55 protein-coding genes and 1 pseudogene (2 of these 56 cut by a window edge) are annotated in these 57,671 nt (G+C 59.4%); 38 read left to right on the top strand and 18 right to left on the bottom strand.

Features of this window, described 5'->3' with window-relative positions; genetic code table 11:
* The 10 genes from BMX17_RS14690 to BMX17_RS14650 form a co-directional block, all read right to left on the bottom strand.
* Window positions 1-392, bottom strand: the 5' end (the start) of a protein-coding gene (locus BMX17_RS14690) for an ABC transporter ATP-binding protein (protein ID WP_092661381.1). It extends 691 nt beyond the left edge of the window; only the first 392 of its 1,083 coding nucleotides appear in the window; its start codon is at window positions 390-392; its stop codon lies off the left edge, out of view.
* Window positions 389-1,216 carry a nickel transporter permease gene (nikC, locus tag BMX17_RS14685; RefSeq protein WP_394327910.1) on the bottom strand — a complete coding sequence of 276 codons (828 nt, stop codon included), beginning with the start codon at window positions 1,214-1,216 and terminating at the stop codon, window positions 389-391. Before nikC ends, BMX17_RS14690 begins: the two co-directional genes overlap by 4 nt.
* A 62-nt stretch (window positions 1,217-1,278) precedes the next feature.
* Entirely contained in the window at window positions 1,279-2,229 is a 951-nt protein-coding gene (gene nikB, locus BMX17_RS14680; RefSeq protein ID WP_092661377.1) for a nickel ABC transporter permease, read from the bottom strand.
* Complete coding sequence (locus tag BMX17_RS14675) at window positions 2,226-3,761, bottom strand: ABC transporter substrate-binding protein (protein WP_092661375.1); 1,536 nt, start codon at window positions 3,759-3,761, stop codon at window positions 2,226-2,228. Before BMX17_RS14675 ends, nikB begins: the two co-directional genes overlap by 4 nt.
* The gene (locus BMX17_RS14670) at window positions 3,758-4,567 is read right to left on the bottom strand and encodes a creatininase family protein (RefSeq protein ID WP_092661373.1); all 810 of its coding nucleotides are present in this window, start codon (window positions 4,565-4,567) and stop codon (window positions 3,758-3,760) included. The genes BMX17_RS14675 and BMX17_RS14670 overlap by 4 nt, the downstream gene beginning before the upstream one ends.
* Window position 4,568: 1 nt before the next feature.
* Window positions 4,569-5,984 carry an ABC transporter substrate-binding protein gene (locus BMX17_RS14665; RefSeq protein WP_092661371.1) on the bottom strand — a complete coding sequence of 472 codons (1,416 nt, stop codon included), beginning with the start codon at window positions 5,982-5,984 and terminating at the stop codon, window positions 4,569-4,571.
* 103 nt (window positions 5,985-6,087) lie between these two features.
* A complete protein-coding gene (locus BMX17_RS25210; protein WP_139203532.1) occupies window positions 6,088-6,420 on the bottom strand; it encodes a hypothetical protein in 333 nt (110 codons plus the stop codon).
* Window positions 6,421-6,591: 171 nt separating this feature from the next.
* A complete protein-coding gene (locus tag BMX17_RS14660) occupies window positions 6,592-7,332 on the bottom strand; it encodes a hypothetical protein (RefSeq protein WP_092661369.1) in 741 nt (246 codons plus the stop codon).
* Window positions 7,333-7,355: 23 nt separating this feature from the next.
* Window positions 7,356-7,616, bottom strand: coding sequence for a hypothetical protein (locus tag BMX17_RS14655; RefSeq protein WP_092661367.1), 261 nt, complete (start codon window positions 7,614-7,616; stop codon window positions 7,356-7,358).
* Window position 7,617: 1 nt separating this feature from the next.
* The gene (locus BMX17_RS14650) at window positions 7,618-8,877 is read right to left on the bottom strand and encodes a GTP-binding protein (RefSeq protein WP_092661365.1); all 1,260 of its coding nucleotides are present in this window, start codon (window positions 8,875-8,877) and stop codon (window positions 7,618-7,620) included.
* A gap of 292 nt (window positions 8,878-9,169) precedes the next feature.
* Between BMX17_RS14650 and BMX17_RS14645 the strand changes: the two genes are divergently transcribed.
* From BMX17_RS14645 to BMX17_RS14625, 5 genes are read left to right on the top strand one after another with little or no spacing between them, the layout of a single operon-like run.
* Window positions 9,170-9,853: an energy-coupling factor ABC transporter permease gene (locus tag BMX17_RS14645; protein WP_092661363.1), complete on the top strand. Its 684-nt coding sequence runs from the start codon at window positions 9,170-9,172 to the stop codon at window positions 9,851-9,853.
* A complete protein-coding gene (locus tag BMX17_RS14640) occupies window positions 9,853-10,167 on the top strand; it encodes a cobalamin transport operon protein (RefSeq protein WP_092661360.1) in 315 nt (104 codons plus the stop codon). Before BMX17_RS14645 ends, BMX17_RS14640 begins: the two co-directional genes overlap by 1 nt.
* Window positions 10,168-10,173: 6 nt before the next feature.
* Window positions 10,174-10,989, top strand: coding sequence for an energy-coupling factor transporter transmembrane component T family protein (locus tag BMX17_RS14635; protein ID WP_092661358.1), 816 nt, complete (start codon window positions 10,174-10,176; stop codon window positions 10,987-10,989).
* Window positions 10,986-11,864, top strand: coding sequence for an energy-coupling factor ABC transporter ATP-binding protein (locus tag BMX17_RS14630; protein WP_092661356.1), 879 nt, complete (start codon window positions 10,986-10,988; stop codon window positions 11,862-11,864). Before BMX17_RS14635 ends, BMX17_RS14630 begins: the two co-directional genes overlap by 4 nt.
* Window positions 11,845-12,570 (top strand): DUF1405 domain-containing protein, encoded by a 726-nt coding sequence (locus tag BMX17_RS14625; protein WP_092661354.1) that lies wholly within the window; start codon window positions 11,845-11,847, stop codon window positions 12,568-12,570. The genes BMX17_RS14630 and BMX17_RS14625 overlap by 20 nt, the downstream gene beginning before the upstream one ends.
* Window positions 12,571-12,784: 214 nt before the next feature.
* On the opposite strand, the gene BMX17_RS27705 is transcribed toward BMX17_RS14625, so the two are convergent.
* Together BMX17_RS27705 and BMX17_RS14615 are read right to left on the bottom strand one after the other, a co-directional pair.
* Window positions 12,785-13,123 carry a DUF7471 family protein gene (locus BMX17_RS27705; protein ID WP_092661352.1) on the bottom strand — a complete coding sequence of 113 codons (339 nt, stop codon included), beginning with the start codon at window positions 13,121-13,123 and terminating at the stop codon, window positions 12,785-12,787.
* 46 nt (window positions 13,124-13,169) lie between these two features.
* Window positions 13,170-14,420 carry an outer membrane protein assembly factor BamB family protein gene (locus tag BMX17_RS14615; protein ID WP_092661350.1) on the bottom strand — a complete coding sequence of 417 codons (1,251 nt, stop codon included), beginning with the start codon at window positions 14,418-14,420 and terminating at the stop codon, window positions 13,170-13,172.
* A 101-nt stretch (window positions 14,421-14,521) separates the two neighbouring features.
* On the opposite strand from BMX17_RS14615, the gene BMX17_RS14610 reads away from it, so the two are divergent.
* Window positions 14,522-15,907, top strand: coding sequence for a hypothetical protein (locus BMX17_RS14610; protein ID WP_092661348.1), 1,386 nt, complete (start codon window positions 14,522-14,524; stop codon window positions 15,905-15,907).
* Between the two features lie 62 nt (window positions 15,908-15,969).
* Here BMX17_RS14610 and BMX17_RS14605 read toward each other — a convergent pair whose 3' ends face one another.
* Window positions 15,970-16,320 (bottom strand): DUF7471 family protein, encoded by a 351-nt coding sequence (locus BMX17_RS14605; protein WP_092661346.1) that lies wholly within the window; start codon window positions 16,318-16,320, stop codon window positions 15,970-15,972.
* 111 nt (window positions 16,321-16,431) lie between these two features.
* Here BMX17_RS14605 and BMX17_RS14600 point away from each other — a divergent pair, with 111 nt between their 5' ends.
* The gene (locus BMX17_RS14600) at window positions 16,432-17,715 is read left to right on the top strand and encodes a DUF7405 family protein (RefSeq protein WP_092661344.1); all 1,284 of its coding nucleotides are present in this window, start codon (window positions 16,432-16,434) and stop codon (window positions 17,713-17,715) included.
* A 13-nt stretch (window positions 17,716-17,728) separates the two neighbouring features.
* Here the strand turns inward: BMX17_RS14600 and BMX17_RS14595 are convergent, their stop codons facing one another.
* On the bottom strand, window positions 17,729-18,913 hold the full coding sequence (locus tag BMX17_RS14595) for a hypothetical protein (protein WP_139203531.1): 1,185 nt from the start codon (window positions 18,911-18,913) through the stop codon (window positions 17,729-17,731).
* A 113-nt stretch (window positions 18,914-19,026) separates the two neighbouring features.
* Here BMX17_RS14595 and BMX17_RS14590 point away from each other — a divergent pair, with 113 nt between their 5' ends.
* Entirely contained in the window at window positions 19,027-20,097 is a 1,071-nt protein-coding gene (locus tag BMX17_RS14590; RefSeq protein ID WP_092661340.1) for an iron transporter, read from the top strand.
* A 36-nt stretch (window positions 20,098-20,133) separates the two neighbouring features.
* Here the strand turns inward: BMX17_RS14590 and BMX17_RS14585 are convergent, their stop codons facing one another.
* Window positions 20,134-20,721 (bottom strand): hypothetical protein, encoded by a 588-nt coding sequence (locus tag BMX17_RS14585; protein WP_342027700.1) that lies wholly within the window; start codon window positions 20,719-20,721, stop codon window positions 20,134-20,136.
* Window positions 20,722-21,027: 306 nt separating this feature from the next.
* On the opposite strand from BMX17_RS14585, the gene BMX17_RS14580 reads away from it, so the two are divergent.
* The 14 genes from BMX17_RS14580 (at window position 21,028) to BMX17_RS14515 (ending at window position 39,364) form a co-directional block, all read left to right on the top strand.
* Window positions 21,028-21,567 carry a winged helix-turn-helix transcriptional regulator gene (locus tag BMX17_RS14580; protein ID WP_092661338.1) on the top strand — a complete coding sequence of 180 codons (540 nt, stop codon included), beginning with the start codon at window positions 21,028-21,030 and terminating at the stop codon, window positions 21,565-21,567.
* 225 nt (window positions 21,568-21,792) lie between these two features.
* A complete protein-coding gene (locus BMX17_RS14575) occupies window positions 21,793-22,311 on the top strand; it encodes a COX15/CtaA family protein (protein ID WP_092661335.1) in 519 nt (172 codons plus the stop codon).
* 34 nt (window positions 22,312-22,345) lie between these two features.
* On the top strand, window positions 22,346-23,959 hold the full coding sequence (locus BMX17_RS27520; protein ID WP_170845423.1) for a transposase: 1,614 nt from the start codon (window positions 22,346-22,348) through the stop codon (window positions 23,957-23,959).
* Window positions 23,960-24,407: 448 nt separating this feature from the next.
* A complete protein-coding gene (locus tag BMX17_RS14565; RefSeq protein WP_092661333.1) occupies window positions 24,408-25,700 on the top strand; it encodes a tyrosine-type recombinase/integrase in 1,293 nt (430 codons plus the stop codon).
* 116 nt (window positions 25,701-25,816) lie between these two features.
* Complete coding sequence (locus BMX17_RS14560; RefSeq protein WP_244515012.1) at window positions 25,817-26,227, top strand: DUF6788 family protein; 411 nt, start codon at window positions 25,817-25,819, stop codon at window positions 26,225-26,227.
* Window positions 26,228-26,421: 194 nt separating this feature from the next.
* Window positions 26,422-26,958 (top strand): hypothetical protein, encoded by a 537-nt coding sequence (locus BMX17_RS14555; RefSeq protein WP_092661331.1) that lies wholly within the window; start codon window positions 26,422-26,424, stop codon window positions 26,956-26,958.
* 539 nt (window positions 26,959-27,497) lie between these two features.
* A complete protein-coding gene (locus BMX17_RS14550; RefSeq protein ID WP_092661329.1) occupies window positions 27,498-28,319 on the top strand; it encodes a hypothetical protein in 822 nt (273 codons plus the stop codon).
* A gap of 5 nt (window positions 28,320-28,324) precedes the next feature.
* Complete coding sequence (locus BMX17_RS14545) at window positions 28,325-31,027, top strand: VirB4 family type IV secretion system protein (protein WP_092661327.1); 2,703 nt, start codon at window positions 28,325-28,327, stop codon at window positions 31,025-31,027.
* Window positions 31,020-32,933 carry a TrbL/VirB6 family protein gene (locus BMX17_RS14540; RefSeq protein WP_092661325.1) on the top strand — a complete coding sequence of 638 codons (1,914 nt, stop codon included), beginning with the start codon at window positions 31,020-31,022 and terminating at the stop codon, window positions 32,931-32,933. Before BMX17_RS14545 ends, BMX17_RS14540 begins: the two co-directional genes overlap by 8 nt.
* 748 nt (window positions 32,934-33,681) lie before the next feature.
* Window positions 33,682-34,530, top strand: coding sequence for an ATP-binding protein (locus BMX17_RS26175; RefSeq protein WP_170845422.1), 849 nt, complete (start codon window positions 33,682-33,684; stop codon window positions 34,528-34,530).
* Between the two features lie 64 nt (window positions 34,531-34,594).
* Window positions 34,595-36,277, top strand: coding sequence for a phage NrS-1 polymerase family protein (locus BMX17_RS14530; protein WP_092661321.1), 1,683 nt, complete (start codon window positions 34,595-34,597; stop codon window positions 36,275-36,277).
* 77 nt (window positions 36,278-36,354) lie between these two features.
* The gene (locus BMX17_RS14525) at window positions 36,355-36,723 is read left to right on the top strand and encodes a hypothetical protein (protein WP_092661319.1); all 369 of its coding nucleotides are present in this window, start codon (window positions 36,355-36,357) and stop codon (window positions 36,721-36,723) included.
* A gap of 86 nt (window positions 36,724-36,809) precedes the next feature.
* A complete protein-coding gene (locus BMX17_RS14520) occupies window positions 36,810-37,055 on the top strand; it encodes a hypothetical protein (RefSeq protein WP_139203530.1) in 246 nt (81 codons plus the stop codon).
* Window positions 37,056-37,363: 308 nt separating this feature from the next.
* Entirely contained in the window at window positions 37,364-39,364 is a 2,001-nt protein-coding gene (locus tag BMX17_RS14515) for a hypothetical protein (protein ID WP_092661314.1), read from the top strand.
* A gap of 228 nt (window positions 39,365-39,592) precedes the next feature.
* On the opposite strand, the gene BMX17_RS14510 is transcribed toward BMX17_RS14515, so the two are convergent.
* From BMX17_RS14510 to BMX17_RS14500, 3 genes are all read right to left on the bottom strand, one after another.
* The gene (locus BMX17_RS14510; protein WP_244515011.1) at window positions 39,593-39,874 is read right to left on the bottom strand and encodes a twin-arginine translocase subunit TatC; all 282 of its coding nucleotides are present in this window, start codon (window positions 39,872-39,874) and stop codon (window positions 39,593-39,595) included.
* A 253-nt stretch (window positions 39,875-40,127) separates the two neighbouring features.
* Window positions 40,128-40,676: a PIN domain-containing protein gene (locus tag BMX17_RS14505; protein ID WP_092661310.1), complete on the bottom strand. Its 549-nt coding sequence runs from the start codon at window positions 40,674-40,676 to the stop codon at window positions 40,128-40,130.
* Complete coding sequence (locus BMX17_RS14500) at window positions 40,669-41,298, bottom strand: DUF7437 domain-containing protein (RefSeq protein ID WP_092661308.1); 630 nt, start codon at window positions 41,296-41,298, stop codon at window positions 40,669-40,671. Before BMX17_RS14500 ends, BMX17_RS14505 begins: the two co-directional genes overlap by 8 nt.
* Window positions 41,299-41,883: 585 nt before the next feature.
* Between BMX17_RS14500 and BMX17_RS14495 the strand changes: the two genes are divergently transcribed.
* From BMX17_RS14495 to rdfA, 16 genes and pseudogenes are all read left to right on the top strand, one after another.
* Window positions 41,884-45,267, top strand: a complete 3,384-nt coding sequence (locus BMX17_RS14495) for an ATP-binding protein (protein WP_139203528.1) — start codon at window positions 41,884-41,886, stop codon at window positions 45,265-45,267.
* 615 nt (window positions 45,268-45,882) lie between these two features.
* A complete protein-coding gene (locus BMX17_RS14490) occupies window positions 45,883-46,437 on the top strand; it encodes a hypothetical protein (protein ID WP_092661304.1) in 555 nt (184 codons plus the stop codon).
* Window positions 46,438-47,061: 624 nt separating this feature from the next.
* Window positions 47,062-48,327: a Cdc6/Cdc18 family protein gene (locus tag BMX17_RS14485; RefSeq protein WP_092661302.1), complete on the top strand. Its 1,266-nt coding sequence runs from the start codon at window positions 47,062-47,064 to the stop codon at window positions 48,325-48,327.
* A 630-nt stretch (window positions 48,328-48,957) separates the two neighbouring features.
* Window positions 48,958-49,293: pseudogene (locus tag BMX17_RS14475) on the top strand (hypothetical protein); the annotation flags it as partial.
* Window positions 49,294-50,257: 964 nt separating this feature from the next.
* On the top strand, window positions 50,258-51,364 hold the full coding sequence (locus BMX17_RS14460) for a single stranded DNA-binding domain-containing protein (protein ID WP_092661296.1): 1,107 nt from the start codon (window positions 50,258-50,260) through the stop codon (window positions 51,362-51,364).
* Between the two features lie 413 nt (window positions 51,365-51,777).
* Window positions 51,778-52,626: a DUF8172 family protein gene (locus tag BMX17_RS14455; RefSeq protein ID WP_092661294.1), complete on the top strand. Its 849-nt coding sequence runs from the start codon at window positions 51,778-51,780 to the stop codon at window positions 52,624-52,626.
* A gap of 495 nt (window positions 52,627-53,121) precedes the next feature.
* On the top strand, window positions 53,122-53,520 hold the full coding sequence (locus BMX17_RS14450; RefSeq protein ID WP_092661291.1) for a hypothetical protein: 399 nt from the start codon (window positions 53,122-53,124) through the stop codon (window positions 53,518-53,520).
* A gap of 63 nt (window positions 53,521-53,583) precedes the next feature.
* Window positions 53,584-54,063 carry a DNA-processing protein DprA gene (locus BMX17_RS14445; RefSeq protein ID WP_092661289.1) on the top strand — a complete coding sequence of 160 codons (480 nt, stop codon included), beginning with the start codon at window positions 53,584-53,586 and terminating at the stop codon, window positions 54,061-54,063.
* A gap of 176 nt (window positions 54,064-54,239) precedes the next feature.
* Entirely contained in the window at window positions 54,240-54,494 is a 255-nt protein-coding gene (locus tag BMX17_RS14440) for a type II toxin-antitoxin system HicB family antitoxin (RefSeq protein ID WP_092661287.1), read from the top strand.
* A gap of 15 nt (window positions 54,495-54,509) precedes the next feature.
* Window positions 54,510-54,764: a type II toxin-antitoxin system HicA family toxin gene (locus BMX17_RS14435; protein ID WP_092661285.1), complete on the top strand. Its 255-nt coding sequence runs from the start codon at window positions 54,510-54,512 to the stop codon at window positions 54,762-54,764.
* 58 nt (window positions 54,765-54,822) lie between these two features.
* Entirely contained in the window at window positions 54,823-54,981 is a 159-nt protein-coding gene (locus BMX17_RS26170; protein WP_170845421.1) for a hypothetical protein, read from the top strand.
* A gap of 38 nt (window positions 54,982-55,019) precedes the next feature.
* On the top strand, window positions 55,020-55,382 hold the full coding sequence (locus BMX17_RS14430; RefSeq protein ID WP_092661283.1) for a winged helix-turn-helix domain-containing protein: 363 nt from the start codon (window positions 55,020-55,022) through the stop codon (window positions 55,380-55,382).
* Complete coding sequence (locus tag BMX17_RS27515; protein ID WP_394327909.1) at window positions 55,375-55,713, top strand: hypothetical protein; 339 nt, start codon at window positions 55,375-55,377, stop codon at window positions 55,711-55,713. Before BMX17_RS14430 ends, BMX17_RS27515 begins: the two co-directional genes overlap by 8 nt.
* A gap of 80 nt (window positions 55,714-55,793) precedes the next feature.
* A complete protein-coding gene (locus tag BMX17_RS14420) occupies window positions 55,794-56,141 on the top strand; it encodes a hypothetical protein (protein ID WP_092661281.1) in 348 nt (115 codons plus the stop codon).
* 338 nt (window positions 56,142-56,479) lie between these two features.
* Window positions 56,480-57,133, top strand: a complete 654-nt coding sequence (locus BMX17_RS14415) for a DUF7504 family protein (RefSeq protein WP_449272160.1) — start codon at window positions 56,480-56,482, stop codon at window positions 57,131-57,133.
* A 56-nt stretch (window positions 57,134-57,189) separates the two neighbouring features.
* Window positions 57,190-57,671, top strand: the 5' portion of a protein-coding gene (gene rdfA / locus BMX17_RS14410; RefSeq protein ID WP_092661277.1) for a rod-determining factor RdfA. 196 nt of this gene lie beyond the right edge of the window; the window shows 482 of its 678 coding nt (coding positions 1-482); the start codon lies at window positions 57,190-57,192; its stop codon lies beyond the right edge, outside the window.

Genomic DNA, 57,671 nt, shown 5'->3' with positions numbered 1-57,671 from the left:
AAATCGAGGAGACGCTGGCGGTCGTTCGTCTCGTGGATCCGCACCGCCTCGGCGATCTGCTCACCGACCGGGAACACCGGATTCAGTGTCTCGGTCGGATCCTGGAAGACCATCGAGATCTCGTTGCCGCGAAGTCGTCGCAGCGTGGATTCTTCGGCAGTGGTCAGTTCGATACCTTCGAATTCGATCGTCCCGCCGGCGATCCGTCCTGGGTCTTCTAGTCTGCAGATAGATCGGGCGGTGACGGACTTGCCGCTGCCGCTCTCGCCGAGGACGCCGACGATCTCGCCACGGTCGACGGTAAACGATGTGCCGTCGACCGCGTGAACGGTTCCGCGATCGGTGTCGAAGCGAGTATGGAGGTCTTCGACGCGAAGCAGTGGTTTGCTCATAGTTGTTCCATCTGTGCCGACTGTGTCGGTGAGAGTGTGTCTCGGAGACTATCTCCGAGCAGGTTGAACCCGAAGACGGTGAACATGATACAGACGCCCGGGGCGTTGACGAGCCACCACGCCTGGCGCAGGTAAGTGCGGCCCGACGCGAGCATCGTTCCCCACTCGGGCGTCGGTGGCTGTGCGCCGAGGCCCAGAAACGACAGGCCCGCAGTCCCGAGAATGACGCCACCAATATCGAGAGTCGCGAGGACGACAACCGGTGCGACGACGTTCGGTATCAGGTGCCGGGCGGTAACGTGGGTCCGGGTGTGCCCGAGCAGCCTGGCGACCGTCACGAACTCCCGTTCTCGGACCGAGAGGACGCTACTCCGTACGAGCCTGGCGTAAGAGGCCCAGCCCACGACGGACAGTGCAAGCATCACGTTCACCAGACTCGGCCCGAGTATGCCGGCGATGACGAGCGCGAGGACGATTCCGGGGAACGCCAGCAGCGTGTCGACGAGCCGCATCAAGGCCTCGTCGATCCACCCCCCGGCGTAGCCAGCGACGAGACCCACCGCCGTGCCGACGACGAGTCGGACACTGGTCACCGCGAGGGCGATTCCCAGCGACAGTCTGGCACCGTGAAGGAGTCGAGTGAGCACGTCGCGACCGAGCTGATCGGTCCCGAGCGGATGCGTCAGCGACGGAGCTTCGAGCCGGCTACTTAAGTCCTGAGTGGCCGGATCGTATGGCGACACGATCGGTCCGAACACCGCGAGGACGAGCAATATAAGTATAATTCCGAGACCGACCTGCGCGAGGCGATCCGCCGGAATCACCTCGGTCCACTCATCGCGCTGGTCACTCTCTTGCCGTACTCCCGTATCGGCTGCAGGTCCACTCACGTTGGTTCACCCTCGAGTTCGATCCGCGGATCGAGCCGACTGTAGGTCAGATCGACCACGAAGTTTGTTACAACGAAGACGACGCCGATGAGTAGCGTCACGCCCTGTACGACCGGATAGTCGCGTGCGAAGATCGCATCGACCAGAAGCGTTCCAAGTCCTGGTCGCTGGAACACGACTTCGACGACGACCGCGCCGTTGAGGACGTAACTCAACTGCAACCCGACGATCGTGACGACAGGCACGAGCGCGTTCCGGAGCGCATGCTTGTAGACCACGATCCGCTCTCGCAACCCCTTCGACCGGGCGGTGCGGATATACGCGTCGTCGAGTACGTCCAGCATCGCCGTCCGAACCAGGCGCGCGATCACCGCGGCCATCCCAGATCCGAGCGTCAGTGCAGGGAGAACCAGATATTCGGGGCCCTCCGCACCGGCGACCGGGAACAGGTCGAGCCAGAGCGAGCAGACGATAATGAGCAGGTACCCGAGCCAGAAGTTCGGCATGGAGATGCCGACGAGCGCGCCGAGTTGTGCGGCGTAGTCGGTCCGACTTCCCGGCTCCACCGCGCTTGCTATCCCAGCCGGAATAGCGATGACAATCGCGACAAGCATTGACGCCACGGCCAGTGCGATCGTGTTCGGAAGTCGCTGGGCGATCATCGCACTGACCGCCTGGTCGCTGTAGTACGACTGTCCGAGATCGCCACGGAGTACATCACCCATCCAGCGGGCGTACTGCACCGGGAACGGATCGTCGAGACCGTTGGCGACACGGAACTGTTCGACCGCCGCTTGAGAGGGGCTTTGTCCTCCCATCTGCTGGGTGAGAATCGTTCGCGCCGGATCGCCGGGCGTGACGAAGATCAATCCGTACGTGAGAAGTGACACGGCGAACAGGACGACCCCCATCGTCAGCAACCGCTTCGACAGGTGCCACCCATTCATTGCTGGTCCGTGACGTTCTCCAAGTGATAGCAGGACTCGATCGGATGGGGTCGATAGGCCTCGACGCCAGCACGCGTTGCGACCACGTTGGTGTAGTAGGTGAGCCAGCCAATAGGGAGGTCTCGCTGAAGGATGTGCTGTACTTCAGCGTACCGCCCGAACCGCTCGTCTCGATCGGTCGTCCGTCTGGCTTCTTCGAGGAGTCGATCGACCGTCTCGTTCTCGTAGCCGCTGAACATAGTCGCAGTCTCCGAGTGAACGAAGTCTGACAACCGGTCCGGGTCGGGATACCACAACACCGAATTCGACCAGAGAACGGCGTCGAACGATCCGTTCGTGGCTCGTTCTTTGATCGTCGACGATTCCATTACTTCGATGTCGACTTCGAACCCGACCTCGCCGAGCTGTGTCTGTATCACCTGTGCGATGGTAGGGAGCAGTGGGCGAGTGTCGTACGTCCAGATCGACACGGAGAGGGGGTCGCCATCTCGGGTGCGACCAGTACCGTTCGGTTCCCAGCCAGCCTCGGCCAGGAGATCGCGCGCCCGGCCTGGATCGTGCTCGTACGGTTCGAGGTTGTCGGCGGCCCAATCTGTCACATCCGACGGAAATGGACCGACGGCTGGCGACCCAAGCCCATTCAGCAGATTTTCGACGATCGTCTCGCGGTCGACTGCGTGCATGACCGCTCTTCGAACTCGTCTATCTGCGAACGGTGAGGAATCTAGATCGAATACGAGGTACCGCGCCCGTGGAATCTGGTACGTGTGAGCGGTGATGTCGTCGCGTAATTCGAGCGAATCGACCGTCTCGTTCGGAAGGATCCGGGCCATGTCCAGTTCGTCGTTTTCGAGTTTCAGCCGACGGGTCTGGTCGTCGGTAATTCCTTCGTAGACCAGCGTCTCGATGCTCGCGTTCTCACCGTGGTAGTCCGAATTTGCACTCGCTGTGATACTGGAACCCTGATTCCAGCTTTCGAACTGGAACGGGCCGGTCCCGATCGGTTCGCTGACAGACCTATCGTCTGCGATTGCAGTGGGGGAAACGAGACAGGTCGATCCTCGGGTGCAGTGTGCCGGTAGTGGCGAAAACGGCTCGTCCGTCTTCATCGTCAGCGTCCGATTATCAGCTGTTTCGATCGATTTGACCGGCACGGAAGCCAGCGAACTCGAGTCAAAGGCTCGCCTGAGCGATGGGAGTACTGTTTTCGCTGTCAACTCGGTTCCGTCGTGGAACGTGACGCCCTCACGGAGGTCAAATTCCCACGTCTCGTCGTCGACCATGCGCCAGTCCGTGGCTAGACCCGGAGCCACGGTCGCATCGTAATCGACGGTCAACAGCGGTTCGAGTACACTTATACGTCGCCAGAGCCACCCGTTCACGACCGGGTCTCGCGAATCCGGCGTCCATGGAGAGCCAACCGTGAACACGTCTTCTTTTCCACCGGTACCGCTGATTGCCCAGTAGCCACCGAGGCCGGTAATCCCGGCCCCGAGTCCGGACAGTTTCTGTCGTCTGGTGAGTTCGATCATCGTGTTCCTCTATCGGCAGATACATCCCCAGATTTCACGTCGGTACTACGCTGCTCGTTCTCCCGAAGCCACTCGATGAGAGCAGTGAGTTCGTCGACGGCCGTTTCGAACAGGCGCTGTCCCTTCGCCGCCGACGCACTCGTCGGATCACCGACGACACCGTTCTCGCTAAATTCGTCGGTGAGCCCCGCCACCTGTGCCCCGTGGATCCACTCGCCCCAACTCTCGGTGTCGCCTTTCTGGGGTGTGCCGACCAGTTCCGGCACGAGGTAGCGCAGGACGCTCGTCTCGGCTTCGCCGGCATGGCTCACGTCTTCGTCGACCGCGTCTGTCCATGCCCAGTACTGGGCATCGAGCGCGGTCTCTCGTCGCAATTGACGACAGACCGCTTTCAGCGCGGTCCGGTTTCCGCCGTGGCCGTTTACAGTGACAACTGTCTCGATGCCCCACGCTTCCGTCGATTCGAGGACGTGGAAGGTGTAGTCCCGAAACACGTCGGCTGGGATATCCAGCGTTCCAGGGAAGTTGCCATGATACGGTGCGATACCAGCCTGCACGGCCGGAAGAGTGAGGGCTTCCACCCGCCCCGCTGTTGCCTCCGCGATGGCCTCGGCGATGAGGACATCAGTCCCGAGCGGGCCGTGTGGCCCGTGCTGTTCGATGCTCCCGACCGGAAGCAGGCACACGTCGATATCGGACTCCGCTATGTCGGTCCACGACTGCTGTCGGACCTTCACGGCGTCCCACGCTCTGTGCCTCTCACTCGGATCGACGGACCACTCCTCCGGGAGATCATTCCCCGCCATGTCACTCACTCTGTGTGAGGCCGGACCAGCCGACCATGTTGTCGACTGGGTGCCAGTCGATCCCGGTGATATCAGCCTGTCGGCCGAAGACGTACTCGTTGTAGTACAGGGGAATGACTGCACCGGTCTCGACGACCCGTTGTTGGACCTCTCCGTAGTAGTCGCGCTTTTCGGCCATCGTCTCGGCCCGGTACCCCTGCTCGATCAACCGGTCGACTTCGCCGCCAGGATTGTAGACGCCAGTTCCGTTTTGCTCGTAGAGTTTCCGATTGTCACTCCCTTCGGAGTGGAACATCGCCCGGATGAGGTAATCACTGGCCGCACTGTTCGAGCCGAACCCGACGAGTGTTAGGTTCGCCTCGCCAGACGTGAACGTGTCGTAGAACGACGCCGGACCGACCTGTCGGATCTCGCTCGCGACGTTGATTTCATCGAACCAACCTGAGAGGATCTGTGCGATAGTCCTGTCGTCGGTATTTTGACTGTTGATCAGGATGGAGAGTGTTTCGCCGCTATAGCTGGACTGTGCGACCAGTTCCCGGGCCCGTTGTCTGTCGGGTCCGTACGTTGGAAGGTCGTCGTGAGCTGCCCAGGGAATGACCGAAGAAATCGGACCGGTGGCTGGCTGGCCAATTCCGTTCAGGACGCTCTCGACGATCTGGCGCTGATCGACGGCCCAGTTGAGCGCCTGTCGAAGTCGCTCTTCGTCGGTCGGTGACGAGTAGAGGTTAACCGCGACCAGTCCTGCTTCAGGCGTGAGTTGGGTTTCGATCGCCGTTCCGGGGGCCTCACGCAGGGAGGTGGCACGGCTCTTCGGGATTTTCTGTGTGACGTCGACCGACCCTTTCTTGAGGGACAGCGCTCGTGTATTCGGGTCTTGGATCCACTCGAACGTGAGTTCGCTCGGCTTTGCCGTCTCATTCCTGTAGCCCTCGTACGGCGTGAGTGTGATCGACTGTTCTTCTTCGACATTTTCGACCCGGAAGGGACCAGTACCGGCCGGTGGTTCGGTCGCATCCGGGTGCTGGATGCCAAAGTAATTATGCGAGATTGTACCCGGAAAGGCAGGAAACGGCTCCGTCGTCTGGAACCGGACAGTGGTTTCATCCACTGCGGAAACGCCATTAGGCTCGACGCCGATCCATCCAGGAACCCACGACAACTGTTTGAAGACCCTGTCGAACGAGTGGACAACAGCGTCGGCTGTCAGCGGTTTGCCGTTGTGGAAGGTGACGTCCTCCCGAAGCGAGAAGTCCCACGTCGTCTCGTCGACGGCTTTCCAGTCGGTGGCCAGTAACGGTGCCGTCTCCATCTCATCGGTGGTCTCCACGAGTGGTTCGAAGACGTGGGTGTAATACGGAGAAACACCGTGGAACATATCCCACTTCTCCTGTGTCGGGTCCCGGGCGAGCGCCACTGTATACGACCTATCCGAATTGGCTTCCGAACCACTACAGCCCGCAACAAGTCCGGCAGCCCCAGCCGCGGCACTGCCGAGCAGTTGTCGTCTGGAACAGGCTCTACGCATCGACGATCACCGACCGATTGGACCTGGAGACTGCCCGTACTGAACCGGAAGACGCGCGTGACTCCGCGCGATTTTTCCATACATCTCCTTCTGTCTCGTTTAGTATCACATGAGTGCCACCACGCCCCCTCAGGTAATCAATTTTGGTTTGATTAACTAAATTATATTTGTAAAAGGTCGGCCGTTGGCGCACGACGGAGATGGAATACCGTGGGTGATCTTCCACTGGATTGCGCATCGCGGCCGATAGGCCGGTACCAGATATCTCCATTACACCGTCCATCGCCTTCTCCTTCGACTGCTGAGTGGTCATATCCTGCTGCATCGCGGTTATTATCTTTATACTCTTTTCTAATAAGAGTTGTTAATAATTACTACTACTTTATTACACTGGTGACTCGAGAACGGATGTGTCTCGCTTTGAGAACGACCGATGAACGGCGAACAAGAAGGGAATATCCTATGATAGATCCTGAAGCTCGGAAACGACGGTATTTCAGGTATCGAACGTTCCAGTGCGTGCGATGACGTGACCCTCGTGACAGCGGCAGTTACACCGGAAGAAATCGGCTGCATAGCCGTTTCGCCGAAAGCTACGAACAATGCCGATGCCAGACGCGACGCTTTCGACTTCGACGTTGACGACGGATCGCCGACCGCTATCGAGTGCTGCTTTCGCTTCTCTCACCGGCAGGCGCTCACTCTGGAGGGCCTCGAGCAATATCGTCTCTATCGTCCATCCGTTGAGCGTGGGAATCTCTCCAGCCGACATCGCCGTCTCTATTATCTCGTTTTCATAGAGGTATTCCGCGAGTTCGAGACCGTCGAAGGCCCCAAGCCGATCTCGATCATCCTCTTCGAACCGGTTGACCACGAGGAACGTGTCCAGAGCATGACGGTCTGCGACCGTTCCGTACGGGGCCACCTGATCTAACGTCTCGGGCGTCGCGACGACAAATGCTGTATCGAGCGCGTCGGCCGCGGTCGCAAGTACGTCCACACCAGCGTCGTAGTCGAGGATCGCCCAGCTGATACCGAGCGTACCGCTGTCCATCGTCGAGACCTGTGGCTGATCGAAGAAGCCTGCTGCCTCACCGGTAATCTCGACCGCTGTTCGCTCAGTGAGCCGATCTGCCGCTAGCGTAGCGACTGTCGTCTTGCCGACGCCTTCGGGACCGACGAATCCGATCCGCTTGTGATCGTGATCGAACTGTTGCTGTCCACCTACAACGACCATACGTCCCGATTCAAGTCCCAAACTCATCGTCGAGCTTGCTTTCTGATGGCGGGATCGACCGCTCGATCGGCGGCGATCGTTTCCAGAGCGTCGGTCGCACCCAGGGCCTCCAACTCCGCGACGGCATCTCGGCGAAAGACACCGTGGAGGCCGTTCGTTCGCGTGATCGTTTTGAGTTGTCTGACTGCATCGAGGCGTCCGAGTTCACGAATCGCCTCACGACGCGTCTCACGCGGTGCGGACTTCGTGACGGCTCGTTGGAAGCAGGTACTTGCACTGGGCATCTTAGTCTGCCAGCCCCACTTCCTCGGCGCTCTCGTCGTCGGCCGGTTCGTCCTCGTCGTCGGTCGTGAAGACTGGGAACAGGTCGTCGAACGCCGTCCAGTCGGCGTCCATTTCGGCCTCTGTGAGCAGCGCATCGGTCAGTGATTCGCGCACTGTGTCGTGGTCCATGTCGGTCCCGATGAGCACCAGCCGTGACGAGCGGTCACCGTACTCGGGATGCCAGTTCGCTTCGAGTTCGGGATACGTGTCGAGATACTCCTGTTGTTCTTTCTCCGAGAGAGCCGCGATCCACTGGCCGGCTGGTTCGATGCGGATCGACTGGCCGGCGACGTTCAGCCCGAGCCCCATCTCTTCACGGCCGGCGAGCCAGAAGCGACCCTTCGAGCGCACGACGTTCGGAGGGAACTCGTTCAACACCTCAGCGAAGCGCTCCGGGTGGAACGGCCGCCGTGACTCGAAGACGAACGAGGTAACGCCGTGTTCTTCCTCGGCGGACTCGTGTGGCTCTTCGAGTTCCTGCATCCAACCGGCCGACTGGCTCGCTGCCTCGAAGTCGAACCGGCCCGTGTCGACGATATCGTCGGGATCGACACGACCGTGTTCCGTCCGGATGATCTTCGCCCGTGGCTGCAGGGTCTCGATCATCGCTTCGATTTTGTCGAGGGTGTCCTCGTCGACGAGGTCACACTTGTTGAGCAACAGGACATCACAGAACTCGATTTGCTCGACGAGGAGATTCCCGAGGTCCTTCTCGGTGTCGCCATCCATGAGCGACTCCTCGGAGTCGAACGTCGTCCAGAACTGGTGGGCGTCGACGACAGTGACTGTCGTGTCGAGGTCGTAGTAGTCCATCACCTCGATACCCGTCTCCTCGTAGAACTCCGTGGGGTCCAGATCGGCCTGGTCGAATCCCATCGTGAGCGTCTGCGCCACGGGCAGCGGTTCGGCGACGCCCGTCGACTCGATGACAAGGTAATCGAAGTCGTGCGCCTGCGCGAGTTTTGCGAGCGCGTCAAGCAGGTCACCACGAAGTTCACAGCAGATGCAGCCGTTCGACAGTTCGACGAGTTCCTCATCGTCTTCGGAGATGTCCGAGTGTTCCGCGACGCGGTCGGCGTCGACGTTCACTTCACCCATGTCGTTGACGAGCACCGCGATGTCTGCGGCTCGCTGTTCGGTAAGCAGGTGATTCAGCGTGGTCGTCTTCCCCGCACCGAGGTTACCGCTCAAGACGGTGACCGGGATTGAGTCTCGACTCATTGCGTTATTAACGCTAGCGACTATTTTATTTAAAATTGGCTATTTTATATACGCTTTTAATATCACTAAGGTTTTATATTTGCAATTTCCGAGTCTCTACCCAGGGCTTCAGTCTTCTTGATCCGGTTAGCGGGATATTTTGGGCCGATTCCGGACTGATTCGATAATGCCTGACATGGGAATGTAGACGCTGGCAGTAACAAATCTATAACCAAAATCTGGAATCAATAATAACTACTATGGCTCTAGAGCGTAGATTTATTATATCTGTACTCTAGATTGCTAACTACACATGGCACACATTCATCTCGGCGAGGGGTCGTTCCCGTTGTGGGCGCTGGCCCTCTGGACGGCCGTCGGCGTCGGACTGATCAGTATCGTCGTCTATCGCGTCCGGAAAGGCGGCATCAAAACTCAGCACATCGCGCTCGCGGGCATCGGCGCGGCCGCGAGTTTCGCGGTCTTCCAACTCAACCTGCCCGTGTGGGGCGGCATCCACATGAACCTCACCGGGCTGGTCGGCATCCTCGCAGGTCCGACCCTCGGGGCACTCGTTGCACTCGTCGTCAACATCTTCTCGGCCGCACTCGGCCACGGTGCGGTCGGCCTGCTCGGGGCGAACACGCTCGTGAACGCCACGGAAGCCATCGTCGCCTACTACATCTTCAAGACGCTGCTGGGGATGGACTGGGACGTCTTCCCCGCGAGTGCCGGTGCCGCAACCATCGGTCTCTCGGCCGGCGCTATCCTGATGGGTGCGATCATCGTCATCAGCGGCGTCAACGGCAGCGCACTCCCACGCGCGGACCTGACGGTCGCTGTGGCTGGCCTCGTCGGCCTCAACCTCGGCGTCGCCGTCATCGAGGGTATCCTGACCGGCTTCATCGTCCAGTTCCTCGCGTCGGTTCGACCCGACCTCGTGGGACTGACCGACCGCCAGCGCGGTGAGGACGAACCCGCAGGGGTGACCGCCTGATGCAGCGCTGGAAACAGTACGGCAGTCTCGCAGCGCTGTTCGCGGTCGCCGTTGCGGCTGGGTTGTGGGGCTTCAGAGCGACTGGCGGTGCGCTGCCCTGGGCCAAGCGGTCTGCCAAGGCGCTCCAACGCGGCGTGAAAGAAGGGGGCGGCTCGCTCGTCGATCTCGGCCGGGGCGTCATCATCGCCGGCCCGATTCGCAAGGGCGGCATGGTTCTGGAGTTCGTCGGGCTGGTCGTCCTGCTGGTCGTCGTGGGCGTCGCTCTCTACATCTACGCCGACCGGTATCGCGGCCGGAACAATAAGGCGGCCTGACAGCTGATGACGACGCTCTCGAACCACGTTCCGGACCCGCGACTCATCACGGCCTACGCGGAACACCGCGATAGCCCACTGCATCGCGTCAACCCGTGGACGAAGTTCGGCATCGTCGGCGCGCTCGTGCTAACGGTGACGGTGGCAGACGCGCTGGCGATCCTGGTGGGCGTGTACGCCGCGACGCTGGTCGTGTACGGCGTCGCCGGCCTGCCGTACAAACGCCTGGCGCTCTGGTACACGCTGCCGTTGCTGTTCATCGTCTCCGTCGCGGGCCCGCTCGCCTTTCTCGAACCTGGGACACCAATCGGCGGTGCGCTCGGGACGCCGCTCGGAGAACTATCGGTCACGTGGGAGGGTGCAATCCTCTTCGCGGAGCTGTCCTGCCGGTCGCTGACCGTCGTGACGTTCGCGCTCACCGCGACGATGACGACCCGGTACGCCGACATCGCGTACCTGCTCGGGCGGACGCTTCCGAGTCCGATCGACCAGGTCGCGCTGCTGACCTACCGGTTCACGTTCGTCATGATCGAGACGCTCGAAGACCTCGTCAAGGCCGTTCTCGCACGCGGGGCGAGTCTCTCGGAGTTCTGGGCGAACCGGCGCACCTACGCACGCATCCTCGGCATGACGCTGTTGACGGCCATCGAGCGGTCCGAGCGGCTCGTCAAGTCGATGGAGGCCCGCGGCTACGACGGCGACATCACGCTCTACGGTGACGTTCCGCGCCCGCCCCTCCGTGAACTCGTCGCGGTCGTCGCGTGTTACGTCGCCGTCGTCGGCTACGCGCTGGTCGCCGTCTATGGGGTGGTGTCGCTATGAGTAGCGACGAGACGACGGACCCACTCGTGGACCTCCACTGTGAGGCCCACACCTACCCCGACGGGACCGTCGGGATGCACGAGGTCGACTTCCAGGTCTACCCGGACGAGGTTGTCGCACTCGTCGGCGGGAACGGCGCAGGCAAATCGACGCTGATGGAGCACCTGAACGCGACGCTCGTCCCCGACGACGGCGAACTCGTCGTCGATGGTACGCCGATCACAGAGGGTAATAAAGCGCACGCACGGAAGGAAGTCGGCTTCGTCTTCCAGGATGCCGATACACAACTCGTCGCGCCGACCGTGCTGGACGACGTGCTGTTCGGCCTCCAGAACTATGGTGTTCCAGCCGACGAAGCACAGGAACGTGCGCGAGAAGCGTTGGCAACTGTCGACGCGAGCCATCTCGACGACCGGATTCCCCACTACCTGAGTGGTGGGGAAAAACGTCTGGTGGGACTCGCTGGCGTGCTCGTCCTCGAACCCAGCGTGATCGTCCTCGACGAACCGCTTGCTGGCCTCGACCCAGAGCGCTCTCGTTTGGTCGCCGACCGCGTGCGGACGATTCACGAAGAAGGCATCAGCGTCGTCCTCTCGACGCACGACATCGAGTTCGCAGCCGAGATCGCAGACAGGGTATGTGTGATGCACGACGGGAACGTCATCGGGGACGGCACACCACGTGAGGTGTTCTACGACCCCGAATTGCTCGCCAAAGCGAACCTTCACCCACCCAGTGCCGTCCGCGTTGCCCGTGACGCGGGACTCGACACCGAAACGCAACCGGTCACGGAGGCTGAACTCGTCGAACTCCTTACTGGGAGTGAATCAGGACGGACTGCCACGTCGCAACTCGATGGACACAGAACAGACTGACGGCTGGTCCCGGTTTCTCGGGCCACCTATCAGGCGTGTCGAGAATGTGGCACTGGAGTACGCGTGGGTCATCGTCGGCATCAATCTGCTCGGGACAGTCTTCGGCTTCTGGTACTACATTCCTCAGTTCCGTCTCGAGCCACTCGCCGCGTGGCCAGTCGTTCCGGACAGCCCGATGGCAACGTTGTTTATCGCGCTCTCACTGGCACTCTACAAACTCGAGCGGCCGAACGAATACCTGAACGTGCTCGCGTTTTTCGGCTGTCTCAAACTCGGCCTCTGGACGCCGTACGTCCTGACGGTGTTCGCGGATGCATTTCTCGCCACAGTCATGGCACCCCCGCAGATCGTCCCGTTGCTGGGCCAGGCACTCTCGTCGAAGGCGATGTACGGCTTCTTGTTCGTGTCTCATCTCGGGATGGCTGCCGAGGCGTTCCTCGTCCGCAGGTACAGTGCATTCCCGTCCCGTGCGATTCTCGTCGCTGTCGTGTGGTACGGTTTCAACGATCTCGTGGATTATTTCGTCCCAATCGTCGGGACACCACATCATACGCTGCTCCCAGTTGAGCCAATCGTGGACGGAACAGTGCAGCACGTCTCACCAGCCCACGAGATTGCGGCGGCTGGTGCAGTTGTACTAACCATGCTGGCGACGGTGTTGACAGTGGTGATCCATCAGATGAGCGGTCAAACGAGTACTGACTGAGGGATCGATCCGCCTAACGAACGCATATCTCATTGGAATAAAACTGCGAACGTGGCCTCGTGAGGTGACATCTATTCAGGAGGGCATCCGAACCGTAGGTTGACGGTTTGAGGCACCACTGAAAGTATTCAGACCGGGATTTCCACACCTACGGAACATCGAACTGTTCAGTTTGATCCAACGATATTCATCGTTTCGATGTAGTGTACTTCGGTCACGATTCGTACTCTGGCGTGCTATCATCCGATCGCGCTAAATAGACCGCTGCGACGACGAGCGCGACCAACACCACGTCGAGCCCGTGTTCTAGCAAATGATGGTTCGCAGGCGAGAGATATCCCATCGTCGACAAACCTGCAACAGCAGATCGGGCGAACAGCGCAGCGAACGCGCCGACGATCAACAAATATGACCGGGAACGCCGTTGCAAGAATGCAGCGAGTGCTAAGCCGAGCAGCAGGGCAGTTGCGGCAGCAGCAACAGTAAGTATCGTTATGAATGGCAACGACGGACCAGTAGCGGTACCGAAGTGGAGTAGATGCCACTGAATCATAACGCCCCATTTAGAGCCGTCCACCTGTCCGCGTCGGCTTGCGCTGTCACGATCCCTCCGTGTAATCCAGCGACGTGATCCGGCCGTCGCCGTAGATCACGAACACTTCCGCGCCTGGGTCTTCGGTCACGTCTGCGACCGTCGGGAACGTCCAGACTGGCACGTCACGTCGATAGACCGCCAGCTGGCTTCCCGAGTCGGTACTCAGAACCGTGACGGTACCGCCGTTCGTGACCGTCACCAGCTCGGCGGTGCCGTCACCAGTGAGATCACCAACAACCGGTGCCGGAGTCATCGTGTTCTCCTCGGGGCCGAGTCTGGTCGACCAGGCCTGCTCGCCTGAGGTCGCGTTAAGCGCTCCGACGACGTTGCCCGGCTCGCTGAAGTACACTCGCAGCGGACCGTCTCTGCCTGCCGCACCGATTGCGTGGGGCGAGAGCGACGCGCCGCCACGGACCTCGTGTGTCCAGTCCACGCTGCCGTCCACACCATCCAGCGCGGTGACGCCCGCGTCGGACGCCGTGATGACTTCGATGGCCTCGTCGTCGTCGACCTGGCCGACATCGAGTTCTTCGGCGGCTCTGTCGGTCGTCCAGGCCAGCGATCCATCAGCGTTCAGTGCCACGGTGCGCTCGTTGGTCCCGACGACGACTTCCCGCTCTCCGTCCGCATCGATATCGGCGACGGCTGGCGCGGCCCAGACCGTCTCGTTCAGCGAGCGCGTCCAGTACACCTCACCGTCGCCGCCGGCCACGACGACGTGACCGTCGATGTCGCTTGTGACGATTTCCGGTCCGGACGCGGCCGTGACGTTCCCAACAGTTGGCTTCGAGTACCCGTACGTGGACAGTGGGATACGAAACTCCTCGGACCCGTCGGCAGCCGAATAGGCGATGGTGGCGTTCCGGATCGTGGCCGCGACGACCTCGGTCGTCCCGTCGCCGTCCACGTCCGCAATCGCGGGCTCGGTCAGTGCGTGCATGAAACAGTCCGCGGGCGGTGTGGTCGTCTGCCAGCCCACCCCGCCGTCGCCTGGCGCGAGGCGATTGAGGGAACATGAAGTCGGCGAGAGACGCGAGTTGTCGGCCGCGATGGTCGCGACCGGCGCGACTATCACGTCGCCGTCAGGCCCGATCCCGACTGCATGGTGGTTGACCGTGTTGTTACGGTCTGTGTCGCTGATCCAGCGTTCGGTGAGTTGCCCGTCTGGTGTCCCGCCCCCTCCGAGCGTGAGAATGGCGATGCCCGCTAGAACGACCACCAGCCCTGTGAGGACGACACCGGTCACGGGTCGCATACCCGGAACCCCGTCCGGAGAACGGGAAAACACTTTGTCCCGGAGACGGGTTTCGAGAATCGGACCACCGGACCTTTCACGCGGAGTTCCCGATAGCCGGTATGGGCCGTTGGACGCGCTGGCTTGTCGTCTGGTGTGGGTACTACGCCCTTGTCGGGGCCGCAAGTGCACATACCATCGGCCGCTCCCGGTTCGGCGCGCCGCTTCCTCTGGAGTTGCTCTACGCAGGGGCTGGTGGAACGGTCGTCCTCACCGCCGTCTGGCTCGGGGTTACCGACGGCGAGACGACCCACGCGCATCCTCAAACCGTGGGCGCACTTTCACCGTCGGCTGGGACAGTCCTCAGAGGCGTCGCACGAGTCTCCTTCCTCGCACTGTTCGTTGCCGCACTCGGGCACGGCTTCGCTGGACGGCAGGTCGCTGCGGAGAACCTGGCGACGGTGTTCGTGTGGCCGATCTGGCTCAAAGGTGTGGGCTTGCTGGCGATTCTCTTTGGCTCGCCGTGGCGTGTCCTCTCGCCCTGGGAGTCGCTATACGACCTGCTCGTCGCTCTCGAAGGTGAAGAGTTGGCGGTAGTCGGTAGTTTGCCATCGTGGCTCGGTGCATGGCCGGCTGTCGTCGGATTCGTCGTCGGGATCGGAGTCGTCGAAAACCTGACCGTCATCATTCGCTCGCCACGGATGACGGTCCTGCTGGTCGCTAGCTACACACTCGTCATGCTGATCGGGGCCGTCGCGTTCGGCCGCGAGTGGTTCGAGCGTGCAGACACGCTGACGGTGCTCTACGAGCTGTTCGCTCGCGTTGCACCGATTCTGTTCCAGCAAACCGACACCGGCGGGTATCGCGTTCGGTTCCGAACGCCCTGGTCGGGGTGTACGACGCCCGTGGCCGGCGTCTCGCTCGTCATCTTCGTGATCGCGGCCGTCTACACCGTCAGCTTCGACGGCTTTAGCGAGTCGACCGCCTATCAGACCCTCCTGTTCGGGACGCGGGAGCTGCTCGGCATTGGCCCGCTCGTCAGCCTTCTCGTCTACCTCACGGGACTGCTCGCGTTCGTCGGGAGTTTCGCGCTGGCCGCCGTCGCCGTCGAGGCACTGGCGACCGGCGACGCGAGCAACTGGATCGCCACCGCCCGCGCGTTCGCCCCGACCGTCGTTCCCATCGCTGCGGCGTACGAAGTCGCGCACAACTACCCGTTCGTCCTCCGGAACGTCGGCCAATTGCTGACTATCGCAATCGAGTTTGTCGCGGCGAGCGGGACGACGATTTCCCTGCTGGGATGGCTGTCAGTTCCGGTGTTCTGGGCTTCACAGGTCCTCCTCATCGTCGGTGGCCACGTCGTCGCCGTCGTCGCCGCCCACCGCGTCGCCGTCGACCGCTACGAGACGCTCACACTGGCGCGCCGGGGGCACCTTCCGCTCGTCGTCGTGATGGTCGGGTACACCGTCCTCTCGCTGTGGATCGTCTCTCGTCCGTTCGCGTCGTAGACCCGGTCGAGCCGACGCTTCGCCGGCCTGAATCGGAAGGGACTGCCGTACGTCCATATCGATCACACCGTCTCCTCAGGTGCGGACGATCCCGAACCGCTCCGGTACACAGCGTACAGAACCAGGAGCGCAATGAGGAAATCGAGCAAGTGTGCGATGACGTGATGAACGGTCATCGGGACGACGCCGAAGACAGTGCCCCAGCCGACGACGGTCCGGGTCGCGAGTGCCCCCAGCGCCAGGCAGATCAGCAGGTATCGCCGCTGGAGGCGTCTGGTATAAGCGACGACCGAGAGGACGAACAGTGATAGCGTTCCGAGTCCAGCGAGGAGCAGTCCAGCGACGAGTAGCGGGACGAATTCCGGCGTGACCCAGTCCGCAGGGAAATCGACTGCGAGTATATCCAGTGCCATCTGTCTCGCCTCGTCGTTACAGGGTTGGCGTATTGAGCCACACGGTGGTCCAGGACGGGATTCGACGGTCGCACCAGAACGCACATTCCGCGTTCGTCCCTAGCCCACCCGATGTCAGAAGACCGCGACCGTGGGATTTCGCGGCGGGCGTTCGCCAAGTCCGCCGTGGCGATCGGGGGGACGGCCGCGCTCTCGGCCTGTCTGGACTGGTTCGGTGGCCCGGACGTACCACAGGGGCCGTCGGATCTGTCGACGCTCCCGACCCGTCAGCACGCCTGGAACGACGCCCTCTCGACCGACCAGCACGGCAACGTGGTCACGCCGCGCCACCACGTCCTGCTTCTGGTGAATTACGACGGCAGCGGTCGGCCGTCCGACGGCGACCGCGAACAGATCGAACGGGCGTTCCGAAGTCTCGAACACGCCTATCGGCGCGGGAACGACGGTCTCCTCTTTACGGTGGGATATACGCCGTCGTACTTCGAGCGGTTCGACGGGTCGCTCCCCGATGCCGTCGACCTGCCGGCACCAGCGGCGATGGCTCCCTTCGAGGACCCCGACTTCGACACGCCCGACGCTATTGTCCACCTCGCCAGCGACTACTCGCAGGTCGTCCTCGCCGCCGAGGAAGCGCTGAAGGGCAACCAATCGGAACTCAACGGTGTCGAGATGAACGGCTCCTTCGACGGCGTCTTCTCCGTCGCGGATCGGCGGACGGGGTTCATCGGCGAGGGACTGCCGGCCGAACACGACGACGTGGACGGCGTGCCCGAGGGCGAGGTGCCCGAGGAGTCGCCGCTGTACATGGGCTTCAAATCGGGCTTCGAGAAGAACCAGGCCAGCGAGGACCGGGTGACGATTCGGGAGGGCCCATTCGCCGGCGGCACGACACAGCACCTCTCGCTCATCCGACTCCATCTCCAGCAGTGGTACGAACAGGACAGTCGCTTCCATCGGGTGGCCACGATGTTCTGCCCCGCTCACGCCCAGAACGACACGGTCGAGGGCGTCGGCGACAACCTCGGGGATTCGAGCAAGATGACCGAGACGGGGTGTCCCGCACACACGACCGAGGACGCACGGGAGAAAGGCGTCGTGGGCCACTCACAGAAGACCGCACGCGCTCGCGAGGACGACTCGCCGATCATCCTCCGCCGGGACTTCGACTCGACCATCGGCGACCGGGCGTCGCTGCACTTCCTCTCGCTCCAGCGCGGGATCGGCGACTTCGTACAGACTCGTGAGGCGATGAACGGCACCGACGTGGCCGACGAATCGGCCGTCGGCCAGCGCACGAACAACGGCATCCTCCAGTACATGACCGTCGAACGCCGCGGGAACTACCTACTCCCGCCCCGACAGCACCGCTCGCTACCGACCCCAAACCCGAAGTGAGGTTCGCGGCGGCTCAGGCCGTCGGGGCCGCACAGGTGCCACCGCCTGTACTGGCATCGTCGTCGGTCTCGCCGACGGGATCAGTCGACCGGAGGAAACTCCAGAGTAGCATCGACACTGCACCAGCGAAAAAGAGGCCGCCGACCGGTGAAGTGGGGTCCATGAACGCCCAGTAGACCGGGCTGGCCGCGGTGCCGAAGGCCGCGCCCACGACACCGTACATCGCCGGGGCGCAGCAACAGCAGGCAGTCGCGCCCGAGGAGACGACGGCACCCACGGACGCTCCGCCGGAGTCGACCTCGCGGGTCACCTGCCACTGCTGGGTGATCGACGCCGCGTTCAGCGCGATCAGACCGCCCAGGATCAGGGTCAACAGGACCGTCCCGATAGACACGTACCCCGCCAACGGGATAGCGGGGACGTAGAACTCCAGAGCCGGCCAGTAGACCAGCGGGCTCCCGACTCGGAACAGTCGGACGAACCCCTCTCCGCTCATCCCGACGCCGAGGTCGGGGTTCAGGGTCAGCGACCCCGCCGAGAACGCGAAAAAGCCGGCGAAGGCCAGGAGTGCGAGTCCGCCGACCCGACGGGGCCACCGCCGCCCCAGGAGGAGGCGAACCCGCTCGCGGCGCTCCGTCCAGAGGACGTAGCCGATCGTCGCGGGCACAGCGGCCGCGATCAAATACCCGACGGGATTCGTGAGCCCGCCGGCGGGAAGGAGTGCGGGATAGACGACCCACGCGGCCAGCAGGACGCCTAGCGCGGTGTAGCGAGGTCGGCGAGGCCAGTAGCGAATCCCCAACAGCAGACTGCCGACGACCATCCCCGTCCCGGCGAGCAGGTTCAGCACCTCGAACCAGCCGGTCCAGTCGGGAGCCGTCGGCGGTGTCACCTGAATCTCGACGAGGCCGATGCTCCCGAACAGTACCAACACGAGTCCGACCACGAGGACGGGCAGCGAGTAGTATCTGGCTCGGTCGGCCCGGAGCAACCGGACACTCAGCCCGCCGGCAGCGAGTCCGACCACGACGAAAACGAGAAGGACCCAATGGGGCGTGCCAGCATGTGTGGTGCCGGTATGGGCCTGGACGCCCGGGACGATCTGGAGCGTGACGAAGGCGACGATAGCAGCGGGGATCGACCGCCGAATCCAACGCGCCCGACCGCCGGTTTCTCCCGTCGTCTGCATCCCTGCCATTTCGTGTTCGTTCCCGAGTCCGGATCAAGAGGATTCTGGTCCACCTCTCGAAATCCGTCGATTCGACGGTCGTACCAGAATTTCTTTTCCAGGGGACCCCCGAACGAACGGTAATGAAACGCAGACAGTATCTCGCCGTTCTCGGGACGGGGAGCGTCGCGAGTGTCGCGGGGTGTATGGGGTTGCTGGAGACGGAGCAGCGATCGGTACGCATGCCGCCGCTGGTTGACAACCGACCGTCGGCAGTGTACATCCCGACCCACGTCGAGGGGATGGAGATGGCGGGGATGAAGGAAGCAAGCCGGCTTCGACTCGCGCTCTCCTACAGTTTCCCGCACCGGTTCTGGACTGTCGACATCGACCGGACGAATCAGGTGTCGGTCCAGTCCGACGACTCGGCTCACCTGATGGTGAGCGTCTGGGATGGTGAGACGAATACGGTAATTCCCACATCGAACGCGTCGGTAACGGTCACACAGAACGGGAGTACGGTCACACAGAAGGATATGTGGCCGATGCTCTCTCAGAACATGGGCTTTCACTACGGTGACAACGTCCAGCTGGATGGCGACGGCACCTACGAGGTCAACGTTCGGTTCGGTCCCGTCGGGACGCGTCGGACCGGTGCATTCCGGGATCAGTTCGGTGAACAGGCAACACCCGCGTTCACGATGGAATTCAGCCAGTCGAAACTGGAAGCGCTCATGTTCGAGCGACTCAGTGATCGCGAGGGGAACCGCGGCGCGGTAGCCCCGATGGACATGGAGATGATGCCGATTCCACAACTCCCGAAGCCGGACGGGATGCCAGGATCGATCCTCGGGACTGGGACCAGCGGTGACGCGAAATTCGTCGCGACGGTACTCGATTCGCCGCCGGCCGGCGTCGAGGGATCGGGCTCGTATCTCGCCGTGTCGGCGCGGACGCCGCACAATCGGTTCCCGATTCCGATGATGTCGATGACGGCCACTGTCTCCGGGGGCGACGAGTCGAAGTTCGACGGACCACTGACCAGCACACTCGACCCCAACCTGAAGTACCACTACGGGGCAGTCGTCGACGGGATCGAGTCCGGCGATACCATCACGATCACACCCCAGTCCGTCCCACAGGTCGCACGCCACGAGGGGTACGAGATGGCGTTTCTCGACATGTCGGAGATGGAGCTAACGGTCGAGGGCTAGCATATCGACGGAATATTCATCTTCGCGGAGGTTTCGTTACTCCAGGAATCTCCTGAAGAGGCGAAGTAGAGCGGTGTTGGACTGTTCTCCGCCGTATACTCTGAGGGAATCGACACCCGCGAGCCCGTGTTCCCCGGAATCGTCACGCTCCCAGTACAGCCATGCCGCTTCCTCGCTCCCGTCGAGTCCCGTGTCCTCGACTGGGAACTCCAGAACGAGTGCCTCGTCACTCTCGCCGTGTCCGCTCTCGATTTCGGTCACGTCTCCATCACCCGCCGGTCGCGCACCACCTCCATCTTGCAGATCGAACCGTGAGCCGAACCGATACCGCACCGCCTCTTCAGTCGGGTCGAAGGTCTCTCGCTCGCCGTCACCGTTCAAGTACTCGGTCGGATGGACGGCCACGGACACGGAGTCGTGTTCCGCCAGATCGATGAAATTGTCTTCGTTCTGGGGCTGGATATCGATATCCAACTGCGTCGGAAAGTGTGCAGCCGCGACACCGCTCACGGCCGGGATGGCCGCGGCTCCCACTCCGATACCGACGGCATTCCCGAGCAGCCGTCTTCGGGTAGTAGTCTTCGTCGATACGTCCATGGCCGCCCGCTGTGTCCGGTCGTTCATACTACATTCTTAAATCGATCCGTTTGCCGCATAGCGGTTCTGGCGCGATCACCGAATTCATTTGAGACCAGCCGACTGGATGGGAGACCTCAACTGCGGGATCGTTTGAGGCAGGTGAACGCCGTTCGAGAGCTACACCACGTCCGCTAGTTTCGTCCGTTGTCGGACGCTTCCAGATACGACACCGGTCGCATCTGGTTCGGTCACCGAAACCGGTCGACGGATCGTGAGGTATAGAAGGGGCTCCCGCTATATTGTGGGCAAGAAGCACACGGACCGGATCACTGCTACACCAATAGTCCATAGATGTCTGATACAAGAACGAGTATCGCGTCCGAGATTCGCCGAACGCCGGGGATTCACTTCAACGAACTTACCCGGGCCCTCGATCTCGCACCGGGACAGGTCCAGTACCATCTCAAGAAGCTCACCGGGACCGACGAAGTCGTCGAAGAATCCCTGTACGGACGGACTCACTACTATCCGGCAAACTATGGATCGTGGGAGCGAGGGGCGCTGGCCGTATTACGGAGGGAGACGGCCCGCGATATTCTGGTGTACCTGCTGACCAACGGCCAGACAAGTCCAGCCACCGTCGCGGACGGCGTGGGGATTGCACGAAGTACGCTCGAGTGGCATCTCGATCACCTCGTCGAACAGGACCTCGTCGAAAAGGAGCGCGACCATCGGAATCATGTCACGTTGGTCGTCTCACATCCGAAAGAGACAGCCGAGCTCCTAGGACTGGTCGAGCCATCGGTCGCAGACCGGCTGGTCGATCGGTTCACGCGATTAGTCGACGGACTCCTTGACGGTGGCGCCAACCCGCCTGCGGAAGACCAGTAATCTGGTGTGTGTTCATTCGTCTCACCGGCACCACACTCGAATTCTGAGTGATAGGGGTCCGTAAAATCGGCTGCACAACCGAAAGTCGAACGAATCTGCCGATCCCGATTCCGAGGATATAGCCGTCGAACGTATCGTTCCAGTCTACCAAGTGGCCAGTGATTACAATTCGATGGGTGGACCAGAATCCGCTTTGTTATCGGAGCTCACACTTCGAGTTGTGGTATGAAACAGGCACAGTTGTTTTCGTCATCTCGGAGGGCAATCGTTCGCGGAATCAGCTATCACCAACTGGCTCTGACTACACTGATCGGAACATACCTCCTCATGATTCTCGGAGCTTACACGAGCGCGATTGGGGCCGGTCTGGCGTGTCCTGACTGGCCGGCCTGTTATGGCACTCTCGTTCCGTTCTTGCATCCAGAAATTATCGCGAGTTCACCGTATTCGGGACTCCAGATCTTCGCCGAATGGGCCCACCGTACCCTGGCTGTAATCATCGGACTGTTAATTATCTCGACAGCATTCACTGCCTGGTATACACGTGACAGTGCCCTCGTAAGGGGGCCTGCTGTATTCGCTGCCCTATTGTTACCATTCCAGGTTATTCTGGGCGGACTTACTGTCACAGCATCGTTGGCACCCATCGTCGTGACATCCCATCTCGCGACAGCGACATTGATACTGATTGCACTGACAGCGACGACAGTTGCAAGTTGGCCCTCGATTGTTATCACTCACTGACAGTGTATTTTGAGATGATTTCAGGTTCTACGTAATGGAGTGTACAACGGACCCGTACTCTGCCCGCGATAGTCGGATGACTGATGCCTACACGACTGGCATCGCGATACACGATGACCTTCGGGATGGCGAGTCGCTTTCTGGTGCCGTAAGCGACGCACCAATGCGGACTAGGACACTCGACGACGCGTATCCTGACTGGCACCCTGCGCCGGACTCGTTTCGTGGGATGCTCCGACTGTTCATCTACCGAGAGATCACGGGCGATAGCTACCGCTCCTTGGCTCAGTGCCAAGAGCTGGCCGACGCGTTTGGACTGCATCACATCCCCGACGAATCAGTGCTCTCCCGAACGTGGCGTAATCGCTTCAACGATGAGGTCCGCGAATTCATCACTATCGGTGCCCACTTCGTCGTCAAAGAAGTCCACGATCGCGGGCCGGCCATCCCGGCTGTCCGCCCGAAAGATGAGGTTGTTGACCACGAGACTGAATCTGGAGAAGACGATTCCAAAACGGAACGAAAGTTCACAGACGAGCAGATTCACCGGACGACACGCCTCGCCCGTAACCACGGCTTCGATGGGTTCGATTCCGGCCGAGCACACAACACATCCTACGGAGACACTCAGTTTTTCGAGTTGCAGACGTTCATGGGGATGGTTGGCTGTGGCACTGCCCAAGGCGCGGCCCGCTTCCAGTACCGGCGCGGTGAGGAGTACGGCCCCCACGGCGATACTCACCTCCGATCGGTCAAACAATTCGAGTCGGATAGTCTGATCGACGGATTTGACGCAGCCAGCGACCGCCTGCTCTCGGTAATCGCCGAGGAAACCTCATTCCGGCGGCCGGTGACCGTAGCGATCGACATTACGACCGTCCCATACTACGGTGAGGTCGAGGAGATGCCGATGGTCAACGGCATGCGAGGGGAAGAGAAACGCGCGTTCAAATTTGCGACGCTGTCAATCGTCGGCGAGAATATTCCGTTCGTTCTGGCGATCGAACCAGTCCGAGAGAGTTCAGCGTGGGACAAGAATCGGTCAAATCAGGTTCATCAGACCGTCCGACGACTCGTCCAACGTGCGAAGAAGCACGTACCGATTGAGACCGTCCTCTGTGACCGCGAATTTGATTCAGCAGGCGTGTTTCAGGCCCTCACCAACCTTAACGTAAATTATCTGATTCCCACACGGATCTCCAGCACTGAACGGGAGGCGATCGAGATAATGGACGAAGATGGACGTAATGTGGCCGTTGAGAAGGCGTCTATCGATGTTGAATCGGGCACGCACGCGATGCGATTTCTTTACGTCCCGTCGACGAACGGCGATGGGACAGCAGTCTTCGCGACGAATCTCTCCGTTGGTCCAGACGAAGCCGAATCGTTCTGTCGGCGGTACAGCCGGCGGTGGCAGATCGAAAACGAATACAAGTCCATCAAGAACGATTTCCTCGCGAGCACGTCCTCGAAAGACTATCGGGTTCGGTTGTTCTACTTCGTGTTCGCGGTGCTGCTCCACAATATCTGGCGGCTCACGGACTTTCTGCTGAAGGCAGCCGTAGACAGAGAGATGGACTACGCACCCGTGCTGACTGCCGGCGAATGCGTTGAATTGGTATCCTCAGGCCTTATTCCCGCGGATTAGCGCCGACACCACCCGATCGGTTGGCGTTCGGGAGTGAGTGGCAACGCTCTGCTGAGCGCGTCTCAAACACCTGTGTTGAGACGAAGTGGCGATATTAGCTCAAATTATGGTTGGTTTTAGATATCTTCGCGTCCCTATTCCATCACTCACCGGCGAAATCTGGCCGTGAGATTGGTATCCTCCGAAACTGTGGAACAAGACACCGGCGAGAATGGATATAGCGATATATGATTGATTCTTCTAAGTAATATTTGGGGCGTATATTCGACATTTGTTGTGTCTCACCACGGACGCAACAGCCGCAAGAACTACCAGATACGAAACCGTTGGCCTGAATAGGCCGAATATGGACGACTCAGATTCAGAATCGGAGACAGCCACTGTTCTCCCCCGAGATTCCGACGCGAACCCCGGAGACTCTGGCGATATAACCCACTCCACAGGCAAGATGCACCCAGCAGAGGGCGATCCCGAAGAACTGGCTGTGCGGCTCCGTGAGGGCCGGGAGAAATGGTCGAATCTCTCTTTCGAGGAACTACTGGTCGGTTACCGAGCCGTCATCTGGCCGCGGTTGGCCACTGAGGGGTATGACCCCGAAACAACCGTCCCAACTCGCCAATGGCTCGTCGACCAGGGCCACCGGAATCTCGAGTATGCCCTGCGCGAGTATCACGACACGACGCTCCGCCGGTTTTGCACCGAACACGTCGGCGTTGACCCTGACGCGGCGGACGACAGGGCAGAGTGGCCGACTGAGAACGACGCGACCCGTGAGCGACTGAACGCCTGGCTCGCCGAGAAACGCGACCGGAGTGAATCCATCGAATCCGAGAACACCGTGCGGACGCTGTACTCGCGGCTCAAAACCTACGTCGAGATCTATGTCGACGAGTGGGGTGACGATTTACTGGCTGCGGTCCAGGACGAGAATCAACGTCGCGACGCCAACGACATGGTGGAAACGGTCTATGACCAGCTACAGGACCGGCTTGAAACGACACAGACTCGCCACAAGTACCACCGAACTATCTCGTCATGGTACGAGTATCTTGTGAATACCGGCCGGGCAGCGTTCAACCCGGTTGACGGGCTCGCGAACCGGTATGGCTGGACCAGTGCCGACAGCAAGGAAACCACGGCGCCGTCAGATGAACAGATGCGCGAGCTCGCGCGTGCGACCGAAACCCTCGAGGAACGGCTGTTACTAGTCGCCCTTGGCGCGTGGGGACTTCGAAGGGGCGAGGTGGCCGCACTCCATCGCCGACAGTTCACGCTCGATCCTGCTGATGCACCGGGACCGTACATTGAGTTCGGGCAGCGAAAGAACGGGCCGGGGACGGTGGCACTCCTCTATGGAGACGACGTAGTTCGGGAACGCTTGGCGGCCGTGACCGAGGAATGGACCGACTACACGTCCGGCTATCTGTTCCCCTCGACGCGGTCCGAGAGCGGCCACATCTCTGGGACAACGGTCTACAATCGATTCCAGACGGTGGCCAAGCGGGCAGACGTCGAAATCGACGGTAGCACGATTACACCGAAGTACTGCCGGCGCTACTGGTATAATGCGTACACAGCCGTGATGAACGACGCCGACGAGTGGCTCGACGAGGTTGCCGCCGCGCAGGGATCAGCGTCCGTCGACGTGCTGAAACAGAACTACCTCGAAGCCGATACACTGCGAGAAATACGGCGTGATTCGATGCGCGAGCAGCTGGCGACAGTATTCAGCACATACTGACTGAGCACGACAGATCAACGAATTCCAGGCTACTGTCGAGAAGTCTGATGAGAGCCACACCTAACCAACACATCTAATACAAATTCGATCGTTGGTTAGGACACGATCCACGACCCATGTCCGATGACAATTCCGACGATCTCACTGGCAATCTCGACACGCCGCCAGCAGCACCCGACGAACTGCCGGCCTATCTCGTTGATGCTATCGAACGACAGGGTCCTGACCGGCTTCGCCTCGTATCGAACTACGCACTGTCGCTCGCAGGGTGGAAAGAGCGACAGACGGAGCAGGAGGTATCAGAACAAGCTGAGCAGGAGCCAGATGACGTACCCGACGAATGGGACGAAGATGACTGGGAAGAGGTCAAAGAGGAAGCTATTGACAAAGCTGAAATCGCCCCTACAAAGGGAACGATCACTACCAAAACGATCAGCGGCAACGACTACTACTATTTGCAATGGCGCGAGGGCGATAAAGTCCGAAGTCAATACATCGCCCCAGTGAGTCCCAGCAAGAATAGCTAAAAATGATTCCTTGTAATCAAATTAGAAAATCATATATGAGGCTACGAGAAAACCTTCAGTATGGTGTCTAGGCTGGCCAAAAAATGAGCTAGACCAATTTCATATATTGAAACAGAATATGCTTCCCGATTCCAAGAATTGTTGGAGTAGTAGACGGAAGTCTTGTAACCCACCCATCTGAACTATCCATATCGATGGTCGGCAGCGCCATGGTTGAGTCGATCAGCCGATTCACCTCGATAGTCCTTGCTTCGAGCCGATACCTCGCCGTTATCACACTCATTGCCGGTGCGATCTACTGGGGAACAGGAACAAACACCCGACGGCGCCGTCGAGGGTTAGGAATACTCTGTGGCGGTGCTGGCGCGCTTGTCGTGTACTTTGCGCTGGGGACGGTTTACGCGGTCCTTGGCTTCATCGTCGCCGGTTCGGGGCCGATCCCGTCGACATCACAGGCGATGTTCGCTCCTGGCATCCGCGGGACGCAGGTTGCTAGCCAAGGGGCCGAGCAGTCGCTCTACCAGGCGGCGGATGTTCTCTCGAAGGTCGCCGCCATCGCTGGGCAGGCACTCATCGCCTGGGGCGCTGCACTCTACGGCATCTCACCGTCGACGGGTAGAGTCAGCCGAAGCGCCCGTACCAGTCTCAAGACTGGTGTGGGACTAATTCTCGGCTCGATGAGCGGGATCATACTCGCCTTTCTGCCAGCTGTCTTTCCCTCACTGCTGTAGCTGACTGTTGGACTAGTAGACTAGTTGGATACACGTCCATTCAGAGAGAAAAATAAAAGTGGGGTGGGGTGAAAACCTGTAGTGGAGATACCATATTCGGGCAGTCAACCCCGCAAACCGCCAGACTGCGAACGGAACGACAGCGCCACAACCCGCTGCCCGACGACTGCTGTCCACGCCGTGAGCAGGTCTACCGATCGCGCGAAACCAGTTCACAACTCAATCTATGATCAGCGACAATGCCTGAACGCGTTCCAGTTGCCGATAGTCTCCTCACGAGCAAATTTCGCGGCTTCAGCGTCAAGCGACTCCTTCAATCCTTTGCGATTCCGATTGCGCCAGCGACCACGACGCTACTGCTTAATCTCCCCGTACAATTCTATGGCCCGCTCGGCGTCGCCGGGTTCGTCATCGGCGGCCTGGTGTTCGTGAAAACCCCTGCCTGCCAGCGCCCGCACCGATGGCTCCTCGGGATGTGCAAAATCCGCTATACTGATGCAACGTACCATTGGCAACCGACACACCCTGAATCAAATACTGTGACCTACGAAAGCTACTTCCACTCGACCGACGAGGGGAAAACCCGCACCGACGGCGACGACACGCCAGAGGAGGAAACCCAGGTCGAACGCCTTCTCGGCAGTGACGACACTGCTGACCATCTCGACTTCGAGTACATCCGCGACGACGGCGTCATCGTCACCGAGGACAGTGTCTCGATGATTATCGAGATCGGCCCGCGCCCGTGGCTCATTCTCGACAACGACCAGAAAGAAGCAGTCCTGGAAGCGTGGAGTGACATCTTGATGGGCACCCAGTCAACCTTCCAGATTCTCACGCTGCCCACGCCGTACGACGCTTCCGAGTACACCCACCGCCTCGAAGAAGCCAACCGGACGCGTGACCCTGACGAACACCCGCTGATGAGTCATGGGCGCGCCCAGCACCGCCACTGGATCGACAACGTCGTCTCCATGGCTGATATCCGCGACCGCCAGCACTTCATCGTCGTCACCGTCAGGAAATCGATGGCTGAGGACACCGACGAAGATGACGGTGGGTTCCTGAGTCGCCTCCGACCAGCTGGGGACGAAGAGGAAATTGACCACGATATGCTGGCTCGCGAGGTCCGCTCGCGCGCAGAGAACATGGCATCGTCACTCCCCCCAACGGGTGTCGATCCGGAGATTCGAGACGACCCCAACGAGATCAAGCAAATTCTCTATTACTACTACAAGGGTGACGAGCCACCAGAGAATCTGGATCATGGCTGGCTCACAGAACACGCCCCGCCAGAGGATGTCGAGAAAGACGGGGCACAACGCCCCAATCAGGTCAACACCCACCAGTCGAGCGAGTGATTACGATGATTGGTCCATACACTCTCTCACGACCCGAACTGATCGCCCTCGGTGTCGGGGCTAACGCACTCATCGCCGCGCTGATGGTCGCCGTGACCAGCTGGCAGTACCGCCACTCGAAAGTCCGCGCCGGCGTCGCTGGGATGGTGGTCGGTATCAGCGGTATCGTCATCCAGCGCTATGCTGGGGCCCGCCTCATCACCGCCTCGTGGCCCGCGTATCGCGCTGGGCTGTTCGCCGGTGCGATCGCTGCGGTCGTCTCGGCGTGTATTGTCGCCGCACTTGTCTGGCGCACGCCGCTGTTCGTTGAGGTCGTCCTCCCGTGGCGAAGCCCAAGTGACGATGACTCGGCCGATACCACTGCAGACCCACAGACATCATCCTCGCTCACCGACCGACTCCTGACTCCCAGCGGTGAGGACGGCGGAGATGACGAAGACGGCCGCATCCCCATCGACGACCTCTCGGGCGAGGAGATGCAGGAGGCCATCGAGTATCTCGAGGCCGTCGGCCAGGAGCCCGATAAGGACGCCATCGAAAAAGCCGCGTACCAGCTGGCCTCGACGGACGAGACGACGCTGGCCACGACGTTCACCACCGACGAGGAGAAGGGCCGGATCGATCGGTCGGTCCTCGCGCCAGAGGTCATCGACGAGGAGGCGAACTGGCACTCCCGAGATGGGGACTTCTACCAGATCCTTACCGCATCATCACTCCCGCGATTTCTCTCGTCGGGGTGGCTCTTGCCGCTGACACTCGCGTCAGAGGACGTGCGCCTGTCGATGCAGATCAACCCACGGGAGACGGAGGACGTGAAATCGCGCCTCCAGAAGCGGCTGACTCAGATGAAAAGCGCGATCCAGCGGAAGAAACGCCGCAACCGCACGGACACGCACGAACAAGAGCACGAAGCCGAGGAACTCGACCGCCTGCTCGGAGAACTCGTCAAGGGGACGACCAAGCTCTTTGACGTCTCGGTCTTTGTGGAGATTCGTGGGCAGACCCTCGAAGAGATGCAGGAAGCGAGCAAGCGGATCCAGCGCCGCGCCCGCCAGCAAGGGCTCGATCTGACTCCGATTCAGGCCGAGCAAGACGCCGCCCAGGCGTCGGTCGCCCCGCTGGCCAGCCCGGAGATCGAGAACCACAACACAGTCCAACTGGAGGCACTGACACAGTGTTTCAATTTCGTTGAGCCCGCCGTCGACGACGAGAACGGGATCCTGCTGGGTTTCGACAACACGAACCGCCCAGTGATCATCAATCGGTACGGGCTGTCGGGCCACTCGAAAGCCATCAGCGGCAAGGTCGGATCGGGGAAGACTTACGCGACGAAGATGGCGCTCTGGCGGCGGATCCTCGTCGACGACGACCTCAAGACGATCATCTTCGACCCGCTCGGCGATGACTTCGTCGACTTCGTGGAACAGCTGGGTGGCACGGTGATCAAATTCGGTGGCGACTACCGGATCAACCCGCTCGATATCGATCGGGCCGCTCACGATGCGACCACGCAGGAGAGTGCGTTCAAGCTGAAACTCCGGAACGTCGTCAGACTGTTCGGCACGTATCTGGACGAGAAAGACACCGACGGGATGACGTCTGGCGACGAGGGAGTCATCTCGAATGCGATCTACTACGCCTACCTCAAGCAAGGCATCACGCCGGATCCCGAGACGTTCGACCGGGAGAGCCCGATCATCGACGACGTGATCGAAGGCGTTGGGATCATCGCGAACGGTGGCCTTTCCGACGAGGAACTCAAGGAGATCATCCCGAACAGGCTCGGTGTCACGTTCGACGATGATGGGCTGACGGTCGACACCGACGCCGACGATGTCGAGAGCGAGGTGCTGGATGCAGTGACGAACCTCCAGACACCGCCGGAACGCTATCAGACCATCGCCCGGCAGTTAGAGCCCAAACTCGAATCACTCAAGCAGTGGAATATCAACAGCAACCTCAACGGCCCGAGTAATATCGACCTCGACGACGACCTCGTCGTGTTCGACATGAGTTCGTTCGCAGACACGGGCGAGATGCCGATCATCATGCACGCGATGCTGAATTGGGCCTACGACGAGGCTCGCCGGTCGGACAAGAAGACTGACGTGACCTTCGAGGAAGCGCACTACCTGCTCCGCCGGGACGGTGCGCGGGATCTGATCAACCTGTTCATCCGGCACAGCCGCCACTTCAGCGCCGGCCTGACGCTCATCAGCCAGACTGCCGAGGAGTTCCTGAAAAACGACGCTACGCGAGAAATCTACGACAACTGCGACGTGAAGCAGCTGTTCTATCAGGAGAACGTCGGACCGGAGGTCGTCGACTACTTCGAGCTCTCCGAAGACGAGGTGCGCGATATTCAGCGCGCTACTCGTGGCGAGGATGCCGACTACTCCGAATGTCTGTTGAGTACGTCCCAGCACGGGCGTCGGTGGCTGGACGTCTACTCCGGCGAGTTCGAGCACCACATCCTCGACGACGACCGTGACCCGTGGACGTACCTCCAGAACGAGGGGATGCTCAGCGAACGCGATCGGCGGTGGATGGAGAACAACGGATATCCCGGCTCGGTGCAGCCACAGTCGGCCGTCGACGACGAAGCGCTGTTGGACGGGATCGATCCAGAGCCGGAGTCACCCAACGAGGCTGATGTGATGCCTGCAAATCTGGAATCGCAGACCCAAGGGGGTGAGAGCGATGATTGAGACCAATCCGCTGGTGACCGCCGCCAACTACGTCATTTTGATCGGGATTCCCGGCCCGGGCGATATTGCTGATGCGATCTTCGGGGCGTTCCAGGGATTCATCAGATCGATTCTCGAGGGATTCTTCCAGCTGACAGGGGTTGCTCTCACACCGCTGCTGAAGATCGTGAACCCAGCCACCTCCACAAAGGCAGTGGCCGCATGGCAAGCATCGTTCAAACTGGCCGTGGCGCTGTTCCCGTTGATGATTGTCGTAGGCCTGCTGTCCATGCCGTGGGCAGACCGACAGAAAGCACACCTCTGGCGGCAGGGGTTCCGGATTGCCTCCGTCGTGTTGATCATCGCGCTCTCGAAACCGCTGATCGGTCTCGGCGTTGACGCGATGAACGCAGTGACGATGCAGATCGCGCCGGAGCAGTTTCAGCTGAATTTCAATCCGGGGAGTAACCAGTTCAACATCGAATCGACGTTCGGGTCGATGGCGCTGATCGCGGCCTACTTCCAGGCGGCGGTCCTGATGATGATCGCGACCCCGCTGTCGATTTTCGCGCTCGCCTTGCGAACGTACATCGTCTATATTGTGTTCCTCGGAGCGCCGATCTGGGCAGTCATGTGGTACCCCGACTGGGGCTTTGGCATCCATATCCACAAATTCGCTGCCAAGGTCGGCCGGATGGGAGTATACGCATTGTTGGCAGGCCCGCTTCTTGCCGTGGCGCTCCGAGCGATGAAGGTCATCATGGCTGGTGGCGTCGTCCAGGCTGGCGCTGGTGGTGGTGCGACGCGGTATTGGACACAACTGGTGCTAGTCGTTCTGGTTCCGTTCGTACTCGTCGCGATCGTGTTCAAAGCGATCAGCTGGGCCGGCCAGCCGATGGGCATCGGGAAGGCTGTCGGCATGGCGACGACAGCCGCCATGGCTGCCGGTGGCGCGGCCGCCGGCGCAGCCGCTGGAAAGGGTGCGGTTGCCGGTGCGGACGCCGGTGGCTCTGCTGCCGGCGCTGTGAGCGCCTCTGGCGGTGGTGGCAACGGCGGGAGTGGATCACGGCGGAAATCCGGATCGAGTAACGGCGGCTCCTCGAGTGGCGGGACACCCCGTGCAGCTATCGACAACGGTAATCTCGGCGATCAGATGGATGGTGACGTCCAGAGTGCGGGGAAAGGTCGGCCGCCAAGTTACTTCGACGACGCTGCAGTGCAGGCCGCTGGGGCGAAGGAAAGCGCGAAATCAACAATCGCTGATTACAGTGGAGCTAGTTCGGCCAAGAGTGTGCTAACTGATATGGGCGAGAGAGTCCAAAACCGCCGCCCGAGTAACGTTGCCCAATCGTACAAAGAAGATGCAGACTGGCTGAAAGGGCAGGTCGATGACCAATCTGTGGATCTCGGTGAAGCCCATGAGCGCGGGCTTCTTGACGAGGAACCGAAATACGACAAGGAAGCTGAGGTTAGACCGTCGGGCGAGATACGCTATCAAACCCGTGATGGAGACTGGAAAAAAGAGAACATGGAAGATAGACACGAGGCGCTGGTCAAAAACTTCAAAATCGCAGCTACGAGGAGTCACTCGGCTGAAAAGGCCGCAGCGGCGACAGCGGTGTCCATGAAAGCCGGAAAGAAAGGCGGAAAGGCAACCGCCAAAACCGGAGCCGCCACTCTCCGAGCAGGCGCCTATGGAATGGGCGGTTATGCACCCGTCATGGCTCACGATCGGGCGAAGCAGAAGCACAGTGATGATGGGCAGGCCGCCTCACGGGGCGATGTCGAGAAAGCGGCGACCGCTAAGGACACCCGCAAGCAAACCCAACAAAATGGAGCCGGTGCCGGTTCGCCTCAAAACAGCGGGACCCAAAGCACCACGAACGGCACTGACGCAGGGGACGCCGGCGGGGCCGATGGAGCCTAATATTTAATTGGGCCTCACAAAAATATTCGAACAAGAACAGCACAAAACGATTGTTATGACACTGTCTCTTATGCCGGGAATTCTTGGTATCTCGATCACGTGGGATGAATCCGTTGGCTTTGCGTGGTTCGTGATCTGGTTCTGTGTCTTGTCACTGGTTTGGATTCAAGCCCGTAGGGATACATGGAGATTGGATCAATGGCTGTCTCCCGAGATCCCCTCTACGGCGAGTGACTTCTGGGAGGGTATACTCAATACTACGAAATCCGCTTTTGTTTATGCAGTATCGTACCCAATAGCTGGGTTCTTGATATCAGGCGCTGAGAGTATCTGGATGGAAGGTGGAGTTGTTATAGAAGCTATTACAGTAATTTTCATTCTCGTTTCAGTTATCTCCCTTAACATCCCTGAATCAAGCACAAACTGGAATCCGTTTCACGTGGGGGTCCTTGCGTCATTATTAGTCCTCTTCTCTTTCGCTAGTTTCAGCTACGCTGGAATTAGCAGCCTACCGCTGATCGGTCAGCTAAGCCACGAAAAACTCCTCCTGCTGAGTCTTTACCCCGGGGGAGTGATATGGCTGATCGCTGCTTATCCACCGGAGTTCTTACAGCGATCACAGGCCGCTGAGGGTGTCAAAGACAAAAAGCGAGTACCGGCTTCACCCGGTGCTGAAACGTCCTCGGCCCGGCCAGATTCGTCGCCGACCCGAACTACAGAGTCCACACAGGCTACGCTGTCACCACAGATGCACGACGGCGGAGTTGAGAATCAGCACCCGGACGAATCGACCGCTACCCACGAACAAAAGACCCAGATGATCCCTGAAAACCTCGAGTTCGACTGGCAAGAGCCACCCGAAACCACCTTCGACGACGTCGGCGGCTACGAGTCCGTCAAAGAGGAACTTCGAGAGGACGTGGTTTCCCCATACGTCAACGACAGCGCTGGCTACGACCGTTTCGGTGTCACGCCCGATCAGGGCGTTCTGTTCCACGGTCCGCCGGGGACGGGGAAGACACTGTTCGCCCGGGCGCTCGCGAACGCTCTCCAGCGGCCCTACGTCGAACTGAGCCAGTCCCAGCTGACGAGCAAGTGGATCAACGAAGGGCCCGACCTCGTCAACCGACTGTTTGAGGAAGCACAGCAACTGGAAGGCGTCGTGTTCATCGACGAGGCCGAGTCGCTATTGGGGAGTCGAGACGATGGCCTCTCCACGAATCGTGAGGATGCGAAGACGACCAACACGTTCCTGAACAAGCTCTCCCAGGACGACCAGCAGTTCTTCGTCGTGCTCACGACCAACCGGAAAGAGCAGATGGACGAGGCAGTCCTGCGGCCCGGCCGGATCGACAAGCACGTCGAGATTTCACTGCCCGATGCCGAGGCGCGTTTCCAGATTCTCCGAACCCAGCTGGAAGACGTCCCCACTGCCCTTCGTGACTCAGAATTGCGGGAGATGGTCGAGGAGCTTGAGGCTGTGTCTGGCGCAGACCTCGAGCAGTTAGTGGCCGATGCACGGCGGAGTGCGGCCAAGGAGAATGCCGACGCGCTCACACGCGAGCACTTCGATCTGAGTGTTATTACCGAGACCTGAGACGCGGTTCCCATACCTCTTTGTGCTCGGGGACTCTCTGTTTATTCAACACCTCTGACAGTGTATGATGGGGAACCCTGAGAACGTCCCCGCAGAACTCCGCCAGACCGATCAGTGGATCTGCTGGCGGACGAAAACGCGGGACGGCAAAGAAACGAAAATCCCAGTCGAACCAGGAACCGGGGGCCATGCATCGACGGACGACCCCACGACCTGGACTAGTTTTCGAGAAGCTCTGCAGTTCTCGATGCAGGGTGACGCCGTCGACGGTATCGGCTTCGTGTTTACAGACGAGGATCCGTACGTTGGCGTTGACCTCGATGACTGCCGGGAACCCGAATCAGGAGAGACGGACGCGTGGGCGACGGATGTGATCCAGACACTCGACAGCTATACTGAGGTTAGCCCGTCGGGGACCGGGGCGCACGTCTTGATCAAAGCGGACATACCGGGTGACCGAAATCGGAAGGATGACATCGAGATCTACGAAACTGGGCGGTACTTCACTGTCTCCGGCGCTCCATTTCCAGATCGGGCCGGCGACATCGAGGAGCGTCAACGAGCGCTCGAATCGGTCTATGACGAGTACATCGGTGAGAAAACCACGATGGACACATGCTGGCTCGAGGACGAGGCCAGTACCAACGGTAAGGGGAACGGCCCCAAGGCGAAGGCCGGTGGCGCAGTCCTCTCGTCCAACGGTGACACCCCAACGGGACCCAGTGGGAACGGGAAAGCGTCTGCACAAAACGGTGAACCAGCATCAACAGCGGACACCAGCAACGAATCAGCATCGGTACCAGGGCTTTCCCGGACGAACGCGGCTCTCGTCCAGCATGCCCTGAACGCAGCCAATGGAGAGAAGTTCCAACAACTCTGGGAGGGGAACTGGAAAGGCCGGTACGAGAGTCAGTCCGAGGCCGATATGGCATTTTGCTCGATGCTCGCGTTCTGGACAGACAAAGATCCCCACCGGATGGATACGATCTTCCGCCAGTCCGGATTGATGCGCGACAAATGGGATGCAGACCGTGGGACCGAGACCTACGGCCAGAAGACGATCAGCAAAGCCCTCGGCCACGTGACCGATACCTTCGACCACTCAAATCTCGATCTGGACGATGAACAGGAGCAAAACGCACAGTCACAGAGCCACCGGTCGGAATCGCAGTCTGTCGACGGCAGTTCGCCCGTTCGGTCGGCAGGTGGACACCAGGACAGCCCTGCGGAAGACCGTTCCTCGTCGACGACACAATCTAACCAGACAGAACCGGACCAAACGCCACCTACGGAGAGCAACCGTCGTGATCCGGTGGTCCGAGGATCGCAAGCAGAGTCACGCGATCACACCCAAGATCGGGACCCCACCGACACGAACCAATCGACGTCGGAGTCCCGACGGCGTGACGACACTGGTGCTTCCCGTACCACCACAACCCAGTACTTCGAGGACTGGTATACCCAGATCCTCGACTTCCAGGGGAGTGTCCCGCCATGGGTCGAGCAGATCGCCGGCCGGATCCAGGAACTCGAGGGTGAGGTTGATCGCAACGAACAGCTCATGAAACACTGGAAAAAGAAAGCCGAACAGCAAGAAGAGGAGATTACGCGCCTTCAGCAACGGATCGACCGGCTGGAGGCTGCCCTCGATGTCGAGGACACTGCTCACGAGCAACCGTTCAGTGAGTCCGAGCAACCAGCTGATGACGATGACGACTCCGGACGGTTTGGCTTCCTCGGGTTGTAACAGACTACCGAGTTCGGTTGCATTCGGCCTGAAAAAGACAATAATTAAGACCCTTCGAATGGTTGTCTAATCTGCCGATGTCATTCGGTAAGAAAGCCCTGCTTGTAGTGCTAGCCGTGGCACTACTGAGTACAATCTTCGTTCAGCCAGGTGCAGCACAGTCTAACTGCGACCCGAGTAATACGGACAACTGTGATGCGGGCAAGGACGGTCTCTCATCGATGCTCTCGAACGTCCACTCGCTCGCCATGATGGTGCTGAAGTACGTCGGATTCATCGCGATTGTTGCGGGGGCCGTTCTCTGGTGGAGTGCTCGGAAGAGTTCTTCCCGCGCCCAGTATGGAATGTGGCTCTTCGGCGGTGGTGCTGGAATGATCGTCTTCTACTTCGGGTTCGGGATCTTCATCTCCGTCCTGAAGTTCATCACCAACGTCGGTGGTCCCTGAGAGGCGAACTCACCATCCAATTTCTCTCTCCACGAAAACAGACTCTTTCACTCTCTTCCAGTACGATGATCCCGCCGAGACTTACTTTGATACTCGCGTCCGGAGTGAAGGCGATCGAAGAGGCCGTCCGATTCCCCGCCCAGCTGGCAACTATCTTCAAACTGTTCGGATTCACCTGTGTGATTCTGGGTGTGATCGCGTATTTCACCAGCCACCATGGCAGTCAGAAACGCGGGTGGGGCAAGTGGCTCGCGTTCACCGGGTCGATCATGGCTATCATTGGTCTGGCCCCAGGAACCCTGCTGTCGATAATCTACTACATGATCCCCTGATGCAACAGTCCGGAGTACAGAGCATGACCGTCCGCACGTAGCCAGCCGCTTCCGAGAACACTCTCCCAATGACACAATATGCTCGTCGATCCGTCGCTCGTAGCCTCATCATCGTTGCAGTCGTATCCTGCCTCGTCCTCCAGACGTTCGTCGCGACCGTGCCGGCAACAGCGCTGACGACGCCCCCACAGCCCGCGATCAACACGGACTCCTCGAATAGTACAACTAACACTGCTGCTTCGGCCAGCTCTTCGGGGCCGTTCAAGATCCTCGCGTCGGCTGACAGCGATCCAGCGCGGAATGAGACGATGATCCCGTTCACCGACTACGGCCCGAATGGAGCCAACACCTACAATGTCTCCGCCGGGATCCCACCGTTCTCGTTCGAGACAACGGGGTTGCCGAACGGGAAGATCAACGCGCTCGCGCCCCGGACAGACGGCTTTCGGAAACAGCTCTCGACGGATATCCACATCCCCTATGAAGATAAGTGGGTCAAGCCTGACGAGACTGCCATCGTCTCGGCGAGGAACATGACGAACAAGACGGTCAGGACAGCCGGTGTGAATCATGAGGTAGTGAACGGCTATTATGCGCTGGGGAAATCTGAGCCACGGAACGGGTGGCTCCCGACTCGGAACGCCCTGATTACGGGCGGCTCCGATCCGCGGATCGTGAACCCGTGGGCGGTCGAGGTGAACAAGGGGAAGACGGTCTCTTACGAGAGTCGCAACAGCAAGGCCGTGTCCGAGTTCGACACGAAGCCGCGAATCGCCAAACGCCCAGCTGGCAATTCGATTGGGACGAATTGGTTCGACGGCGGTGGAAAGATCAAGTTCCACAGTAATTTCTCAGAGCGGAATATTACCGTCCTGAAAAACCAATGGGCTGGCATCGCCCGAACGTCGCCAGGGGCATTTCTGGACGGACAATTCATCGTCAGCCCAGACGATGTTACGGTTTTGGCACCGTCGGATTTCCGACTGATCAACCCATCAAATTGGGAAACGACACTCGAGGACGAATGCAAGGTCACAAAACGAGTTTCTCTCCCAGGAACAAACAACACCACGACCAGGACCGAGTATTACGATGTCCGCAAATGGGAGCAGCTGTCCATCGTCGACACGAAGGTAACCAAGCGTGTCTCACTGGGTGGCGATGAACGGCGGGGCAGGAGAGCGACGTTCAACTTTGGCAATCCACAGAGCGGTACGCTGCAGGTATCCCACCGGGTCGAGGTGACGCTCCAACGGCGATGGGGGAAAGACGGAGAGCACCCGGACTGTGTCTCAGAGAGCTATAGCGAGACGATTGGCACCAAATCGATTGTTGCCGATAGCACTGGGGTCTCGGTCGCACAGCCCGATGAATTGTCGGTGACTGTCCATGCGATTGATCGGGAACCGACGAATGAACTCTACATCACGATCAATGGGACGCAGGATTTGTCCGGACAGCCACTCGGTCAGATTCGACTCTCACCGAGTGGATCGAAGAAATCCGAGACGATATATGGTCCCTGGCGATTCTACCCCGTGTCGTTGTACGACTCGATTACGAAGTTTGTCGGAGATCGCAAGAAGACAGTTCCGACGACCTTCGGTCATCCAGTGGGAAAGAAAGAGGCAGCCCATCTGTACCGGGACTACGCGGCGCTGGGGAACTGGTCGAAGCGCGGTCGCCTCCGATACCAAGTCGACAAGCGCACGTCGTCGACGAACATCTCAGATCGCTCGCTTCCACCGGGGGTTGTGAACCGGAAGGGGGAGACGCCGCTCTACACCCGCTACGCTGGCAAGACCTACATGACGGATGCCCAGCTGCAGAACCTGCAGGCCAACGCTGAGGACATCTTTGGGAACAGTATCCAGACGACGGTCAAGCATATCACCTACCAGGAATCCAAGATCAAGATGCAAAACGACGGGAAAACCGTCCACGTCCGACTGTTCGATCCCGATACGTCGACTGGGATTAGTGGGGCAAAACTCGCCGTCGACGGGGCGAAAACGAGTACTGTCACGACGAACGCGAGTGGATGGGCGACTGTGCAATCGACGACCGCGCTCGTGACCGTTGGGTTCGAGGGCACTGACCCGATGTCCGGAGCCAGTACGTTCTACGAAAAGGCCTACACCAGCCACTACGTCCGGATCTTCATGTTGGAGCGGTCGGGCGATCTGTATCGCTGGATCTCTGGGATGATCCACCAGGTGTTGCTGGTCGTTGAGTGGGCCGCACTACTGCTGTTCCTGATGTGGTACAAGCTCATGTTCAAGCCGAACCGGAAATCGGGGCAGGCCTGATATAGGGGGCGCTGTTTTCGTGGGCTTGCAATTGAACTACCCGATAGAATGGGCCTGCGTATCTTGCAGAAGAATTCGCTCAGATTTGGCGCAATCGGATTGGTCAGTACAGACGACCGCTGTATTACGTCGAACTGTATATATTCAGAAACTGAAAAATTCAGTCGCAAGTATCGCATCTCCCAATTTACGACTGAAATAGCTCTACGCCGCAAGAACTCCACACGTTTAATCAGCGGTATCGTCACTCTTGCTGACCGATTCTCGCATGACGAACAGGTATGAGATGACGAACGAGCCCGCAAACAGCGGCGGAAGAGCAAGGACCTGTGTGAACGGGTCTGGTGGCGTGACGAGCGCGCCGACCACGAACGCTAGGAGGAGGGCCATCGAGTAGGCGGTGACCAACCGTTCGCGTCGGTCGGCTGGCTGTGTGCGTGGTTCCCAGTTGTTCTGGACGTAGCGGACCCAGACGTAGTTGACCAACCCGATACCTGTAGCGAGGTACATGAACGTCCCGAGTACCGACCCGTCACGTGCCGTAGCCTCCGCACGGGCCCAGTAACCCAGTGCGAAAAGATTCCCGACAAAGATGACTACCGTCAACGCGAAAGTAACACCGAGCAGTGGATGTTCAACGAGGGTCGGACCGAGTTGCACGATTCACGGTCGTTCTCAAATAGGGATAGGCTTTCTGTGAGAAGTAGTAACGGTGTGCTGACTTCACGCTCTATACTTATCGTACCCAACTGATCAGTACATCCTATGCAGTATCCTGTTCCATGTACTCTATCGCATCCCAGATACTGAACACTCGAATTCGCCCCTCATAGTACGTATTGTCAAGCACACCTGAAATCGACCGCTCAGCATTCCGATCGTCGATCAGTATCCCAATTGAATCATGCGCTGTTGATCCCAAAAGCATTACAGCCGCTGCTGGAAGTTCTGAATCAGTCTTACGCAATTTGTCAGGGTCTGTTTGCTCAAACTTCGCCAGCCGCTCGTGGACACGATCCATAATCTCGCCAGCACGCGGCCCATCGTGAACCCGGACCCCTGGCTCTACAGAGTCGATAAGAGTGATCCACTCGGTCGTGTCTGCTCGGTCGACCCAGTCGATGCTGATGTATCCACGTTGCTCCGCGAGTTCTTCCACGACACCCGGCGTCAGATACAGGTCAACATGCTTCGATTTGACGTGCTGAATGAATGTTTGATATGGGTCGGTCTCTGTCCCACCAACCGTCCGGAGAAAACTCGTATCCAGAATAAAGGCTGTCGGGAATGGCGAGGGATGCTCCTCACTCATCGGTTCGCTGGTATGGTCCCTGATCGATCGCACGGTCGTGAACGTCCACCGCGAACGTGACCTCGCTTAGGGTTGGGTCATAGGGTTTCACCACCGCAAGTATTCGCTCGATTGCCTGTGTGACCGCGATAGCCTCTACAGCAGGCACACCTAGTTCGTCCGCGACACCACGGCGCGTTGTCTCTCCCTGGAGATAGGTGATCGTAGCCATGATCGCGGGTGCGAGTGCGGCTTTCCCGTGGCGGTCGACGAATAGCTCGAGGTCATCATCAACACTGGTCGCACCGTAGACTGCAATGATGGCAGGGCCGAGTTCGAGGGTCGTTTCGTCTGTCCAGTCGCCACTCACAGGGTCGGCACGCCAGAGTGTGGAGCCGTTTTCATACTTGTCCAGTTCGTCCGCTATACCCATCTCGGCAAGTGTATTCGCGTATTTGTAGGCGGTACTCTTGGAGAATCCCTGGCGGTCACGGACTGCGGTGACCGTCGATGGGGAATGAATCAGGAGATCAGTGTAGAAACGTGCGAGTTCAGGTGTGCCCAGTAGCTCTTGGATGACGAAAAACCGGTGAGCAGTGTGTCCTGCGTCCGGCGGTTGGATGGGTGTTGAAGCGTTTGACATAGTGCATAGTACGCGAACTATGGTCTAAAGTGTTTGGGGATCAGAGGTAGTCCAATCCGGCATCTCTCTGATGGGTATGATTGACCACAGTCGTCCAGTGGCATCTTTCATTCTTGGAATATCCAGTCAAAAATAATAACCTGTTGGCGCTGCAACCGATAGCTGCAGATGTCCGATAGCGACGACTCTCCAGACAGTAAGCCGTCTCGAGATTCTCAGAACACTGATCAGCGTCCAGATCCGGTCGACGACACGGATCGGACCGAGTTAGCAGCCTCTCGTCTCTCTCGACCTGGCAGTTCGCTCAATTCCTCACCGCTTCAGGACCGCTCTCCGTCAGGGTCGGACTCGATCCCGTTCGAGCCAACTGGTGAGTCCCAGTCTGAGGACGAAAACGACAGCACCTCCTCAGACACCAGTTCCGACGACTCACAGACGCAGGACCCGAGTGTCGATACACAGACTGGGAGTGACGCGATTGAAGCCACCGCAGAAACCCAGGCCCGTGAGTATATCGAGATCACACCCGTCCGGAGTGAACTCTCCCCGCAGACCATCACCAGCCAGCTCCGCGGACTGCACGCGATGGGTGACGGTCGCGAACTCCCGCTCGGCCTCGAAAACCATCTCGACTTCGTCGAGCCGGTCAACTCTTTCGAGTTCCTGATTCACAAGCCCGCCGGCCACCAGCGATTCCAATTCTATCTCGGGATCGATCAAGAGGACGACCTCGATCAACTCCACAGCAAGACGACCAGCCAGTACCCGTCGAACTACCGCTTCGACACCGACGATGTTGCTCTCTCAGAGTGTTTCGAGGAGACGCCCCACCTCTGTCGGTGGGTCGGCAAAGAGCAGAAACGCCACGACTGGATGATGCTGCTGTCCGAGTTCGACGACGACAGCACCGACCGGTCCCCACTGTCGGATCTGCTCGAAACCGCGATCACGACCGAGGAAGAGTGGTTGTTCCAGGCGGTGTTCGAGCCCCGTGTCGACTGGACACGAAAGGCTGAAAGCCAGAAACGGAACCTCAAGATGGGCGTCACCTCCGGGTTCGGCTTTTTCATCCAGACTTTCCTTGACCGGCTGGTCGGCGTCTCTGAACACGAACAGCGGAGCCGCCACCGCAACGACACGCCGGCCGAAGAAGTCGGCTCTGCCGAACAAGGGCCAGAGGATCAGTCCCGGCACAAAGCGACGCGGATGGCCCAGCTCAACAACAAGGACCCGCAGACGAGTTTCAACGTCTCGATCCGGTGTGCCTCGAGTGATGAGAAGGTGATCCGGGATGCGGAGTCTTCCTTCAGCCAGCTGTCTGGGTCATTCTACCAAGTTGAAGGTGAGTACCTGGGACAAGATGATAGTGAGTACCAGCGCCTGCTCAACCACGAGTTGACTCGGCCGACCCACTTCGAGGCGTTCTGGAAGAGCAAGCCCATGCTCGTCGCGAACGCGAACGAACTCGCGAATTTCGTGACGGTCCCGACGATCGACTCACTCCCCAAAGCCTCCCGAGGTGCTTCGGGCGGTGGGCCGGCTGCTCACTCCCCGCTGACGACGCCCGACGAGGAGGTCTTCCAGGCCTTCGACAAGGGGATGTGTATCGGGAAAGCCGCCACTGTCGTCGACAGTCCCAACGAGTCCACAGGCCAGGAAGCACTCGAATCCGTGGCTGAATGGCGGAATCAAGTCACTCAGCGTGAGGCGATCCATCTCGATGCTGAGACACTCACTCGGCACTACCTCCGGGCCGGCTCCACGGGGAGCGGGAAAACCGTCGCCGGCATCAACGATCTGCTGACCGCCCACGATGAGCTCTCTGGTCCGACGTTCCTGCTCGATTCCAAGGGCGGAGATATGTGCGACAACTACCTGCGAAGTCATCGGTACATCTTCGACGACCTCGACGACGTCGAGTACATCAAGATCCCCGAAGATGACCAGGAGGTCCCGGGCCTACCGTTCTTCGACCTCCGGCCGCTGATCTATCAGGCTGGCCGCTCCCGTGAATCTGCAATCCAGGATACGATCGACCACTTCTACGAAGTCCTCAGGTTCGCCGTCGGTGAGGAGAAAGTCGAGCAGGCGTGGGTCGGGAACGACGTGCTGAAAGCGTTCATCCGAACGCTGTTCGAGGAGGAGCGGGCCGAGTATCCCGACCCGGATCAGGCTCGCCTCGAGGAAACCCGTGTGGGCGGTGATGCGTTCCCTATCTCGGATCTCTACGACATGGCTCTGGAGTACGAGATGCACAAGAGTGTTCCAGAGACCTCATCGCCTACGGTGGCGGCATCACTGCAACGCCACACCGAGAAGAACGATCGCCAGTTCAAGAAGACAGCCGGCGCCGTCACGAACCGGATCTCGAAGCTGAACGACCGGGACTTCATCTGGCGGATGCTCGATTACAAGCCCGAGTGGGACCACAATCGCGGTTGGTACGCCGAGGACGAGAACGTTCTCGATCTGCGAGAGATTCTCCACAGCAACAAGGTGGTGGTGATCGACACTGGGGAGCTTCGTGACGATGCCTCCCAGATGTTCAACGTGCTGTTCCTGAGCCATCTGTGGACTGCGATCAAGAGCCTCCAGACACCGAATCGGGACGACTACGTCGTCAACTGTCTCATCGAAGAGAGCGCGCCGTTGGCCCGGAGCAACATCGTCCACAACAAGCTACTCCCGGAAGGCCGTGAGTTCGACCTGAGTCTGGGGCTGGTCATGCAGTATCCCGCCCAGGTCCTCGGCGACGATCCGCACAAGAACCGGTCGGTGTACACGGAGGTCCTGAACAACATCAACACCAAGATCATCGGCAACGTCTCGACCGACGATGACCTGCCGGACAGTCTCTTCCACGGTGGGCTGGACAGAGATGAGATCCGTGACTTCATCCAGGGGCTTCCCGAGGGACAGTTCATCGCTCAGTTGCCACCGACTGGCTTCCAGGAACAACAGCCAGAGATCATGACGCTGGAACCGCTGCCGCTACCACCGGGACATGCTGAAACGGACTCGGCGATTCGACCGATGTCTGAGGCAACCCGGGCTAAGACTCGGCAGAAGTACTGTATCTCGCCCGAGCAGACGGCGAATCGGCTCACGCAGCTGAACAACCTCGGCAATGGGTCGTCTGCGGATGTGACCGACAATGGATCGTCGACGGCTAATAAGAGCGATAGTAACGGAGAAAATCCAGAAGAGCGGTCCCCAGACGCATTAACCAACCAGGAGCTGACATTCTTGCAGGATGTGGTCGACTACTGGAACGATGATCTGTCATTCTACCAGCGTGGAGAGCCGATGGCAACCCGTGAGTTTGATCGACGGGGGATCGCTGATGACCTCGTCGACGACGAGTATCTGCGAGAGGTGCAACTGGCGAACCGCTACACGTACTACTGGCCGACGAACAAAGCCCTAGCGGTGTTCGACGACTACGAGATCGTCTGGGGGACAGAACAGGGTGATCCGCGTGAAAGTCCTCGCCACAAGGTGGTAGTCTCACTTCTTGAGCGAATCTACTCGAATCGCGGCTTCTCCGTGAAGACGTACATTGGTGGCGATGACACAGCTGGTACCTTCGATCTCATCGCGACTCATCCTCAGAAGGAGCACCGTGTGATGGAGGTTGAAACATCGATTCCGGATCGGCCGGAAACGCCACTTCGGCGTGGCGATGTCATTGATGACTACGAGAAACTCGCGGAGTTCTGTGGGACAAACGACGCAAAAGCAATCTGGGTTCTCGAGAGTCAAAAAGCGGCTCACCATCTCTTGGATATTCTTGAAGAAGAAGGTCATGTCGACGACCGCCCGGCACGGGATGTCCAGAGTTACGAGGGCATCACCGAGCAATCCGTGACCGGTTCAGGATTAGATTCGGTTACTGGATTTGGTATCATCCTTGATAGGACGGTCGGGAATAGCCGGTTCAACAATCCCGATTCAACGTCCGACCAGTAGCCTAGCCAAATCAATTTCAAACCGCAGCTGTTCTCTTTTCGCTCCGCCTGACTCCACATTTCCCACAGTATTATGATATGAAATCCAGACGTAAACACGATAGAACCGCAAGACAACGGTGATTTCAACACCCTTCTGAAAGGGAGATTGTTTACACCACTGTAAACAATTCTACCCCCATCCCTTAGTGTGGTTTTCGCTCTATCCTCCTCATTTCGAAAACAGCCTCTATTTTCGCTCGAAAATGCTGTTTACAGCAAAAACCGCAATACGGCTCTACGTATTCGGGCATATATCCCGGTTCTGTAAATATAGCTTGGACTGCCGGTTACGGATGTAACATCTATTAGCGACCCTCTGCAGATTCCTCCTTCTCTGCTGGATTGCCTCGACTGTTCGATGGTATAGAGTGATATAGGCGGTAGAACTGGAGGAGAACCAGACGAAACAGGGGGTTCAGAGAGCAGCCAGCGATCTGGCATATCAGACGGCTGAGAGAGAACAGGGTTCCCGTCATAGCGTGGGAGGAAGGAGGGAACAAGAGAGGTTGAGCTGACGGTTCGTGTAGGTGGAGAGAAATTTATTTGAGGGCGGGCAGAGATGGTAAGAATATCGATGGATCAGTATACCAGCGACATCGATAGTGTTAGCGACGGCGATGCGAATGTCGAAGCGATCATCGCCGCTGCCGAGGACATACTAGAACAGTACGAGTCCCCATCGTCACCGACTGGCAACGAGACTGGAGAGGGGACAACCTATGCAACCCGTCTCTCCCCAACGGAACAGACGTTTGTCGACGCCGTGGGGGATACCTTCTCGACGAACAAAGCGACGACACTCCGGATTCTGATTAGCTTGGCTGCTGCGCATCTTCTCAACGCAGACTCCTCCATGGAGGAAATCCAGACAATCGAAAACGACCTGGCAACCGTCGCCGATCAGCTGACCGCACTCGAGCGACGGATGCAGACTGTCACCGAGATCAGTGCTCAACTGGATCGGATCGAGGACCGACTCGATCGCGACCAGCAAGAAAGGACGGCGTCGATGGAGCAAGAGCAAACCCCAGCCGAACAGACCGACTGGGATGCCATCGACCCCGACGAGTTCGAACACCCCGGAGAGGGTGTCGAGGTCGATCTGCCGGATCCGGACGAGCTCGACTGACGGGACACTGGAGGCAGTCTTGCACGAATACCTGACCATGGGTGACCGTTCTGGAGGAATCCCGCTTGCAGCGCTCCCGCGATTCCAGGTCGAACTCGAGCATCTGTAAGGCCCGTGCAACTGTACGTACGCTGTAACCCTGCTGACCTCGCGACATACTGGACGCGCTACATCGAGGAGTCCCCCGGCTGTGACGGTTTCCGTGTTGGAAGAGTTGATCGAGGACACGGCTGTTGATGCTCTCGGCTTAAACAGAGAGACTACTGTTTCCGCTACCTCCCGGGGGACGGGGGTATGTCCAATGTAAACTCACGAAGCTCTAGTCCGACTTTCACAACCAGCAACCAACACCTACCTACACCGCAAAGTCTTGCGGAGTACAGATATTGTTTGAGTAGTGGTGTAATAAGCCTTCCCCTGGCCAAAGTTAGATCTGACGTGTGATGGATTCTCTGTCCCTATCGTTCCACTCTTACATTGGACGCACCCCCGTCCCCCGGGTCTGATCGATCTGATCTGATACCACACCACCACCAGCTTACACTAGACGCACCCCCGTAACGCGGACGTCACCGTACCACTCGGACGACAGGGTTATGACCCACCAACCCACACATTGCCTCAATGCGTTCGTTCGGGGATGAAGACTCGATCTTCGTCGACTTAGATCGACTCAACCCAAACACCCAGACGTACCAACCCGACTCGCTCCCCGAGCGAGAAGGGGAACTGAACCAACTCCACTCGACACTGAAGCCGGCAGCGATGGGTTCGACGCCGCTGAACGCGTTTGTGTTCGGCCCGACGGGCCAGGGAAAGACCGTCGGCGTCAAACTAAAGACGAACCAACTGCAGTCCTTCGCGAACGACAACGGCCTCGACCTCCACGTCGTCCACGTCCGCTGCAAGGGGATGGACAAGAGCTACCACGTAATGACGCATCTCCTGAAGGCACTCCGAGAAAAACGCTACGGGCCAGGCGAGGAACTCCCAAGCGGCTACCAGAAGAAGACGCTGCTGTCGATGATTATCGACGAACTCGAGGCGATCGGCGGCACGGTGATCGTCATCCTCGACGAGATCGACGCCATCGGCACCGATGACTACATCCTCTACGAGCTCCCTCGCGCCGAACCCGACGACGTCCGACTCTCGATTATCGGCATCACGAATGACCTCCAGTTCCGCGAGAGCCTAGACGCCGACGTCCGCTCCTCGCTCGGCGAGGACGAAATCGAGTTCGCACCATACGACGCCAACCAACTCAGAGACATCTTGGCTCGGCGCGCGGCCGGTGCCCTTCGTGACACCGACATCGACGATGAGGACGAGCCGTGGCAAACACTCGAGAGCGACGTGCTCACTGACGATGCCATCCCACTCACCAGTGCGCTCGCCGCTCAGGACTCCGGTGACGCTCGTGAGGCAATCAAGCTGCTGTTCCGTGCCTGTCGGTTCGCCGACGATGAGGGCGAATCTGAGGTCACCGAGCAGCACGTCCGCAACGCCCACGAGTATCTTGAGCGGGCTGCCGTCGAGCGCGGGATTAAGTCACTCCCGCTCCAACGTGCGCTGGCGCTTTTGACCGTGACGCACGCGACAGTAACCGGCACTAAGTTGCCGGAGACGAAGGATCTGTACTCGCTGTACGAAGTGTTCTGTGAGCATATCGACGCCAAGGACATCTCTGAACGCCGATTCCGCGACAAGCTCAACGATCTTGCTGATTCGGGTATCTTGGCAAAGACGACGAAGGGCCGTGGCCAGGGGCTTGGGAAGACCAACCGCTACGAACTGGAGATCAAAGCTGAGACCGTACTCGACAATCTTGCCGATGAGAGTCGGATCAAGGACTTAATCCAGGATCTGCTGCGACCGAAAATGGAGTAGGTGACGGGGGTACGTCCGATGTAAGCTCCATCGGAGGTGCGTCCAGTGGAAGGTCCGAACGCACAGCGAACTCCACGGCAACGAGAGCGCTCCGCTCGACACAATAAGATTCGACTCGCTGTGCGTTCTTGCCTTGACCGCCCGCCTTGGTGGTTAGATCCTCCCTTTATGCTAGAACAGCGTACGAACTTGTTCGCTCCTTTGTCTGAGCGAATTACTGTGTTTCTACGCACACCTCTGTATTGCCTTTTCAGTAATTTGCATACTCAGAAACCATAGTTAGTTTACTAGTCTCGCAGTTCGTTGATCAGGGTCGGAACAATAATACCGACTCCGAGAAGGAGAGCAAACTGAATGGGTCGGCTCTCAGTCACTGTCGTTGAGCCATACCAGAGAGCTAATCCAAGAACCACAAAGACTGCCGTTATCTTTGTGTCTGTACTCACCAACCGACTCGACTCTTCTCTCTCATTTCGAGTCATACCTTTGGATTGGGTATCTGGTTATAAACGACTCACTCGCGTTTTCTCAGTCTGAAGCTACTACTTTTCCCTTTTCAGGGGTTCGGTTGCTCGTCTGTACTTACCGATCCACGCTAGAATCTGTCACCCGTTGGATTTCCACCGAACCGTCGACGCCGCGATCGACAAGGGCTGGGCGACGGTTGCGGCGCCGCTCGAGTTCTCCGAACCGGTTGTCTCGCGAGTGATGGACGGGGTCCAGCGGTACATCGCGAACGCAGACGAGCGCCCTGCCGACGAGGTCGAGCGTGCGGACGCCGCCCTCGCCGCCCTCGCTGCCCAGCATCTCAGCGCGGGGACGGTAACCGAGGTCTATATTTACACGACCGATATCGCGGCCGGCGAGGGGGCCGAGACCGTGCTCGCGAGTGAAGGGTACGGGGACTCGGTGACGTTCGTGAACGGGTTCCGGTTCATTGAGGACCTGGTCGCCGGTAACAGCTGACTAATTGCAGTCTGATGATGTTTCGGTAGCTCGATTCCTTTTGGCTCTCGATCGTTCCCAGCTTGTCCCTCGCTCGCTCGTGAGGACTGGTGACCAACAGACCCTGCCCCGACCGGAGACGGCACTGGAAGGAGTCCCACTGGGAGGACTCCGATTCCGATGTGAACGTCGGTGGTGTCGAACACTCCGTGAGCCCTCGCCCGGGTCGCGGTCTCTCTGACGGGATATCTCTCGGTCAGCCGCCAGCACTCGAGATAGGGCCCGCAGAGAGACTACTGCCACCACGCGACCCGGGCTCGCCCTCACAGTCCGCCAGGGGCCCGATTCGATCGGCCGGGAGACTCACTCAGAAGACTGGTGTGTCCCAACGGTTCGCCCCGCTCGCCGCTTACCGGCCTCCGCGTCGCTCGCGACCGACCATTCCGGGCGTGCGGGCGCTCTCCGCACCGCGAGCGCCCGTTCCGGGCTAAAATGAATGTGCCCTCGACGCCATCGGGTAAGCCCGTCGGTTGCGCCCCTCGCAGGCTTTCGCGTTCCAGTGCTTTGTGCCGCCGAGTTGTCCTCGCTGACGCGAGTTTGCCTCGACGACAGTCACACTGGACACGGACCTGCAGTCCGGGCCGGACACGAGCGGGCTTATCCCGATGGACGCTCGCTCCGGCCAGGTCGCCGGAAGACTCACTCCGTTCGTCTTCCGAGCCCTGCCTCGCTGCTCGCGGGTCGCGGTGCTCCCCGCTCGCTAGCCCGTGGCCTCCCCACGGTCGGCCACGCACCGCTCGGCAGGACGGCGCGCGGTGCTGGAAAGGGGTCCGCTTCTCAGGCGCGCTCTCGCTCGCGCCCAGGGGGCGCTCGCGAAGGCGCGAGCGAGAGCGCACAGATGGGTCTGTTGGACGTGACGTCGAGGAAATCCGCGATGTAGTAGCATCGCGGTGTCGGGCGCGTGAGCGCCTTCAGGGTTACTACAATGTACGGTAACAACCATTCGCACAAAAAGGCATCGACGACTGAAAAAGGCGCACTGGCGGAGAAGGAGCGCGATCCGCGTGAGGAACAGATGACGGTGTCGCTGGCCGACAAGGTCAGTGGGCCGGAACACATTCTGGAAGACGTCGCCGAAACGCAGGCTGGCGACGAGCTGGACTTCAGACCGAACAAAGGGATCGACTCGCGTGGAAACTACTACGAGCGTCAGAACGACTACGACTGGACGCGTGATCCGGCGGTTGGTCGGGATCGCCGACACGGTGAAACGCTCGCCCAGCAGGAACGGCGGGTCAGCCGGGAAGCCGAAATGGAGCGCCATCGCGAGGTCGCTCGTGATGCAGATGCGGCCGGCCTCGAGCGGGCGGCATCCTCCAGAGTGCAGAGTGGGGTTGACACGACCTACCAGCAGACGACGGCCGACGAGCGTCCCGACGTGGATCCCCAGGAGCAGGCCGATCCCCGTGGGTGGCTGCAACAAGACGAACTCGCGGCGGTCAACCAGGTGGCGTCCTCACTGGCAGACGAGATGGGCGACGACATCCAGCTGGGGCGGGCTGGCCTCGCGAAGCTGGTTGCACAGCGCGTCCTCGATGGGGCTGACGCCTTCGACGGAGCACTCGGGGTCAAACGGGCGCTCCAGCGGCTGTTCGATGTGGCAGAAACGTTCGATGAAATCGACGTCTTCACCACCTGGAAGACGACGGTCGAAGCCGAGGTCGACTACCTCTTCGAGACGCCGGCGGTCGGCCAGTTCCAGGCGGGATACCTGGAAGACGACGAAGGCGAACGGCGGAAGTTCGTCTACTGGTCGAAGTCCCACCAGTCCAACGGGATGCCCACCCTCCGCGTGGGTGACCGAGTCCGGCTGGAAGAGGTGATGGTCAACGAGTGGAACGGGAAGGCCTGCCTGGCCATCACTGGTCAGCACACGGACATCACCATCGAGGAACGCGGTGATGGGCCGATGCACCGGACGGGGCAGGCAAGCGACGATCCGTCGGTGGCACCCTGGGATGTCGAATCAGACACCCACGCGTGGGTCGAAACGGTGGACGTCGACCGAGCGCTTGAACGGTTCGACGGCTGACGACCCGCCGCCCTTTTTTTGCCGTCACCCGTGGTGGCTGGCCGGCTGGACAGGCGTCTCGTACAGCGCGCGGCGCCACCGACAGACGCAGGCGTCTGTCGAGCCCCCGCTCGCTCCAGGCGTCACTCGCGGGGACGACGGAGCGCTGCGCTCGGCGCATCGCGCGCCTCACGGCGGTCCACCGTGCTCGCGTCGCTGCGCGCGGTCCCTAACAGCACAAGAGGGGGTGCCGGGAACATCTCAACGTCCATTTCTAAGCAGTCTAAGGCGTCATTCACCGGTTCTCATACTCATCTTCCGCCATATACATTTGGACAGTATAGATAATGCGCGTGTCAGTAGTCCTGCTGAACGTGTTCGACCACCACTGGATGTAGTGTGTTTTAATTCGGTCTGTTGCCTACCTTGATTGGATGACTGCCCGTGTCTATTACCATCATCCCGATGATTCTCACTATTCCCTCGCGTATGTCGCGCAAGACAGGGATGAGATAACGACTGCTGGGAAAGACGCGATTATCGAGCACCACGATCTCGGTGAGGAATTCTTTGTGCTGTATACAAATCGTGGGGCGAGCGGTACTGTCGAGGATCTTGACGGGGAGTTTGAAGACGTACTTGATGAGATGTCACCGCAGGATCGGACGATTACAGTGCGGTTGCTCCAGATATTCGAGGAGATTGTCGAGGAAAAAGAGTTGGAAGAGGAAGCGAAGCTCGAGATCTACAAGCAGATTGAACTAGACCGGATCCCCGATGCTATCGCTCGCGTCGACTGGACCGGCACTGCTGTCGATGTCGCAGGGCAGCTGATGTCCACGCTGATTCTGAAACACGCCCTACCTAATGCGAACCACCGGACTTCAATCAGTATGGCACAGTGGTACCTGGAAAGCATCGAAACCGGGTTCTCATTTCCAGACTTTGCGACCGAAGCGTACGACTGGAAGACGTGGGTCAACGAGTATATTTCCGAATCGAAGCGGCTTCTCACGGTTCGCCGGAATACGACGGCGTTCTCGTTACTCTCTGAGTGGGGATGTGACACCGTTGTACGGAAGAATGGCATCGAGATCAGTCTTGCAGAGTATGACCTCGATTTCACGCGTTCAGAAGCGTTGGCGCACTATGGGGATGCGCACACCGAACTCTGTACGGACTTCCTCACTGAATCCGTCACACGTGCCGGACACGACGAACTGGTCAGTACCGACGGTAATGGGAAAGGTGAGTTCGTCTCGTTCTTAGAAGAGGCAGAATAACCGCGCTAATCCTGAAGGTCCGCGACAATGCGCCCAAGCTCCCGGGCATGTTCGCTCTCACTTACGTCGTACCGCTCTTCTATCGAGCGGAGTTGTTCTTGAAATGTCATCGTAGGTGCCTCCAGTTGATTCTGTTCTAACTGAGGGGGTTCCCGCATAAGAACCTTTCCCGACTACCAACTGTAGTACTTGAGGGCGTCTTACAACGGTTCACATAGCTTTTCTCCGCACCCCCGATTCGCTCAGTAGAGAGTGCGAACTGAACACGAGCATCCGCGCGAACGGAGTGAGGCTTCAGCCTTTTTCGCCCACGTTTTTCGAGGAGTGGTGACCGAGCGGAGCGAGGTTACCCGACGATGAAAAAGGTGGCTACACTGAGCAGGAGATTCGCCCTCCGTGCTCTTGAAATCAATTACCGTGGGAACTGTTCAATGACAGCCTGAAAGCGGTCGTCAGGTGTGTTTGTCTTTTCCAGCTGGCTGGAGGAGTTCTTGAATGACTGAGGCTCCCGACGAAGCGCGCGTGTCGCCCGCTGACCAGTTCGACCCGGCTTGGCCTCAGGACATCGATGACCTCGACGATGTTCCCGTTCGCGACGAGTGTCTGACTGACACTGGCCCGGACGCAACGCCGCCGTTCGAGGCAGAAGCCAAGTATAGCTGGCCACTCGACGAGGCTTTCTGTGAAGGCACCACCGTCACCGTCGTCGTGACCGAAGGGACGCAGGAGCTCTTGACGCTCGACATCGTCCCCGTCGAGTACGAAACACCCACCTGGACCGTTCGGACTGGTCCGGCGCTGAAGTGCTTCACCGACGAGATCCAGACCGCCGTCATCGAAGCACTCTCGCTGTCGATGCAGCCACTCGTCGATATCAAATCCCTCGATTCCTGACCGCGCGGGTTTGTGTCCCCCGGGAAAGTGAGGGGGAGTCGGTCCCGCTCGGAGCAACAAGGTATGTCTACAACAGCACCTTCTCGGTCGTGGCACGGCGTCCAGATCACCGAACAAGACGGCCTGTCGGTCGCCATCGTCGGTTCGCGGTCGTTCCCGTTCGAGCAAGCACCCGTCCGCTGTGTCGAAGCCGTCGGCCAAGCACTTCTGGACACCGGCTGGCCAGTCGCTGAAGTCGTCTCCGGTGGCGCCGATGGTGTCGACACCGCCGCCGCAGCGCTGGCCGACGTCGGGAACATTCCCCTGACCGTCCTCGAACCAGACTGGGACACCTACGGCGAGGCTGCTGGCCCTCGGCGGAACACGAGGATCGTCCAGCGTGCAGACGCAGTCCTCGCGTTTTGGAACGGAACATCTCCCGGAACGCGTGACACCCTTGCGAAGGCCCGAGCAGTCCTTGGCGACGATCAGATCGCCCTCCGTGGGATCGGTGATGCAGATCCGGACCTGCAGCTGATCGATCCGGTTGATCCAAATCAGTAGCGTTTAACCAACATTTGGCACGCAGAACCGCATTTTCGGACGTGTTAGGTCGCGGTGTTGGTTAACGGCTTCCGCGAACCGACTCTCGGGGAGCGTTTGTTCTCTCCAGGGGGTGCGAGTCCCCCTTCTGGGACCTGCAACAAACACTTACGGAGGACCAACGAATGTCTATTCACATGAGTTCCGGCGACGATAGCGAGGAGATCAGGCTGACCCGACCCGAAGGTCAGGACGGCTGGACGGCTGTCGACATCGCGACTGGCGTCGCCAGCCAGGGTCGCACCCGTGAGGAAGCCCTCGAGAACTTGGACGAAGCCCTCGCCGGTTACCACGGCGCCGGCGAGGAACCGTCCGATGACGAACTTCGAGCCCTTGGTGTCGATCCGGCAGAGAACGAATCGAGCGGTGACCTTCCCTCGGTTCTGCAGTAAGATTTGGTGAGTTCGATGGTGACACGTGACTTCTCCGGGAGAGACATCTACAGCGTTCTGGTTAACGAGGGGAATTTCACTCACGTTCGGACGAACGGTGACCACCTCATCCTTCGGTGGCAACCGCCAGACAACCACGACACCGAACCGCGAACGGTGGTCGTACCCGCCCACGATCGGGTGAACATCGGCACGCTCCGACAGATCGCAGACCAAGCAGGCGCAAACGACTTCGAGGCGTTCTGCGCCTGGATTGACCGGCACTGTTGACCCGGTTGGCCGGGTGTTGCCTCCCGACGTTTGTCCTTCCCAGACGGGCGAGGGAACTATGAGTACCAGCACGTCGACGTCGAGGAGCAAGATCCGATGTTTCGGATGTCGAGACCTGTTCGACACTCTTGAAGAGTACCAGCGCCACAGCAAGTGTGCCGACTGTATGCTTACCGGCGAAACGTGGGTGACAGTTGAAGAGGAACTCGAACTCTGAACACAACGGCTTAGTACATCCAATACATACTAATACATATGCCCATCAGCACAGATCGCTTCGAGAATATTGATGAGGAGGCCGACGAGCCTACCCCCGGGACAAATCCGCACAAGATTCTCTCGTTTTTGGAAGCAAATCCTGATCAGGCATTCACACAGAGCGAGATCGCTGAAGAGACAGATGTGACCCGGGGCTCTGTCGGCCCGACACTCGTCCGACTGCGGAAGTCGGGACGGGTTGACCACCGGGGCAAATACTGGCGAATAAGCGATCACACCCAGAGCCTTGATGATGCAGCTGACCACGCGGGTGCCGTCGCAGCCAGTTACGAAGAGGAGGCTTTCGACTACGACGAGTGGCAGGCCCACGCGGTCGATCCACGACAAGATCGTGAGTAGTAGCGCCTTCCAGAAGGGAGACGTTTTCTGGGCACCGGACCCGTTCAGACAAGGATCGAATCCACGCCTGTGGCTCGTGCTGGCTGCAGATTCACTCCCGTATCCGGGGCAGGAGTACATTTGTGCAGCGTTGACGACGAGTGATCTGCCAGCTAATTACGAAGTCGGTAGCGGTTGGATTACCGGACAGAACCCACAGAAGACTTCGTACTGTTCACCGTGGGTCGTGGCGACGATCAAAGATCGAGCGGTCGTCAATCCGCAAGGTGAAATCACGACGACATTCACTGATCGAATGATCTCCGAGTGTACAGTGTATCTGGATCCATAATTGCCGTCGACGAGTAGCTGCGATCCAACAGATCGTAAGCGTTCGTTTGTGTCCCCCAAGCAGAGTGGAGGAGTTCAACCATGTCCAGCGACACCCAGCAGACGGACGCACTGCCCGCCAGTCTCGAGTCGGATCTCGAATTTCGACTGATTCTCACCCTACTTGAACAGCAGGCCGAGCCGCGCGATGCCTCACGTCACGACGGCGCTGCCTGTCGCGCCTGTGGCCGCGGTGACGCCGTCGTCTCGAAGTCCCGCCGGGAGTACGACACGACCGTCGAACGACATGTGTGTGCCCGCTGTGAAGCCTACGGCGCGACGCTGATCCGGGCCCGGCGTGGGCAACCTGCGCGAGTGCGTTCGCTCGGCGACGTTCAGACGTTCGATCTGGCTGACGATGCTAACGCCCGCTTCCGCGGGACGTTCTGAGGCTCGGCGACAGAATCGCTAGCCGTAGCGGCGAGAGGGTTTTCACCGGTGCCTCTCTGCTATCCACAGAAAGGACCTCAGCGCACGCGCCGGCGGCGGGGCCGCCTCACCGCGCGCACGGACCAGATCCACGCGCCGACGGGGCGCTGCGCTCGGCGCGGCGCACGCGCCTCGCGGCGGTCCACCGTGCTCGCGTCGCTGCGCGCGGTCCCGCACAACAATTGAGTGTGAAGGTGCCTAGGAAGAAAAAATAGTAAGTAGATCGCATCTGCATAGGTGGGTAGAGAACTCCCAGAACGCACTGGGACGGGCAGAGAAAATCATCAATCTACTGGCCTATGCTTTTGAATGACTTTGACCCCTGTTCGCAGGACGAGTTTCGAAGTGGGCTCACCAGTCTCGAAACGGACGGCAGTGCGATTCTCGTTGTCGGCGCCGTCGACGACAGCTCGTTTGCTCACATGAGCTCGCAGTTATTTGGCGACCCAGCGCTCGGTCGGACGCCAGTCGTCGGTAGTCCCGACGGCGAACCCGCATTTGAGGACCGCCTTGCTGATGCTGGCTTCGATCCAGCAGATAATATGAGCCATCACTCGCTCGGGCTCGGCGATCCAGATCTCGAGACAGTCCGCAATCGGCTCAGTCGCGCGCTGTGGCTGAACGCCAGTCCAAACAACGCTGACCCCGGAACCATCCGGGTCGGTATCGAGATTACTTCCCTTCTCGAGACAACGGATCCCGACACAGTGGTCGAGACTCTCACCCCAATTCGTAACCTCAGCAAGGAATTCCACGCCATGACACACTTGATCTACCGGAATTCACTGGAAACGCTACTCGATAGGTTCGACGACGGTCAACTGGAGACTGCGTTTGACATCATCGTTCGCCTTCGTGACACAGGAGAAGAGAATCCAGAACAGCAGTGGGTTCTCCTCGAACAGAACTGTACCAGCGACTGGATCGACCCCTCGTCGGTCGTCAACCGGTGAGAGAGTCGAATTTATACTTCTCGGAATTCAATCGATTCCCTACAGGCTTCCTACTCATGCGACAGAGATTCTGCTGCAAGACCGGCGAGATGATCAACAAGTACGAGTTCGACAAAGAGGAGATGGACAGCACACTCGTCGCGAAGTGGCGTGGCGAGAACGGCCACGACGAACTCGGCATCAACGACCTTGAACACTGGTTCAACAAGCAGATTCTCACGCTCTACTATCAGAGGAACGGGCGGCCGGATCCCGAGTACAAAATCGACGCCGAATACGAAGTGCTTGCTGACGACGACATTCCTGACCACAAACGCGCCGAGCTCGTGAGCGAACTCGAAGCCGAGGGGATTGACGTCGAGACGATGACTGACGATTTCGTCTCCTACAGCACGATTTATCGGCATTTCAGCGAGTGTATTGACGCCGAGAAAGGCAGCGACGATGACGATAATACCGACACCGACTGGGAGCGCGACGGGATCGACCTCGCCAAAGAGAACTTCCGGGACCGCGTGACCAAATCACTCCGAACGCT

Source organism: Halorientalis persicus (genome assembly GCF_900110215.1).
Classification (GTDB): domain Archaea; phylum Halobacteriota; class Halobacteria; order Halobacteriales; family Haloarculaceae; genus Halorientalis; species Halorientalis persica.
The sequence above is the reverse complement of the archived record's forward strand: the minus strand, read 5'-3'. Positions and strand labels throughout refer to the sequence as shown.

What these genes read in the sequence shown, in the direction of transcription:
- BMX17_RS26170 (WP_170845421.1), top strand. Translation starts at nt 54,823, where the DNA reads ATGAGTACCAGCACGTCGACGTCGAGGAGCAAGATCCGATGTTTCGGA.
- BMX17_RS14650 (WP_092661365.1), bottom strand. Translation starts at nt 8,877, where the DNA reads ATGAGTCGAGACTCAATCCCGGTCACCGTCTTGAGCGGTAACCTCGGT.
- BMX17_RS14555 (WP_092661331.1), top strand. Translation starts at nt 26,422, where the DNA reads ATGGTCGGCAGCGCCATGGTTGAGTCGATCAGCCGATTCACCTCGATA.
- BMX17_RS14585 (WP_342027700.1), bottom strand. Translation starts at nt 20,721, where the DNA reads ATGAACGACCGGACACAGCGGGCGGCCATGGACGTATCGACGAAGACT.
- BMX17_RS14540 (WP_092661325.1), top strand. Translation starts at nt 31,020, where the DNA reads ATGATTGAGACCAATCCGCTGGTGACCGCCGCCAACTACGTCATTTTG.
- BMX17_RS14640 (WP_092661360.1), top strand. Translation starts at nt 9,853, where the DNA reads ATGCAGCGCTGGAAACAGTACGGCAGTCTCGCAGCGCTGTTCGCGGTC.
- BMX17_RS14455 (WP_092661294.1), top strand. Translation starts at nt 51,778, where the DNA reads ATGACTGCCCGTGTCTATTACCATCATCCCGATGATTCTCACTATTCC.
- BMX17_RS14630 (WP_092661356.1), top strand. Translation starts at nt 10,986, where the DNA reads ATGAGTAGCGACGAGACGACGGACCCACTCGTGGACCTCCACTGTGAG.
- BMX17_RS14500 (WP_092661308.1), bottom strand. Translation starts at nt 41,298, where the DNA reads ATGTCAAACGCTTCAACACCCATCCAACCGCCGGACGCAGGACACACT.
- BMX17_RS14655 (WP_092661367.1), bottom strand. Translation starts at nt 7,616, where the DNA reads ATGCCCAGTGCAAGTACCTGCTTCCAACGAGCCGTCACGAAGTCCGCA.
- BMX17_RS14495 (WP_139203528.1), top strand. Translation starts at nt 41,884, where the DNA reads ATGGGTGACGGTCGCGAACTCCCGCTCGGCCTCGAAAACCATCTCGAC.
- BMX17_RS14415 (WP_449272160.1), top strand. Translation starts at nt 56,480, where the DNA reads ATGCTTTTGAATGACTTTGACCCCTGTTCGCAGGACGAGTTTCGAAGT.
- BMX17_RS14515 (WP_092661314.1), top strand. Translation starts at nt 37,364, where the DNA reads ATGATCCCGTTCACCGACTACGGCCCGAATGGAGCCAACACCTACAAT.
- BMX17_RS14615 (WP_092661350.1), bottom strand. Translation starts at nt 14,420, where the DNA reads ATGCGACCCGTGACCGGTGTCGTCCTCACAGGGCTGGTGGTCGTTCTA.
- BMX17_RS14610 (WP_092661348.1), top strand. Translation starts at nt 14,522, where the DNA reads ATGGGCCGTTGGACGCGCTGGCTTGTCGTCTGGTGTGGGTACTACGCC.
- nikB (WP_092661377.1), bottom strand. Translation starts at nt 2,229, where the DNA reads ATGAATGGGTGGCACCTGTCGAAGCGGTTGCTGACGATGGGGGTCGTC.
- BMX17_RS14600 (WP_092661344.1), top strand. Translation starts at nt 16,432, where the DNA reads ATGTCAGAAGACCGCGACCGTGGGATTTCGCGGCGGGCGTTCGCCAAG.
- BMX17_RS14530 (WP_092661321.1), top strand. Translation starts at nt 34,595, where the DNA reads ATGATGGGGAACCCTGAGAACGTCCCCGCAGAACTCCGCCAGACCGAT.
- BMX17_RS27705 (WP_092661352.1), bottom strand. Translation starts at nt 13,123, where the DNA reads ATGATTCAGTGGCATCTACTCCACTTCGGTACCGCTACTGGTCCGTCG.
- BMX17_RS14505 (WP_092661310.1), bottom strand. Translation starts at nt 40,676, where the DNA reads ATGAGTGAGGAGCATCCCTCGCCATTCCCGACAGCCTTTATTCTGGAT.
- BMX17_RS14445 (WP_092661289.1), top strand. Translation starts at nt 53,584, where the DNA reads ATGTCTACAACAGCACCTTCTCGGTCGTGGCACGGCGTCCAGATCACC.
- BMX17_RS14435 (WP_092661285.1), top strand. Translation starts at nt 54,510, where the DNA reads ATGGTGACACGTGACTTCTCCGGGAGAGACATCTACAGCGTTCTGGTT.
- BMX17_RS14525 (WP_092661319.1), top strand. Translation starts at nt 36,355, where the DNA reads ATGTCATTCGGTAAGAAAGCCCTGCTTGTAGTGCTAGCCGTGGCACTA.
- BMX17_RS14560 (WP_244515012.1), top strand. Translation starts at nt 25,817, where the DNA reads ATGTCCGATGACAATTCCGACGATCTCACTGGCAATCTCGACACGCCG.
- BMX17_RS14430 (WP_092661283.1), top strand. Translation starts at nt 55,020, where the DNA reads ATGCCCATCAGCACAGATCGCTTCGAGAATATTGATGAGGAGGCCGAC.
- BMX17_RS14595 (WP_139203531.1), bottom strand. Translation starts at nt 18,913, where the DNA reads ATGGCAGGGATGCAGACGACGGGAGAAACCGGCGGTCGGGCGCGTTGG.
- BMX17_RS14545 (WP_092661327.1), top strand. Translation starts at nt 28,325, where the DNA reads ATGATTGGTCCATACACTCTCTCACGACCCGAACTGATCGCCCTCGGT.
- BMX17_RS14670 (WP_092661373.1), bottom strand. Translation starts at nt 4,567, where the DNA reads ATGGCGGGGAATGATCTCCCGGAGGAGTGGTCCGTCGATCCGAGTGAG.
- BMX17_RS14485 (WP_092661302.1), top strand. Translation starts at nt 47,062, where the DNA reads ATGCGTTCGTTCGGGGATGAAGACTCGATCTTCGTCGACTTAGATCGA.
- BMX17_RS26175 (WP_170845422.1), top strand. Translation starts at nt 33,682, where the DNA reads ATGCACGACGGCGGAGTTGAGAATCAGCACCCGGACGAATCGACCGCT.
- BMX17_RS14660 (WP_092661369.1), bottom strand. Translation starts at nt 7,332, where the DNA reads ATGGTCGTTGTAGGTGGACAGCAACAGTTCGATCACGATCACAAGCGG.
- BMX17_RS14460 (WP_092661296.1), top strand. Translation starts at nt 50,258, where the DNA reads ATGTACGGTAACAACCATTCGCACAAAAAGGCATCGACGACTGAAAAA.
- BMX17_RS14450 (WP_092661291.1), top strand. Translation starts at nt 53,122, where the DNA reads ATGACTGAGGCTCCCGACGAAGCGCGCGTGTCGCCCGCTGACCAGTTC.
- BMX17_RS14490 (WP_092661304.1), top strand. Translation starts at nt 45,883, where the DNA reads ATGGATCAGTATACCAGCGACATCGATAGTGTTAGCGACGGCGATGCG.
- BMX17_RS14580 (WP_092661338.1), top strand. Translation starts at nt 21,028, where the DNA reads ATGTCTGATACAAGAACGAGTATCGCGTCCGAGATTCGCCGAACGCCG.
- BMX17_RS14420 (WP_092661281.1), top strand. Translation starts at nt 55,794, where the DNA reads ATGTCCAGCGACACCCAGCAGACGGACGCACTGCCCGCCAGTCTCGAG.
- BMX17_RS27520 (WP_170845423.1), top strand. Translation starts at nt 22,346, where the DNA reads ATGGAGTGTACAACGGACCCGTACTCTGCCCGCGATAGTCGGATGACT.
- BMX17_RS25210 (WP_139203532.1), bottom strand. Translation starts at nt 6,420, where the DNA reads ATGCAGCAGGATATGACCACTCAGCAGTCGAAGGAGAAGGCGATGGAC.
- BMX17_RS14635 (WP_092661358.1), top strand. Translation starts at nt 10,174, where the DNA reads ATGACGACGCTCTCGAACCACGTTCCGGACCCGCGACTCATCACGGCC.
- BMX17_RS14510 (WP_244515011.1), bottom strand. Translation starts at nt 39,874, where the DNA reads ATGTACCTCGCTACAGGTATCGGGTTGGTCAACTACGTCTGGGTCCGC.
- BMX17_RS14440 (WP_092661287.1), top strand. Translation starts at nt 54,240, where the DNA reads ATGAGTTCCGGCGACGATAGCGAGGAGATCAGGCTGACCCGACCCGAA.
- BMX17_RS14575 (WP_092661335.1), top strand. Translation starts at nt 21,793, where the DNA reads ATGAAACAGGCACAGTTGTTTTCGTCATCTCGGAGGGCAATCGTTCGC.
- BMX17_RS14645 (WP_092661363.1), top strand. Translation starts at nt 9,170, where the DNA reads ATGGCACACATTCATCTCGGCGAGGGGTCGTTCCCGTTGTGGGCGCTG.
- BMX17_RS14605 (WP_092661346.1), bottom strand. Translation starts at nt 16,320, where the DNA reads ATGGCACTGGATATACTCGCAGTCGATTTCCCTGCGGACTGGGTCACG.
- BMX17_RS14565 (WP_092661333.1), top strand. Translation starts at nt 24,408, where the DNA reads ATGCACCCAGCAGAGGGCGATCCCGAAGAACTGGCTGTGCGGCTCCGT.
- BMX17_RS14625 (WP_092661354.1), top strand. Translation starts at nt 11,845, where the DNA reads ATGGACACAGAACAGACTGACGGCTGGTCCCGGTTTCTCGGGCCACCT.
- BMX17_RS14590 (WP_092661340.1), top strand. Translation starts at nt 19,027, where the DNA reads ATGAAACGCAGACAGTATCTCGCCGTTCTCGGGACGGGGAGCGTCGCG.
- BMX17_RS14675 (WP_092661375.1), bottom strand. Translation starts at nt 3,761, where the DNA reads ATGATCGAACTCACCAGACGACAGAAACTGTCCGGACTCGGGGCCGGG.